Consider the following 55802-nt stretch of genomic DNA (forward strand, 5'->3'; position numbering starts at 1 on the left):
GAGGTTCGCACCATGACTTTATCGCTCGGCGCTTGCCGAGGGAGGACGGCTAGATGATTATCAGTTTCGTGTGCAAACTATGCGGCAAAGTGGGTCAATTTTGGATGCAAACCAACAGTATATGCTTTCTTCGTGTCCGTGCTAACAGATCATAATGATATTGACGAGGGTCTATTCGAAGAGGCAGTCAATTTATTTGGACTGCAACCTGAGCCAGATGATCCATTCGATGATGCGTGAGTGCCGACAGCCGCATGATAGCGCCTGCCTGTCATGCGGAGGACGGCTAGATGATTATCAGTTTTGGATGCAAATCAACATCCTAGCCTTGCATCGAAATTTCGATAGGGCGCGGCGCGGATTTTTCGAAGCGAATTAATCAATTTTGCCTCGGATCCTCATGAGTTCGCCGCGCCCGGTCCATCTTGCAGGACGTTTAAACCGGCGAGCTGCTCATATACCATTGGGTGAAATCTTGTGTAGTTAGGTAGTCGTCACTGCCATCCACGTAAAGGGCGCCAGAGGGGTTGACAGCATTTTGATTGGATGAGTATGCGATCGGAAACAGGAGATGATTATCGGGGGCGGTCAAGATGCAGACGGTGGCAGTCTTTCCCTTAGGAGCGCCCCAATTAATTGCATCGCCGGACGACGGGTCGTCCATATTCCAAACATACAGATCGCTTTCAGGATACGTTTTCAGGTTCACGGTCCTCCCTTGGTAGTTGAGGAAAGTTCCCTTATCGACGGTGTGGCTGGTGCGGTTGTAAGAGAAATTTCCGTCGTTTAAGAAGATATTGAACTGTCCCTGAGTACCACTGATCGGCAAAATGAACCAGGAACTGGCCGCAGAGCCGTCGTTGACTGATACGACTTTCACCTCATCTCCTTTGGGTGAAGCGAGTACGTAATTTCGGTTTTTGCTTACTTGGATTTGATATTGGTAGCCGAGCAGATCGAGTTGCGAGGTTTGATTCATGACAGACTCCTGGTGAAATAGTTGATTAAACGATGAAATAAAAATCGTCGCGAAGCCGCCATTACACAAGTGCCAGAATTAAGCGCGACAAATCAAGTCGTGCGACTTAAAAATTAGTTTAATTAGAAATGTCGCCAAGCAACACTGTCAGCTATACCAGGTTGTTTTATGTACTCAGTTTTTTTTACTGCCTCCCGCCACCACCGCATCTGCCACTGTATTCACTACCGACGTGTCCATCGTCGCCGTAGCCGCCGGTAATAGTCCATCTTTGCAAACGTTGCAAAGAAATCTAGGGTGCTTTTATACGCCGATGCGTTAAACAGTTTGGGCACTGTGGTGCAGCTGTGGTGGTAATGTGTGCTGGTTGTGGCTGGAATCGAACCTGCAAGCGGCTTTGAGGTGTTTGGCTAGAATTTCTAGAAGCGAAATCTAATTGCTAAAATATTACGAAATAGTTTTCAAATAATTGATTTTATTGATGTTTATTCCTGCTGGCTGGAAACTACTTGCTGCAAGTATCGCTCAAATTTCATGAATGGTATTTTTCATGGTATTTGGTCCGATGATAGGCTTAGGAGTCAATGAAATACTGGGCTGGATAGAGCAGTTGATAATTGAGTGGGAATGAAAATACATCTAGCACTCGCAAGTGTACGGAAGTAGAAAATGCCTCAAAGCCCGCGTAAATGCGGGCTTTTTTGCTTAATGGGGCTGCATTGATTGGCAAGCCGATGTATACCCAAGTACTTATTTCAGATAGCTTTTGTGATGGTGTTATCCATGCCGATGCCATGATGGCTAATCGCCAGATCAATAAACGCACGTGCGCGCACGGTTTGTGAGGTCTTGCTGCCGAAGTAAACAAAGTAGCTGGCGATGTCCGGCATGTGATCGATAAGGATCGGAACCAACTGCGCTGCTCGAATGAACGGCGCTGCCGTTACTCCTGCAAGCCGTCCCAGTGCCTTACCCGCGAGCACAGCCTGAAGCTCGAACACCTCATCGCTGCAGATTGCCGGAACAGCTGGCTGGCCTGCTGTTTGTTCTCCGAGCTTCACATGCCATGGAACTGAACTGCCTTTCCTGTGCCCGGATGACGCAACGTGTCAGGTCATATCTGAGCTACTACAAATGGGACCAGCTGTGACAAAGCCATTCAATGCTTGGCATCCTTGACAAAATTCGCCATGTCCGCGTCACGTCATGATTGCCTGCAACAAGTTCCCGCCTGCCAGGACTCAACGATTTTCGTATCTTCCATCGTCATGCCGCTCGCCCTCGCGATAGTCATGCCGCTCGCCGTCCCGATAGTCGTGCCGGTCGCCATCCCGATAGTCGTGGTCACGACGCTCATCGTATCGTCGATGATCTTCACGCCATCCGCCGGATTGCAGTATCCAGCCGTTAGGACCTTGGCGCCATTCAGGGCGCGCATATACATAACCTGGACGTGGCTGTTCCCAATGGCCGCCAATCCATACATGTCGACCGTCACGCCAATCCCAGAAGCCAGGAATCCATACGTAGCCATATCGTGGTGGCGGAATGGGTTCATATCTTGGAGGCGGCGGTGGTCTGCCGATGGTGATGTCAACGCCGATTTGCGCCATGGCCTGCGTTGATACCAAAGTGCTGGCGCTAATAGCGATGAGTGCAACAGCGAAAAAAATACGTTTCATGTCCGTCACCTTTTAAGAAACGCCGTATCAGCGACCGTAGTAATAGTCGTGATGGTGGTAATAACCGCCACCACCAACCGGTACGACGATACATCCGGATAATGCTGTGCTGAGAACAAGTCCGATTGCGACTATGCTAATGAGCTTTTTCATGCTGATCTCTTTTCATTGAATGACATGAAGAATATGCTGCCACCCAAGACGTTCTGTAGGTGATTCAGTTATGTATCGCTTGTAAGTTTTGATTACCGTGCTGTATGCGAACCGGGTATCAGAAGGAAACGGGAGACGAAGAGGGGGCGAATGCTAACCACATTTGCGTTTCTCTTCAACCTCCCGGCACTGTTGCCTTGCCATGAGAAAACTGTCGTGCGGCCGACATCTGCCGATATAAATACCGGCATTTGGAAATTTGATTAGCGGGCAGGCGTGGCGGGAATGTGTAAAGGCCGATAGCTTCGAACCTCCCGATGTTGCCGCGATCACCCTCAATCTCCAGCGGGGCGATCGTCGCGAATTTCTTATTAACAATTCCCCTTTTTTGCTTGTCCTGGCGGGCAAAAACCATTGCCAGGGCCGCCTTGTGCGCGACCTTGCGGGGCCACTACGGCATCGGGGTAGTCTGGCCCATAGACAGCACAACCTTGTAAGGTTAATGCGATAAAAGCGGATAGTGCAAAAAGCTTTTTCATGTTTCTTTTCCTTTTACTTGAATGATGGACCTTTCGTTAAAACGCGCTCATTTTGGCATATTGACTAACGCGGTTGTTGGCATTTGTAAACGGTTTGTAGCAATTCACAATGGCTTACAAACCAGCGTCTGTAATACCGGGTTTTATTGCCATCATGCTAGGAAACATGAGTAGTGCTTGATATCGGAAGAGTATCGTTCTGAAATAATTTGATACATCTAATGCGCTTAAGACGTCAACTTTTCATCGAATTTGAGTACTAACAGAGTTGTAGTGTCAATAATGCGCATGCTTGATATTTTTCGCTTGTTCGAAGCCATGCATAAGGCAATTCAATTTCATAAAAGGGGGCAGAACATGTTTAAAAATGCATGCATAATCGGCGCCGCCATACTTCTGGCCAGTGCTAGCGTCACCACCTTTGCTCGTGCCGGGGGCGGCACACATTTCGGTGGCGCCTCTTCACAGCACATCAGTAGCGAGGGGATGAGAAACACTAATGGAGCTAATGCCGCGGATCGCGACAAAGGCTTGCAACGTTCAGCGGACCGCGCGAATCAAAAGGGTCTAACACACAAAAAAGCGAATAAAGGAAAGGCGCATGCGCTTAAAGCTAAGCAATAAAAATTTGCGCGGCACTGGAACATCTCTTAGATGAGGAGCCATGCGCTGCATCCAGCTCTGTAAACAATGTCCTTTTTGCCTCGGTAACTCAGTGGCTCTGTTTATGGTTATATAAGAATTGTTGCTGCTGGAGCTACGTTCTGAGCGGTGCTCCATACGCCGTATGTCTATAATTACAAGGAGATATAAAATGAAAAATTCTTTACATAGGCTATGCTCATTCGGCGCGGTGTCGACAGTTGTATTACTCGCGGCCTGCGGTGGCGGTGGCGGCGATGGAGCCCCGGCGGCTGGGACAGGGACGTTGGGCGTGGCGATGACCGATGCGCCGTCCTGTGGGTTTGATGCGGTCAATGTCACCGTTAACAAAGTGCGCGTGCATCAAAGCGCAACTGCCAACGAAAACGATGCTGGCTGGGCGGATATCACGTTGACCCCTGCACGTAAAATCAACCTTCTTAATCTGGCCAATGGCGCTCTGGAAGACTTGGGTCAAACACCTTTGACGGCGGGCCATTATACGCAGCTGCGTCTGGTGCTTGATCCAAACACCGGGGCAGGCTTCGCCAACTCGGTGATTCCATCGGGCACCAGCACGGAAATTTCACTCGATACGCCAAGTGCGGTGCAAAGCGGCATCAAGCTGATTGATCAATTTGACGTCGCATCTGGGCAACGCACTGACCTGGTACTCGACTTCGATGCCTGCAAATCCGTCGTGACCAAGGGTAACGGAAAATACGCATTGAAACCCGTGATCACCGTGATCCCTACGGTTGTGAATGGCATCGACGGTTTCATCAACCCTGCCTTGCTGAATAATCACGTCATGGTGTCTGCGCAGCAGAACGGTGCTGTAGTGCGTTCCACGGCGCCCAATGCCACGACAGGAGAGTTTTTCCTCGCGCGTCTTGTGCCGGGCAACTATGACGTCGTGCTTACTGCGGACAACCGTGCAACCGCGGTCATTGCTGCGGTGCCGGTTGCCAGCACCACCAGCACTGTCGTAGTCAGCAGCAATAGCACGCCTATCGATTTGCAGGCAGCCGCCGCGCCTCCAGGCGCCATTAGCGGCACGGTAACGTTAAATCCGGTTAGCGCAACGGAAATTGCCTATGTGGCGGCAAAGCAAAGCTTCTCGGCCGGCCCTACGGTGACAATCAAATATCAGGGCGTTGATGTGGCAAGTGGCGCATATACATTGTCAAACCTACCCGCCGTGGCGCCGCAGCTTGGGCAATATAGTGCGGCGTTGCCGATCATGTTTGCAACGCAGCCAAACACCACTCCCGGCACCGGCAGGTATGTAGTTGAAGCCTCGGCGAATGGTTATGTGACTCAATCAAATCTATCGGTAAACGTCACGACGGGTAACCAGTCTGCTATCAACTTCACGCTGACGCCTTAATCGTTCCCGCCGGAACCCAGCGCACACTTTGCAAAAGTGTGCGCTGTTTGCAGAGTGCATATGTAAAAACCAAAAATGCCTGGAAGCCCTGATTTATGGGGGCTTCCAGGCATTTTTGGTTTCTCGGGCCAAATTTACCCAATTTCGCCTTTGATGGATGCGACTTAAGCCGCTCCTGGTGCCAGTCTGCGCCTGTGACGTTCCCGGCCGTATAGATGTAGGGCGTCAAATGACCCGGCCGATACCCAATTCGAGATTGATACATGTGACAACAGTGGGTGACGCCGAATGGTCTCGACCCGTGAGGGCGGCATGATGCCTTGAGACTCCGCTTGGTCGTCATAGGCCGCAGTTTGGCGGAGATGAGATACGAGCTCCGAATGAAGAGGACATCTTGCGCTTGTTGTCATGGTTGCGCGCTCCATGCGCAACATAGGGCAAGCATAGGCCTGCATGTGTTCAGGTCGAATGCGGACACCATTGCCTCAATGGTTCGAGTTGGTGTTTCCGGGCGAAATCGCATGGATTGTTGAGATCGCCACAACGCCGCTGCAATCGCGGTTGGCAAATCTTGTTGCCTGTCATTTCCGTGAGCTGCCCCACGGAAAAAAAAAGAGGATGCCGAACGGTGGCATCCCTCGGGAATTGCGCAAAGCAACTGTTAGTCGCCGAGATCGATATCTCTTGCCGGAGTTAATCCGGTGAAATCCCCGATCCGTTTTGCATCGTATGGTCCGTTCAAGCGATTGAAGCCATTGCCGGCGACATTGAGCGCGCCTTGCTGCCGCACGATTTTCTTGGCCGGCGTAACTTCAATGACGCGATTGTTGAATTGATCGCTGATCAAGGTGTTGCCATTTTTAAGGCGAACCGCACGCGTGGGCAGGGGAGTTGGATTGCTGCCGGTCAGTGTGTTGGTGTCATATTCCCACACTGTCGTATCGCTGCCGTCGACTTCGACGATGCGGTTATTGTTGGAATCGGTAATCAAGGTATGGCCGTCAGGCAGCCGACTGGCAAAAGCAACCCCGCTTAGCGTCCCGCCGGCGGTGAATTGCGTGACGATCTGCAAATCGGTGGTGACTTCGATGGCCCGGTTGTTGTTTTCATCGGCAATCAGGATATTGCCGTTTTCCAGTTGCTCGGCGCTGTTAGGATTGTTTAATTGATTCGGGCCGTTGCCGGCAACGCCAGTGCTCCCGTATTGCCAGACCAAACGGTGTGCGCGATCAACCACGATGATGCGTTGGTTGGCCTGGTCCGCAATAATCACATGCAGGCCGTGGCGCCGCTGGAACTGCGGAAGCACCGCCGCTTGCATCGGTGTATTCAACTGATTGAACCCGGCGCCCGAGACACCGCAGTTTTGACCGTATTGCCAAACGATATCTCCATTCTGATTAATCAGGATCACGCGGTTATCGGGGCAGCCGTTGACCGCGTCGGAGCAGCCTGGCAACGGCGGCGAACTAGGCGGAATGCCGGTGCCGGACAGTAGCGTGAAGGTGCCGACGCGTTCAGCGTCGTTGATGCCGACGATGCTCTGCGGTCCTGGCTTGTCCGCGCCGTTGCCGAATTGCCAGACAATCTGATGGGTTTGTGGATCGACCTCAATGACACGGTTGTTGAATTGATCGGCGATCAGCCAGTGATCGCTTCCATCTGCAGCGGCAACGCCGGGAATGGCGGAAACCAAGCCGGCCAATGCCACGCCGACAGCAGTCGTGAATGCAAGATGGCGGTATTGCGATGAATGGGGGGATGGTGGAAATGCAGCATGATGGTCTTCTCCTTGTTATTGGAAAAAATTCTTTGATACATGCCCTGTTGCAAGCCCCATCTCAGGTAAATCAGAGAGGGGATATTTATCATACTCTTCCAGGCAGGAAGAAATATATTCCGGCCCGATTGGAGGAAAGGCCTGGCGCAGGAATGGCCGCAGGCCGCCACGCCTGAAGCGGCTTATTCCGCTTTGCCTCCCGGCAGCTGTCGTCTTCAGGTTGCGGCAGCGAGCGTTGCCATGCAGACGTCTTCATCGGTAGTGGAAAAGGACGCGACTCGAAAGACCTTGCTAAGCGCCGCTCTTCGGTGGCCTGCCGACATGTGTTTCAATTGCCAGGGGCGATACGGATCACACCGAATTTGCGATGTACTCGCGCAGCCATTGATGCGCGGGATCGCGATGGCAGCGTTCATGCCAGAGCATGGCCATCTCGTAGCCCGGCACCTCGACAGGCGGCTCGACCACTTGCAGGTCACGGGCGTCGCGGACCAGGCGCGCCGGCAGCATCGCCACCAGGTCAGTGCTGGCCAGCACCGACCTGACAAACAGGAAATGCGGAACGGAAAGCACCACGCGGCGCACCATGCCTGCGTCCGCCAGTGCCTCGTCGGTGACGCCATGGAATCCTCCGCCATCCGGCGATACGATCACGTGGTCGAGCTTGCAGAATTGCGAAAGCGTCGGGCGTTTTTTCAAGCGTGGATGGCCTGCGCGTCCCGCCAGGACATATCGCTCGGTAAAGAGCGTACGGTGCCGCAAGCCAGGCGGAGCTCCTTCGCTGGTATGGAAAGCAAGGTCGATCTCTCCCTGTTCCGCTTGCCTGGCTATGCGGGGCGGGACAAGTTCAAGTAGCGCCAGCCGGGTGCCAGGCGCCGCCGAGCGCAAGCCGCCCAGGGCGGGCAGTACGATCGTCGATTCGCCATAGTCGGTGGCGGCGACGCGCCATGTATGGCTGGCCTTGGCAGGATCAAAGGGGCTGGCGGGGGATACCGCATGTTCAAGCGCATCCAGTGCCTGTCGCAAGGGTTCACGCAATGCATCGGCTCTTGCGGTGGGCCGCATTCCCCGTGGCCCGGGCAGCAGCAACGGGTCTCCGAAGATATCCCGCAGCTTGGCGAGATGAACGCTTATCGACGGTTGGGAAAAATTCAGGCGTTGCGCTGCACGGGTCACATTGTGTTCCGAAAGCAGGACATCCAGCGTTACCAGCAGGTTCAGGTCGAGTCGTCGGAGATTATTCATGGTAATACCTGGAATATTGAGAATTCATTTTCAATATACCTCACCGGGGCCTAAGCTGCTTGTTCCTTATCCTTGAAAGCGCAACCATGAATGTCCTTCTCGTCTATGCCCATCCCGAACCAAAATCCCTGAACGGCTCGCTGAAAAACTTCTCGGTGAAACACCTTGAGGATGCCGGGCATGTCGTCCAGGTTTCAGACCTGTATGCAATGAAGTGGAAAGCATCGCTCGACGCCGACGACAGCACGGATCGGCAAGCCGATGCGCGCTTTGATCCGTCGCTTGACTCCAAGCGCGCGTTCGAGCGCGGCCTGCAGAGCAAGGACATCGCGCTCGAACAGGACAAGCTGCGCTGGGCCGATGCGGTCATCTTGCAGTTTCCCCTGTGGTGGTTCTCGATGCCGGCGATCCTGAAGGGCTGGGTAGAGCGTGTCTATGCCTACGGCTTCGCATACGGCGTAGGGGAACACTCCGACGCCCGCTGGGGCGACCGCTACGGGGAAGGCACGCTGGCGGGAAAACGTGCCATGCTGATCGTCACCACGGGTGGGTGGGAATCCCATTACAGCGCGCGAGGCATCAATGGCCCGATAGACGATGTTTTGTTTCCCATCCACCACGGGGTGCTGTATTACCCAGGCTTCGACGTTTTGCCGCCGTTCCTGGTCTATCGCACAGACCGGACCGACGAAGCGAGATTTGCAGCTATCCGCGATGCGCTCGGCCAGCGCCTTGACGACCTTTGGAACACAGCGCCGATACCATTTCGCCCGCAAAATGCCGGCGCGTACGACATCCCTGAACTGACGCTGCGCCCCGATATCGCGCCGGACCTGACGGGGTTTGCCGCACATACCGCATAAGCTGGCTTAGCCCATGCTTATCCGCTCGTTCCACTTGGCGATATTTACTCCTTTTGCAAGAAGCCACAGGCACAATGACGATTCGCCGACCAATGGCAGAACCAGGATGGCGGGCGTTATAAGTTCTGCGAACGCCGGAGCAAAGAGCGCGGAAAAGCAGGCCGTCAGGTAAGCCAAGCCGGCAAGTTGCATCAATATGCCTATGAGTTTGGGTAGGTAGCCCGACCTGAAAATCAGGTAGCCATCGACAAGACACCCGCAGCCAAAAAATATCAGGGCGATGTTAAAGGCAATGCCATGCGAGGCAAGGGCAAGGTCCGCGAGGACCTGCAGCTGCCGTGCTTCAAATGCTTTCAGGTAACCGGCATTCCCCAATATGGGTTCGACCAAAAGGAGAAATAGCTTGCTGACGGCCTCGACTGCAAGTGACACCAGGTTAAAAAATACGGAAAGCAGGACCAGCCGCTTGCTTACCGGCCTGAGCAGCAGGTAAAACACCCACGTCAGCGCAACGGCGCATAAGGGCACGATCAGGTTGCCGGCGACGCTGAGGCGCCACAGTAGCGGCGAGGCCATGATGTTATGCGCCGTTGCCGCGGCGTCGCCCGGCATGACCAGCCGGTTCATGACGAATCCCTCGGCAAGCCCGCCCAGCACTATGATTGCCAGGTACAGCACGCCGCCCATGCGTGCGTACATTTGCGGGAAAGCTTCGATGGTTCTATTTGTCATGACAGTTTTGCTCGCTGCAGTGAGGATCCAATAGAGACAGGTGGAAATCGGCCCATTTTACGACGCCAAAAAACGTCGAAGCCCGCATGAAAGCGGGCTTTTGCCGGACCGTTAGCCAATGGGATCGATTCTAAGCGTTTTTGCAAGGAATGCAGGGTGGAAATGATCCGGCATCGGTCATTTGTTAATATACGCAAGTGAAAAATGCCTCCAAAGCCCACATGAATGCGGGCTTTTTTTGTTTTTGATGCTGTCGGAAAGCATGTTTCCGAGCGAGCGCGACAATTTGGTAATGGAGCATATGTCTTGCATCCCTGTGTCTGCCAAGGTTGGCGGGCACAGGGCAGTTTCGTATTTTTTAGAATCCATCATGAAAAAAAACATCAAGAAGATCATTCTTTCCTTGAGCTGGATGGCGCCGGCGCTGCTGCATGCCGCTGAGCTGGAGCAGCAACTGGCGCGCTGCTCCGTATTGGGCGACGCCAGCGCGCGCCTGGACTGCTTCGATGCCCTGGCCAAGGCTACCGCCGGCGCGCCGGTTCCCGCTGCAGCCGTTGTTCCCCAAGCTGCACCTGCATCGCCGCCGGCCCTGGACGCTGCCAAGAAGGCAAGCGAGCCGAGCGAGTCGCCGATTTCGCATACGGTGCAGAGCTGGGAACTTGATCCCAGTTCCAAACGCGGCGTGTTTGCCCTCAAGTCCTACCTGGATAATTATGTATTGCTGGCCAATTACAGCAGCTCCGCCAACGACGCGCCATTCGCCAGCGATGCCAACGGACTCCAGCCGCAGCATACGGAGTTGACTTACCAGCTCAGTTTCAAGATGAAGATGGCGGAAAACGTCGCCGGCAGCCCGGTTGACCTGTGGCTGGCCTACACCCAGCAAAGTTTTTGGCAGGCATACAACCGGGCCGACTCCAGTCCGTTTCGCGAAACGAATTACCAGCCTGAACTGATTGCGACGCTGCCATTGAGCATGAAGATCGGCGACTTCAACTTCCGCTATCTCAATTTCGGGCTGGTGCACCAGTCCAACGGCCAATCCTCTACCTTGTCTCGCAGCTGGAACCGTTTCTATACTGAACTGGGCGCCGAATACGGCAACCTGGCGCTGTCGGCAAGGATCTGGAAACGCCTCGACAATGCAAAAGCCAACAACGACAACATCGATATCGTTGACTACATGGGCCACGGCGACGTGCGCGCCAGCTACCGCCAGAACGGTTATGAGTATTCGATGACCGCACGCCGCAATTTCCAGACCGGGCACGGCGCGCTCGAGGCCGGCTGGGCGTTTCCGGTCACGACCAATTTAAAGGGATACCTGCATCTGTTTTCCGGTTACGGCGAAAGCCTGATCGATTACAACTATTCGCAAAAATCCGTCGGGGCGGGCTTTCTGATCGACTTCTGATGCAGCCGGTCCCGCTTCCCCGGCGTGAAAAAGGCGTAAACTGATATCCCCCCTTTTCATCGGAAGCAGTGCATTTCATGAAACGCAATCATCACGTGCCCGGACAGCTTTTCTTGCCGGGCTTCGAGGCGCCGCCGCAGCCGACCGATCGCTTGTTCTTCGCTATCGTCCCGGCTCCGGATGCGGCTGCCGCCATCGTACGGCAGCGGGGATTGCTGCGCGACGAGTTTGGCGTGACAGGCAAGCCGATCGGGATCGCGCGTTTGCATGTCACCTTGAGCCACCTGGGCGATTATCTGGGACTGCCGCAAGGTGCTGTCAAGGCGGCGATGACGGCGGCGGACAGCGTCAGGGCGGCGCCGTTCGATGTGGCGTTCGACCGCGCGGCGAGTTTTCACGGCCGGCCGCGCAAACGCCCTTTGGTCCTGCTGGGCGGCGATGGCCTCGCCGCTTTGGCGAAATTCCAGGAAACGCTTGGCAGGGCGCTGGAAAAAGCCGGGTTCGGCAAAGCCAATCCGCACTACACGCCTCATGTCACCCTGCTGTACGACAATCGCCTGGTTCCGGCAAAGGTGATTGAAACCATCAGCTGGACCGCGCATGAATTTGTCCTGGTGCATAGCCTGCTTGGCCAGACCCGCCACATACAGCTGGCGCGCTGGGCGCTCTCATCCTGATGCCGCAAAGCTCCGTCCGGCAGGGATCGTGGCTGCCAAAAATGCAACGTTCTTCCGTCCCGATACTGCCGAGGCGTCGCGGGAATGGCCGTTCTACGCTAAAATGTCGGGTTGGGTTGGCATCTGCGCATGGATCTGTGGCAGCAATGCGGCGTCCCCGCACATCAACCTATCTCCCACACCAGCAAAAAATCGTCGTTTTTGATAGTGAAAACGACGGAAAACTGCGAGTATTGACAGTGTCTGGCCCGATATCCATGCGGCTTCGCTGCGGCTGGCGAATCAGAGGCTGACAAACATATGCGAGAAGCACCGTGACCTACAGCATCAAGGAAATTTTCTACACATTGCAAGGCGAAGGCACCCATGCCGGCCGTCCTGCGGTGTTTTGCCGCTTCAGCGGCTGCAACCTGTGGACTGGCCGCGAAGAAGATCGCAGCACTGCGGTCTGCCAGTTCTGCGATACCGATTTTGTCGGCACCGACGGTGTCGGCGGCGGCAAGTTCAAGGACAGCGAAGCGCTGGCCAGCACCATCAATGCGCTCTGGCCGGATACCTACGCCGCCAGCAAGTTCGTGGTGTTTACCGGCGGCGAGCCCTTGCTGCAGCTGGATACGGCTTTGGTCGACAGCATGCACGCGGCCGGGTTTGAAATCGCCATAGAAACCAATGGCACGCTGCAGCCGCCGCCAGGCATAGACTGGATCTGCGTCAGCCCCAAGATGGGTTCGGTGCTGAAGCTGCGCAAGGGCAATGAGCTGAAAGTGGTGATCCCGCAAGCCGGCCAATCGCTGGCGGCATACGAATCGCTTGATTTCGAACATTTCTATGTGCAGGCCATGGATGGTCCGCAACTGGCGCACAATCTGGAACTGGCGATTGAGACTTGCAAGCGCAACCCGAAATGGAAACTGAGCCTGCAAACCCACAAGCTGCTGCAGATTCCTTGAACAGATTTTATAAAGAACCGATTACCTATGCTTACCATCACCCGCAAACTGGAATTCGACGCCGGCCACCGGATCCCCGACCACAAGAGCCAGTGCCGCAACCTGCACGGCCATCGCTATACGCTCGAAATCACTTTGGTGGGCGCGGTGATTGAAGTCGAAGGCAGTTCCGACAATGGCATGATCATGGATTTCTCCGATATCAAGACGCTGGCGAAACAGCATCTGGTGGATATTTGGGACCACGCTTTCCTGGTCTACGAAAAAGACACGGCGGTGCGCGAGTTCCTGGCGACGCTGCCGGACCACAAGACCGTCATCATCGACCGTATCCCGACGGTGGAAAACCTCGCGCGCACCGCCTACGATATCCTCAAGGCCGCCTACAAGGACCACTACGGCACCGGCTTGCACCTGCAGAAACTGGTGCTGCACGAAACGCCCAATTGCTGGGCCGAGATTTCAGAAGACCGTTGATAGATATTGCTTCCTTGAGTGCCTATGCGTGACGCCATCTATATGCAGCAAGCGATTTCCCAGGCGCGCAATGCCTGGGCTTTGGGCGAAGTGCCGGTAGGCGCGCTGATCGTGAAAGAAGGGCAGGTCATCGCTACCGGTTTCAACCAGCCGATCGGCAACCACGATCCCACCGCGCATGCGGAAATCATGGCGCTGCGCGCGGCGGCCACCATCCTCGGCAATTACCGCCTGCCCGGTTGCGAAATGTATGTCACCCTGGAGCCATGCGCGATGTGCGCCGGCGCCATGTTGCATGCCCGGCTGGCGCGCGTGGTGTTTGGCGCCAGCGACCCGAAGACCGGCGCCTGCGGCTCGGTGCTCAACCTGTTCGAACAGGAAAGACTGAACCATCAGACCGAGCTGACGGCTGGCGTGCTGGCTGACGAATGTGGCACACTACTCAAAGAATTTTTCGCCGAACGCCGGCAAGCCCAACAAAAACAATCGTGACCGAACCTGTCCAAGCACCTTCAAAACAATCCATCGGCGTCGCGCTGATCGCACCTGGCGGCTACGCCTCCGACGAAGCAGCGCTGGCGCGCGGCATACTGGCCTTGCAAAGCCAGGGCTGCGTGGTTTATGACTATTACGACCCGGCCGCCAAATACCTGCGTTTCGGCGGCTCCGACGCTGCGCGGGTAGGGCAGATCTACGAAGCGATCGATAATCCGCAGGTGCAGATCGTGCTGGCGATACGCGGCAGCTATGGCATGTCGCGCTTGCTGCCGCTGCTGGACCTGCCGCGCCTGGCCGCCAGCAAGAAGATATTTGTCGGCCATAGCGACGTCACCGCGCTGCACCTGGCCTTGCTGGCGCAGACCGGCGCGCCAAGCCTTGCCGGACCGATGCTGTGCAGCGATTTCGGCGAGGCCGAGCTGAGCGAATTTACGATGTCGCATTTCTGGCAATGCCTGCGGCAGCCGGAACAGGTATTGCAAGTCAGCGCCGCCGGCAATCCGGCCGTCAACGCCGGCGGCACCCTGTGGGGCGGCAACCTGGCGATGCTGAATCATCTGGTCGGCACCCCCTATTTGCCGCAGGTCGACGGCGGCATCCTGTTCCTGGAAGATATCGGCGAGCATCCGTATCGCATCGAACGCATGATGCTGCAGTTGCAGTACGCTGGCGTCCTGGAACGGCAGCAGGCGATCGTGCTGGGCGATTTTTCCAACTACCGGCTGGCCGAGCATGACAACGGCTATGACTTCGACGCCATGCTGGCTTACCTGCGGGCTCACGTATCGGCGCCGATACTGACCGGTTTGCCGTTTGGCCACATCCGCGACAAAGCGACCTTGCCGGTCGGCGCGCAGGCGCAATTGCTGTCGGATGCAAGCGGCTTCCAGCTGACCATCCAGAATCCGCTCACGCTGGCGTCCTGATCTCCCCAGTCTGCGTGCCTGGCCCGAAGACCGTTGGTGTCGCCGCGGGCACCTGCTTTCAAATTAATTTGACTCTGACCCTAATTTAGCTGGTGGCGGCGAGCAGCCATTCTCGGAAGGCTTGCATCGCGGGGCTGGTTTGTTTTGACTTGAGGCGGGTCAGCCAGTAGCTGCCAGTGGCGATCTCGATGTCGAACGGGCGGGTCAGGCGGCCGTGCTGCAGTTCGCGGGCGAACATGCGGGTCGGCAGCAGCGCTATGCCGGCGCCTTGGGCCGCGGCTTCGGCCATGGTGAGCGAGGAGTCGAACACGGTGCCTCTGAGCAGCGGGCAGGGCAAGCCCGCTGCGGCGAACCAGGCGGCCCATTCGTCGGTGCGGTAGGAGCGCAGCAATACCTGTCCGGCGAGGTCGGCCGGATCGCGCAGGAAAGATGCGACTGCTGGCGAGCACATCGGCGCCAGCGGCGCTGCCAGCAACTCTTCGGCTTCTGTCGAGTGCCAGGCGCCGTCGCCGAAACGGATGGCGTAGTCCAGGCCTTCGCCGGCGATGTCGACCCGGTTGTTGTTGGTGAACAGGCGGAAATCGACGAACGGGTGGGCTTGCTGGAAATCGCGCAGGCGCGGGATCAGCCAGCCGACGGCGAAGGTGCCCACGGCGCCCACGGTCAGCACCTCGCGCAGCCGGCGGCCGTCGCCGAACTGCTGCAGCACGGCACCGATGCGCCCGAACGATTCCGCCAGCACCGGCAGCAGGGCGATGCCCTCGTCGGTCAATGCCAGCCCGCGCGGCAGCCGGCGGAACAGCTGTACCCCCATTCTTTCTTCGAGATTCTTTACCTGCTGGCTGATCGCGGCCTGCGTGACGTTCAGCTCGGAGGCGGCGCGGGTAAAGCTGAGCAGGCGCGCCGAGACTTCGAAAGCGCGCAAGGAATTCAAGGGGAGGTGCATGTCATTTCTCCGTTTGAGCTAGTTTTTCTTATGTCTTGCCTTCGATATTGTAGCTTGAGTGATAGCCGGGCCAACGTTATCGTTGATGCCCTGTTCATTAAATTCTGAGGGGAAACATGAAACGACGCCAGTTCGCCGGCAACCTGAGTGCAGCTTTGGGAGCGCTGGTCTTAAGCGGCTACACACAGAAATCCTGGGCCTCGGCTGCCAGCGCAGCGAAGCCGGTTGCCGATCCGATCGCCCGGCAACTGCGCCGGATAGAAATCAGAAGCGGAGGACGCCTGGGTGTCGCCATCCTCGATACCCTTACCGGACAAAGCCATGCCTATCGCGGCGACGAACGGTTTCCGATGTGCAGCACCTTCAAGCTGCTGGCGGCGGGACTGACGCTGAAACGCGTGGACCAGGGACAGGAACAGCTGGCGCGGCGCATCCGTTACGAAGCCGCCGAGCTGGTCCCGTATTCCCCCGTCACCGAGAAACATGTCGGCGGCGGCATGTCGGTGGCGGAGCTGTGCGAAGCCACCCTTACCCTGAGCGACAATACCGCCGCCAACCTGCTGCTGCACAGCTTTGGCGGCCCGGCTCGGCTGACGGCCTACGTCCGTTCCCTGGATGACAAGGTGACCCGGCTCGACCGCATCGAGCCGGACCTCAACCAGGCCACTCCGGGCGATCCGCGCGACACCACCTCGCCGAGCGCGATGCTGTCCACCATGCATCAGTTGCTGATGGGAAATGCCCTGTCTACCGATTCGCGCAAACAGTTGACAACCTGGCTGCTTGCCAACAAGACCGGCGACAAGCGCCTGCGCGCATTGCTGCCGGCCGGCTGGCGGGTAGGCGACAAGACCGGCTCGGGCGCCTATGGCAGCACTAACGATATCGGCATACTGTTTCCACCCGATCGCGCACCGCTGCTGGTCGCCAGCTACCTGACCGCGACCAAGGCCTCGGAAGCCATGCGTAACGCGGCCTTGGCGGAAGTCGGGCGTTTGGCGGCATCCGTGGCGGCGAAATAAGGCGAGGGATTGGAAATCTGGCGGATTCATGGAAATAGTGGCGGCAGGCGTTGGTTTTATACCGGTTCATGCAGTGCACAAATGTGGATACTGTATAATGCCGCCACTATCTAACCCCATGATTCAATTAAGAAAAGACCAAATCTAAGATGTTGTCCACAGCAAATATCACGATGCAGTTCGGCCCTAAGCCGCTGTTTGAAAACATTTCCGTCAAATTCGGCGATGGCAACCGCTATGGCCTGATCGGCGCCAACGGCTGCGGCAAGTCGACTTTCATGAAGATCCTGGGCGGCGACCTGGAGCCGTCGGGCGGCAACGTGATGCTCGATCCGAACGAGCGCCTGGGCAAATTGCGCCAGGACCAGTTCGCATTCGAGGAAATGCGCGTGCTCGATGTCGTGATGATGGGGCATACCGAAATGTGGGCGGCCATGGCTGAGCGCGACGCGATCTACGCCAATCCGGAAGCTACCGACGACGATTACATGAAAGCGGCCGACCTGGAAGCCAAGTTTGCCGAGTACGACGGCTATACCGCTGAAGCGCGCGCCGGCGAACTGCTGCTGGGCGTAGGCGTGGCGATCGAGCAGCACCAGGGCCCGATGAGCAATGTCGCGCCGGGCTGGAAACTGCGCGTGCTGCTGGCGCAGGCGCTGTTTTCGAATCCGGATATCCTGCTGCTCGACGAACCGACCAACAACCTCGATATCAATACCATCCGCTGGCTGGAAGATGTGCTGAACCAGCGCAATTCGACCATGATCATCATTTCCCATGACCGCCACTTCCTGAACCAGGTGTGCACCCACATGGCCGACATGGACTACGGCACCTTGAAGGTCTATCCCGGCAACTACGACGAATACATGCTGGCTTCCTCGCAGGCGCGTGCGCAGCAGCTGTCGGCGAATGCCAAGGCCAAGGACAAGGTCGCCGAACTGCAGGATTTCGTGCGCCGTTTCTCGGCCAACAAATCGAAGGCGCGCCAGGCGACATCGCGCGCCAAGCAGATTGAAAAGATCAAGGTCGAGGACGTCAAGCCATCGAGCCGCGCCAATCCTTTCGTGCGTTTCGACGGCGAGAAGAAACTGCATCGGCTGGCGGTCGAAGTGCAAAACATCAGCAAGACTTATGACCGGCCGATTTTCAAGAGCTTCAACATCATGGTTGAAGCCGGCGAAAAAATCGCCATCATCGGCGCCAACGGCGCCGGTAAAACCACCTTGTTGCGCAGCATCGGCGGCAGCGACATCGCCGGCCTGGCGGCCGACAGCGGACTGGTGAAGTGGGCGGAAAACGCCAATGTCGGCTACATGCCGCAGGATCCGACGGAAGATTTCGCGACCGACAAGACGCTCACCGACTGGATGGGCCAATGGACCCAGGAAGGCGACGACGACCAGGCGGTGCGTTCCAGCCTGGGCCGCCTGCTGTTCAGCGGCGACGACGTCAAGAAGTCGGTCAAGGTGCTGTCCGGCGGCGAGAAGGGCCGCATGATGTACGGCAAGCTGATGCTGGGCCGCCACAACGTGCTGCTGCTGGACGAGCCGACCAACCATATGGACATGGAATCGATCGAGTCGCTCAACATCGCGCTGGAAAAATATGCCGGCACGTTGATTTTCGTCTCGCATGACCGCGAGTTCGTGTCGTCGCTGGCCACCCGCGTATTGGAAGTCAAGGAAAACGAAGTGGTCGATTTCCAGGGTTCCTACGAGGATTACCTGACCAGCCAGGGCATCGAGTAAATCAAGCAATCGCATGGCGCAGGAATTTCTGCGCCATGATTGATGTAAAAAAAGCGTGGCAGAGTCAATCTGTCACGCTTTTTTTCGTTGCGCTGTTTACTGCTGCGGCCGTTCGCCCAGGTACAGCAGCTGGTCCAGCCGGCCGCGCAGGCTGCGGGCGATTTCTTCGCCCTTGGCCTTGAGCACCGCCTCCAGGTATTGCTGGCGCAGTTCGCGGAAATCCTGGATGCTGCTGGCGCGTTCGACTTTCAGCTGCAGGCCGTAACCGCGCAAGCCGATCATGCTCTTGATCGTATCGTTGTAAAAATGATAAATCGCCTCGAACTGGGTTTGTCCCGGCGGCAGCACCTGCTCGGCTGATAGCGGGGCGGCGGGCGGCGGCACGCTTTTCACGGCCGGCGCTTCGACAGCGGCGGCGCTGTTGCCGGGACTGCCAGTATTGCCGCTGTCGGCGCTGGCCTGGATCAGCCCGGCCTGCAGCAATTCGTCCAGGTGTTCCTGGCCCAGTCCCAGTCCGGCCACCTTCCGCAGCAACTCGTCGCTGCTAGTCTTGCCGTCTACCAGCAATAACAGTGTCCGCAGCCGTGGCGCCACGCTCTGGCCGCGTGTGGCTATTTCGGTGCGGCCGCGTTCTGTCTTGTCGAAAATTATCATGTTGTCCCTGTGTTCTTATATTGCATCCAACAAAATGCTCGGACATTGAACCCGGCAGATTTTTTTTTATGACAATTGTTAAATCATAGTACGGGAGTTCATTCGTGCTTGCAATAAGGTAATGTTCACACGCAATGTCAAGGTTGGCGGTAGAATCCCTGTCCCGATACCCCCGGGCTTGCTGCGGCAAAATGTCTTGTTGCGCCTTCTGTCGTATCATTGCGTATTACCGCAGCTCATGACCCTCTCACACCTATCGTAGCCATGCAAACCCACGCCATCAAAACCGTTGAATTCGAGCGGCCGCAAATGGACCTAGGCAGCAGCGCAGGTACCAGCTGTACCGCTCATGCCTGGGCTCGCGTCCCTGAAACTCCCACTCCGGACCAGAAAACCGCTCTCAAGGAGCGCATCAAGCGCTTGCTGAAAGAACAGCAAGCCGTGCTGGTCGCACATTATTACGTCGACGGCGATTTACAGGACCTGGCAGAAGAAACAGGTGGCTGCGTTTCCGATTCGCTGGAAATGGCGCGCTTCGGCCGCGATCATCCAGCCAAGACGCTGGTGGTGGCCGGCGTCAAGTTCATGGGCGAGACCTCGAAAATCCTGAGCCCGCACAAGCGCGTGCTGATGCCTGACCTGGACGCTACCTGTTCGCTTGACCTCGGCTGCCCGGCGGACGAATTTTCCGCTTTTTGCGATGCCCATCCCGACCGTACCGTGGTGGTATACGCCAACACCAGCGCCGCGGTCAAGGCGCGCGCCGACTGGATGGTGACTTCGTCCATCGGCCTCGACATCGTCGCCCACCTGCACGCGCAAGGTAAAAAAATCCTGTGGGCGCCAGACAAGCACCTGGGCGGCTATATACAGAAACAGACCGGCGCCGACATGCTGCTGTGGCAGGGTTCGTGCCTGGTGCACGACGAGTTCAAGGGCGTCGAACTGGAGCTGCTGCGCCAGCAGCATCCGAACGCCAAGATACTGGTGCATCCCGAATCGCCGGAAGCCGTGGTGGCGCAAGCCGACGTGGTCGGCTCCACTACCCAGCTGATCGCCGCCGCCCAAAGCCTGGACGCCGACGAATTCATCGTCGCCACCGACAACGGCATCTTGCACAAGATGCGCATGGCTGCGCCCGGCAAACGCTTTATCGATGCGCCAACCGCCGGCAACAGCGCGACCTGCAAGAGCTGCGCGCATTGCCCATGGATGGCGATGAACGGCTTGCAGAACCTGGCCGACGTGCTGGAATTCGGCGGCAATGAAATCCAGGTCGACGCTGAAACCGGCCGCAAGGCGGTGGTCTGCATCGACCGCATGCTGGATTTCGCCGCCCAGCGCAAAGCCAACGTGCGCCCATCCAGCGATCTGGCGCAAGAACAAAAACTGTTTTCAGGAATCGGTCCCGCATGAGTACTTCCAACAGCAAATCAGCGAGCAACTTAGAGAATCGTTTCGCACCGTTTGACGCAGCGCTGCAAACGGCGTTCGATGACAATATCCGCACTGCGATCGCCGAAGACGTCGGCAGCGGTGATTTGACCGGCAAGCTGGTTCCTGAGCAACAGATGGTCAAGGCGCGCGTGATCGTGCGCGAGCAAGCTGTGCTGTGCGGCGCGCCATGGTTCGAAGCGGTGATGCGGCAGCTGGATGAGCGCATCCGGGTCGACTGGTCGTATGCCGAAGGCGACCTGATGAGCGCCGACAGCCAGGTCTGCCTCATCGATGCGCCGGCCCGGGCCTTGCTGACCGCGGAGCGCGGCGCCTTGAATTTCCTGCAGCTGCTGTCCGGCGTAGCCAGCGCAACGCGCGTCTACGTCAATGCCATCGCCGACACCAAGGCGCATATCCTTGACACCCGCAAAACCTTGCCCGGCCTGCGCCTGGCGCAGAAATACGCGGTGCGTGTCGGCGGCGGCCATAACCAGCGGCTGGCCCTGTACGATGGCATCCTGATCAAGGAAAACCATATCGCCGCAGCCGGCGGCATCTCCGCCGCGATGCAGGCGGCGCACAAGCTGGATGCGGATGTCACGGTCCAGATCGAAGTGGAAAACCTGGTGCAGCTGGACGAGGCATTGAGCGCCGGCGCCAACTCGATCCTGCTCGACAACTTCAGCCTCGACGCCATGCGCGACGCCGTCAAGCTGACCGACGGCAGGGCGCTGCTGGAAGCTTCCGGCGGCATCAATATGGAAACGGTGCGGGCTATCGCGGAAACCGGCGTCGACCGGATTTCGATCGGCAGCCTGACCAAGGACATCCGGGCGACAGATTATTCGCTGCGGATTATTGGGTAGAGTGTCTTGATTGGATAAAACGTATTGAACTGCCTGTGCAACGGCGGCGTTGCGTTCAGTGAACGAGTTTTGCCGCAGCGAATGCCAGGGCCGTCAGGGAGACGGCTGTTCCGATAAACCATCTTAGAAGAGTGGACTCAAGCTTGGACACATCTTCTTTGGTGGCCATATGGTCGAGGCGTGTTTCGATGCGCGTCAGGCGGTCACGCGCATCGCCGGCAAATTCTTCAAGTTTGAGGACTCTTGTTTCCATGTCGAGATGGTAATCCCAGTTCGTGCAAGGATCAAGTCTTCCAGCCCATGGTTTGTATCGTTTAGGTGATTGCCGTATGGGCTGGACAGGACAACCTGCCCAGCCGCGTATGCTGTCCTACTGGACTTTGCCCTGGGCAAAATCCATGATCAGCCGCGTCGACAGGTACAGGCGCGGAACGATGCTGTTCAGCAAGACGTATTCGGCGTCATTTGAATGCGCGCCATAGCCGGTCAACCCCATTCCCTCAATCACGGCTCCCTTCGATTTCAGTGCGGCGAATGCGGCATCGGTGCCGCCGCCGCTGGCCGTATCTACTATCGTCATCGGCAGGTCCAGTTCCTGGTAGATCTTTTGGCCGTAAGCCGACACGGCGCGCGAAGCAGCATTGGCTTCCAGCGGCGGCCGCCGCATTTCAAATTTCAGATGGACCTTGGCGTCCGGGATCAGCTGCTTCTTGACGCGTTCTTGCATCTGTTCCTGCAGCTGCTCGAAGTCGCTCATCTTCAAGGCGCGGGCATCGGCTTGTGCGCTGGCGCTGGCCGGGATCACGTTGCGGTTGGTGCCGGCCTGCGCCACGGTCCAGTTCAGTTTCAAGCCGCGCCACGGTTGCGACAAGGAATCCATCTGCAACACCTGGTGCGACAATTCATACAAGGCGTTGACGCCTCTTTCCGGCGCAGCTCCGGCATGCGAAGATTTTCCCTCGACCGTCAGGTACGCCGCGGCGATGCCGCTGGTCGCCAGCCGCAGCTGGCCTTGGGCGCCGCCGCCTTCATAGGAAAACACGGCGTCCTGTTCGGCGCCCAGCCTGGTATGCAGGCTGCGGCCGCCGGGCGAACTGATTTCCTCGTCGCCGTTGATCAGCACCGTCAGCGTGTCGTAGTCCTTGAAGCCGATTTTTTGCAGGATGGCGATGGTATGCAGGATGGTGGCGACGCCTTGCTTGTCGTCGGCGATGCCGAGGCCGTAAGCCTTGTCGCCGTCAACCCGGTATTGCTGGTCTTTCAGCATGCCGCGCAGGTACACCGTGTCCATGTGCGCGATCAGCATGATCTTGCGCTTGCCGTTGCCCTTGAAAACCGCATGCACGATCTGCCCGATCTTTTCCGGGGTGTCGCCCATCCGGTAGATTTCCGGCGCGTCCAGCAATTCAGCCTTGCCGCCAAGTTTCGTCAGGCGATCACGGATCAGGGCGGCGATCTTGGCAAGGCCTTCAAGATCTCCGCTGCCCGATTCGATATTCACCAGGTCGCGCATGGTGTCCATCATTACCGGTTTTTCTTTTTGCGCCAGGTCGTACACCGGCGCCACGGGGGCCGCCAGCGCCATGCCGGCGCTCAAGGCCAGCGCCGGGAACAGCACGGCGGCGAGCAAGTTTTTTTTCGAGGAAAAGGATGGCTGTTTCAACTTCTGTCTCCGTTGGTTTTAATGAAATGCTGCGTTTGTTTTTCTATGGCTGCTGCAGGCTGTCGTGGCGCGTCTCGCGCATGCACAGCACCGCGCCCAGGCTGAGCGCCGCGGCCGCCGATACGTAGGCGCCGACATACGCCAGGCCGCCGCGCTGCGCCAGCAGTTGCGCGATATAAGGTGCAACCGATGCGCCCAGGATGCCGCCGATGTTGTACGACACGCCGGCGCCGGTATACCGTACGCTGGTAGGAAACAGTTCCGGCAACAGGGCTCCCATGGGAGCGAAGGTCACTCCCATCAGGAACAGGAAGATGATCAGGAACAAGGCGATCGCCGCCATGTTGCCGCTGCCGAACAGCGGCTGCATGGTGAAGCCCGCGGCGATCGCTGCCAGCGTGCCGGCGATCAGCACCGGGCGCCGGCCGAAGCGGTCGCTGGCCATGGCTGAGAATGGCGTCGCCAGCGCCATGAACACCACCGCCAGGCACAGCAGCGCGAGGAATTCCTGGCGCGGGATATGCAGCGTGCCGACACCGTAAGACAGCGAAAACACGGTCGCGATATAGAACAAGGTGTAGCAGACAATCATTGCCACCGAGCCCAGCATCACCGGACGCCAGTGGTGCTGGAACAGGGTAACGGCCGGCACCTTCACGCGTTCGTGCTTCTCCAGCGCGGCGGCAAATACCGGCGTTTCGGCGATCTTCAGCCGCACATACAAGCCCAGCACCACCAGCACCGCGCTGAAAATGAACGGGATGCGCCAGCCCCAGCCCTTGAACTGTTCATCCGACAGGCTCAAGGCCAAGGCAAGGAACAGGCCATTGGCCATCAGGAAACCGACGGAAGGGCCAAGCTGCGGGAACATGCCGTACCTGCCGCGTTTCCCCGGCGGCGCATATTCGGTCGCCAGCAGCGCCGCGCCGCCCCATTCGCCGCCCAAGCCTATGCCTTGGGCAAAACGCAGCACGCACAGGAGGGCAGGCGCCGCCGCACCGATGGAGTCGTAACCCGGCAGGAAGCCGATCAGCGTGGTGGCGACGCCCATCACCAGCAGCGAAAGCACCAGCGTGGATTTGCGTCCGATGCGGTCGCCGAAATGGCCGAACAGGAAAGCGCCGACCGGCCGTGCGATAAACGCGATGCCGAACGTCACAAACGCCGACAGCGCTTGCGCCGTCGGCGAGTCATGCGGGAAAAATACCGGGCCGATGACCAGCGCCGCCGCGGTTGCGTAGACGTAGAAATCGTAGAATTCTATGGCGGTGCCGATGAAACTGGCGAAGATCACGCGCCTGGCGCTGTTTTGCGCCGGCGCCGGGGCAGATGTGATTTGCTGCGATGCTGCGCTCATCGTTTCTCCTCATTTTTTTAGTTTGAGATCCAAGCATAGCCGAGATGAGGCGGAAGCGACACTGTTGCAGATCAGGCCAGCTAGGCCAGCGGCGCCGGCAGGCGCTCCAGCACGCGCACCTCGGAATCGAAAATGATCCAGGCCTGCACCGCGAAGCCGGCCAGCGCCAGCACCAGGCAGGCCGGTTCGCCCCAGCGTGCGCCGACCAGGCCGCCGAGGGCGGCGCCGATCGGCCGCGCGCCGGTGTTGACCGTCAGGAAAATCGCCGACACCCGTCCCAGCATGGCGCCCGGCGTGACAGTCTGGCGCAGCGTGGTGGAGGTGATGACCCAGATGATCGGACCAACGCCGAACAGGAAAAACGACAGGGCCGCCAGGATCCCGCTCGGAACCGCAAGCGTCGCCACCATTGTCGATGCGGCCAGCACCGAGATCGCCGGGCCGATCTGGATCGCGCGGCCGAACGGCAGCCTGGCCACGATCCGCGGCGTCAGCAGGGCGCCCACCATCATGCCGACGCCATACGCGCCAAGCGTCATGCCGACCGCGCTGGCGCTCAGCCCGAGCTTGCGCACCGCATAGGGCACATAGGCAGCCTGCAGCACGAACCAGGAGATGTTCCAGGCCACCGCGGTCAGCAGGATCGGCCGCAGCAGGTTGTCGCGCCAGACCATGTGGGCGCCGTCGCGCAGCTCCAGCAGGGGATGGCGCGGCGCCGCCGGCGTGCGTTGCGGTTCGCGCAGCTGCAGCAGCAGCGCCACGGCCGAGCCGGACAGGATAGCCGCCAGCACGAACGCGGTCGAGGCGCCGGCCCATGAAGTCAGCGCGCCGCCGAGAGCGGGACCGGCGGCAAAGGCAGCGCTGCGGGCCAGTTCCAGCCGGCCGTTGGCTTTCGCCAGCAGCTCGCGCCCTACCAGTGCCGGCACGATGGCCGGGGCGGCGACGCTGAAACCGACAGTGCCGACGGCGCCGATGAAGCCGAGCACCGCCAGCAATCCGATCGACAGGTGATTCGACAGGAGCGCCGCCAGCACGCCCAGCAAGGCCAGCATGCGCAGCACCTCGGCGGTCACCATCAGGCGTTTGCGCGAGGTGCGGTCGGCCAGCAGGCCGAACGGGATCGAGAGCAGCAGAAACGGCAGCGATTGCACCGCGGCCAGCGTGCCGATTTCACCCGGCCCGGCGCCGAGTATCAGCACCGCCATGATGGGCGTCGCCGCCAGGCTGAGCTGCTCGGCCGATTGCGCCGCAAGATTGGACCAGGTGAGGGCGACCAGAGAACGGGGAAGGGCGTGCGGAAGTGGTGACGTCATGATTCTTGCAATTTTCTTGGAGAACGGTAGTGTCGCGCCGTTTCCGGCAGCGGACACCCCGTTTCTTGGCGCGCAATTCGCATGCGCGCGGATGGACTAGCGGCGCTGCGGCGTGAGCACGCTAGGCAATGCCTTGGCCAGCGTTTCCGGATAATCCTGGCTGTAGTGCAGGCCGCGGCTTTCATGGCGCGACAAAGCGCTTTCGACGATCAGCGACGCCACCTGCACCAGGTTGCGCAGCTCCAGCAAATCGCGGCTGATGCGGAAGTGCGCATAATATTCGTCGATTTCTTCCTTGAGCAAACGGATCCGGTGCTGGGCGCGCTCCAGGCGTTTGTTGGTGCGTACGATGCCGACGTAATTCCACATGAAGCGGCGCAGCTCGTCCCAGTTGTGGGAGATCACGACTTCCTCGTCGGCATCCGTCACGCGGCTTTCGTCCCAGGCCGGCAGCGAGACGGCTTTCGGCTTCTCTTGCTGGGCGATGAACTTGGCGGTGGCGCGGCCGATCACCACGCATTCCAGCAGCGAATTGCTGGCCAGGCGGTTGGCGCCGTGCAGGCCGGTGTAGGCGGTTTCGCCAACGGCATACAAGCCGGGCAGGTCGGTGCGGCCGTTCAGGTCGGTAACGATGCCGCCGCAAGTGAAGTGGACCGCCGGCACCACCGGGATCGCCTGTTTGGTGATGTCGATGCCGAGTTCCAGGCAACGCGCATAGATGGTCGGGAAATGTTCTTTCAGGAATTCCGGCGACTTGTGGGTGATGTCTAGGTCGACATGGTCCAGGCCGCGCTTCTTCATTTCGAAGTCGATTGCCCGCGCCACCACGTCGCGCGGCGCCAGTTCGGCACGCTCGTCATGGGCCGGCATGAAGCGCATGCCGGCGTCGGCGCCTTCGGTATCCGGCAGCTTGAGCACGCCGCCTTCGCCGCGTATCGCTTCGGTGATCAGGAACGATTTGGCGTAAGGGTGGTACAGGCAGGTCGGATGGAACTGGATGAATTCCATGTTGGCGACCCGGCAGCCGGCGCGCCAGGCCATGGCGATGCCGTCGCCGGTGGCGCTGTCGGGATTGGTGGTGTACAGGTAGACCTTGCCGGCGCCGCCGGTGGCGAGCACCGTGTGGTTGGCGGCCAGGGTCAGCACCTTGCCGGTCTTGACGTTCTTGGCGTACAGGCCAAGGCAGCGCGGCGCCGTATCGCCTGTCGCCACCTTCTTGGAGGTGATCAGGTCGATTGCGTAATGATCTTCCAGCAGCGTGATGTTGGGATGGGCGCGCACTTTTTGTTCCAGCGTCACCTGCACCGCATGGCCGGTAGCGTCGGCGGCGTGGATGATGCGGCGCTGGCTGTGGCCGCCTTCGCGCGTCAGGTGGAAGCCCAGTTCGGCGCTGGAGTCGGGCGTGAACGGCACGCCCTGTTCAATCAGCCATTCGATGGCGGCGCGGCCGTTTTCGACGATGAAGCGGGTAGCGCTTTCATCGCACAGGCCGGCGCCGGCGACAAGGGTGTCGTTGATGTGCTGTTCGTGGCTGTCGCCGGAATCCAGCACGGCGGCAATGCCGCCCTGGGCCCAGTTGCTGGCGCCGTCGAGCAGCGCGCGTTTGGAGATGACTGCAACCTTGTTGTTCTCGGCAAGGTGCAGCGCGACCGACAGGCCGGCCAGGCCGCTGCCGATGATGGCGACATCGAATTTCATGGTGGATGCTTGGTTATTCCCTGACGGGACCTTGTTGTTTTAATCCGGACCGCCCCAGGATCTGGGGCGATGTCTCTACTACCCTCTGCTACCGTGCTGCTGCGCCGTTAATTATTCCACGATTACCGGTTTGACTTTGGCGGCAGCCTGTTTGGCCCTGATGCGCGCGGTCTCGACGTCGTCGGCGGTGGCCAGGGCCACGCCCATGCGCCGGCGGGCGAAAGATTCCGGCTTGCCGAACAGGCGGATATCCACGCCCGGCACGCGCAGCGCGTCGGCCACGCCTTCAAAGGCGATGCCCTTGGCGTCGTGCTGGCCGTAGATGACCGCCGATGCCGCCGGGCTGCGCAAGGCGACATTCACCGGCAGGCCCAGGATCGCCTTGGCGTGCAGTTCGAATTCGCTTTGCTGCTGGCTGGCCATGGTCACCATGCCGGTGTCGTGCGGACGCGGGCTGACTTCGGAGAACCAGACCATCTCGTTCTTGACGAACAGTTCGACGCCGAACAGGCCGAGGCCGCCCAGGTTGTCGGTGACTTTCTTGGCGATATCGCGCGCCTTGAGCAGCGCTTCCGGATGCATCGGATGCGGTTGCCAGGATTCGACGTAATCGCCCTGCACCTGGATGTGGCCGATCGGTTCGCAGAAATGGGTGGCGATGCTGCCGTCCTGCTGCAGCGCGCGCACCGTCAGCAGCGTGATCTCATAATCGAAATCGATGAAACCCTCGACGATGACCCGTCCCGAATCGACCCGGCCGCCGGCGGCGGCATAGGCCCAGGCGGCTTCGATTTCATCGGCGCCGTCGAGCTTCGACTGGCCCTTGCCGGAAGAAGACATGACCGGCTTGATCACGCACGGAAAGCCGATCGCCGCGCAAGCGGTTTTCAGTTCGTCCAGGTTGTTGGCGAAACGGTAGGGCGAAGTCGCCAGCGCCAGCGTCTCGCCGGCCAGGCGGCGTATGCCTTCGCGGTTCATGGTCAGCCAGGCGGCGCGCGCGGTGGGAATCACGGTGACCTTGCCGGCGGCTTCCAGCGCGACCAGGGTTTCGGTGGCAATTGCTTCGATTTCCGGCACGACCAGGTCAGGCTGTTCTTGCGCAATCAACGCTTCCAGCGCCGCGCCGTCGGCCATGTTGATCACGTGCGAACGGTGCGCGACCTGGTGGCCGGGAGCGTTCGGGTAACGGTCAACGGCAATCACTTCGACGCCGAGCCGCTGCAGCGAGATGATGACTTCCTTGCCGAGTTCGCCGGAGCCTAGCAGCATGACCTTGGTGGCGGAAGGGGAAAGCGGGGTGCCGATTCTGGTGGGTGTCTTCATATAGGAAAGGAGCTGCGGCGCCTGGTTGCCTTGCGCCGCGAATTTGCTGTTAGTCGTTGATCGGTGGGTGGGTGATGACGGTGAAAAATTCGCAAAGAGGATATTTTATCGTTGGCCAACGCCTGACAATAACAAATATCAAGACACAAGGACAGTTGGCAAAATGAAAAAAGCCGCCAGAATCATCTGGCGGCTCTTCCGGCGCTGCTCAGGCATAGCCGTAAGCATATGCCATATCGTTCATTAGCGCTCGGCTTGGTAAATATCGTAGTCCTTGGTTTCCTTGACAAACAGCATGCCGATGACGAAAGTGGCTGCCGCGATGATGATCGGATACCACAGGCCATAGTAGATGTCGCCCTTGAACGCCACCAGCGCAAAAGCAGTGGTCGGCAGCAAGCCGCCGAACCAGCCGTTGCCGATGTGGTAAGGCATGGACATCGAGGTATAGCGGATGCGGGTAGGGAACATTTCCACCAGCATCGCCGCAATCGGGCCGTACACCATGGTCACGTAGAGCACCAGGATGAACAGCAGCAACAGCACCATCGGCTTGTTCATCTGGTCCGGATCGGCTTTGCTTGGATAACCTGCGCCTTTGATGTCGCCGGCCAGTTCTGCCGAGAATGCCTTGTCCTTGGCCGCGGCATCTTCTTTCGACAAGCCTTTGGCGTCATACGATGTCAGGATCTTTTCGCCGATCTTGATGGTGGCAACCGAACCAGGAGCGCCGGCGACGTTTTCATAGTTCACCGAAGCTGCCGACAGCTTGGCCTTGGCGATATCGCAAGACGATGTGAATTTTTTGGTGCCGGTAGGGTTGAACTGGAATTGGCAAGTGGCAGGGTCGGCAGTGACGATCACCGGTGCGCTCTTGAGCGCTGCTTCCAGCGCCGGGTTGGCGTAGTGGGTCAGGCCGGAAAAGATCGGGAAGTAGGTCAGCGCTGCAATCAGGCAGCCGGCCATGATGATCGGCTTGCGGCCGATCTTGTCGGACAGCGTACCGAAGATCACGAAGAACGGTGTGCCCAGCAGCAGGGCCAGCGCGATCAGTATGTTGGCAGTCGACATGTCGACCTTCAGCGATTGTGTCAGGAAGAACAGGGCATAGAACTGGCCGGTGTACCAGACCACGGCCTGGCCGGCGGTCAGGCCGATCAGGGCCAGGATCACCAGCTTCAGGTTTTTCCATTTGCCGAAAGCTTCCGTCAGCGGCGCTTTGGAAGTCTTGCCTTCAGCCTTCATCTTGGCGAAAGCCGGCGACTCATTCATCGACAAGCGAATCCAGACCGAGACCGCCAGCAAGATGACCGAGACCAGGAAAGGAATGCGCCAGCCCCATGAAGAAAATGCTTCTTCGCCGACGGCGCTGCGGACACCCAGGATCACCAGCAGCGACAGGAACAGTCCCAGCGTTGCGGTAGTTTGAATCCAGGAGGTGAATGCGCCGCGCTTATCGTCTGGTGCGTGTTCAGCGACATAGGTCGCCGCACCACCGTACTCGCCGCCCAGCGCCAGGCCTTGCAGGATGCGCAAGGTGATCAGGATGATAGGGGCGGCAATGCCGATGGTGGCGTAGTTTGGCAGGATGCCGACAATGAAGGTCGAGGCGCCCATGATCAGGATCGTCACCAGGAAGGTGAATTTGCGGCCGATCATGTCGCCCAGGCGGCCGAACACCAGCGCGCCGAAGGGACGCACGATAAAGCCGGCGGCAAACGCCAGCAAGGCGAAGATGAAACCGGTGTTTGGATCGGTGCCGGAGAAGAACTGCTTGGCGATGATGGCCGCCAGCGAGCCGTACAGGTAAAAGTCATACCATTCGAATACGGTGCCCAGCGACGAGGCAAAGATGACTTTGCGCTCCTCCGGTGTGATGCCCCGTGCAGCAGGTTTCAGCCCGCCTGCGGTAGGTTGTATTGTGGCCATGCCGGTCTCCTTGATTATTTATATTTGGTGCAGCTGTCTTGGAGTGTGCAGGCGAAACCTTACGCGGGACTTGCTTGAAACTTACGACAAACTTACGGGACAGGGGCGCTGGAAAGGGAAAGTTGCTACCTGTCAACAATGACAGCTGTGCCGGCCTGCCGGAATCGCTACAATGGCTACGTCTTCTACAACTCTCCCCGAGTTTGGATTCAGCCCGTGGCCGCAAGGTTCACGGGCTTTTTTTTCGGCTGCCTGGCATAGGTAAAACCGGCAATTGTCATAGAGCAGTCATACCGCCGTCATGTTAGGCGGGTAGCATGCGAGGTGTTGATTTAGTGCTCACTTATAAAGCCCGGCCAGGGTTTTTCGAAGAGTGTTTTGCCATCAGCAGGTTGGCCGGTAGCCTCGATCACCGGCACCAGTTTTGTTGCCTCCGGATTAACCCGCCGCCGCAAGGTGCGCGGGTTTTTCGTTTTCCGGCCGCTATAATGTTTTGCCGCCTGCCCAGAATCGTTTAATCCCTCCAGCCCATGCAAATTCCAGCAGATGAAATGACCGAGATTGTTTTACCGGAAATGCCGGACGCCATTTGCCGGGCCGGTTTGCGCTATACGGTCGACGCCGGACAGCTGGAGCGGCTGCAGGCCAGCGGCATAGTCCTGCCCGACAGCATGGCGCGCGCGGTGCTGAAACGCCAGGTGGAGTTCGCCGCCGGCAGGTTTTGCGCTCGTGAAGCGTTGCAAAAGCTCGGCCACGACAGCCAGGCGACACTCGCTATCGGCCAGCATCGGGCGCCGCTGTGGCCAACCGGTTACCTGGGTTCGATCAGTCATGGCGACGGCCTGGCGATTGCGGTGGCGGCCAGTACCCGGGACTGGCGCGGGCTGGGAATCGATATCGAACGGATCCTCACCGACGAGGCGGCGCAGCCGTTGCATGAACACCTGATGAAAGCGTCGGAGCTGGCCATGGGCGAGGCCGCCGGCCTGGCTCTCGGAGACTGGCTGAGCCTGGTTTTTTCGGCCAAGGAAAGCCTGTTCAAGGCGCTCTATCCATTTGTCGGCCGTTATTTCGATTTCCTGGATGCGGAAGTATGCGAGTTGCAGCAACGGCAATCCCGCCTCACGCTGAGGCTGGCGACGAGCTTGTCGCCCTCATGCGTCAAAGGCAGCCTGTACAGCATCCGCTATAGTTATTTTCCCGGCAATATCGCCACATTGTGCCTGCTCTGACAGTTGCCGCAACCGGCGCACGGTACTGGATATTTGCGGGGCGGCATCTATAATAAAAAGTCTTCCGGAGGTTTCTATGAAGGCTGCGAAAATCATCGAGATGTGGGATAGGGCAAGTCGCCAGGTGCCGCTCACCAGCGACGACGACATCGTACAGATGTTTGCCAACGAAATCGCGAAATTGTCTTACAAGCTGACAGAGGAAGAGCTGTTCCGGCTGATCGCGGTGGGCGCGCTGGTTTACCAGCGTGGATTCCGCGAATTCGACGGCAACATCATGGCGGACCTGCTGATCCGGACCCTGCGCGAGGGCGGACGAGCGTAGGGCGATTCTTATCCAATCCTGCGGGCCCAATGAAAAAGCCTGCGTCCTCACGGCGCGCAGGCTTTCATGATGCCTATCAAGGCAAGTGGCTAATGCGGCTCAGACCCGGACGATCTTTTCGCCAGTCTGGTCAATGACAAATTTTCCTTCCGCGTACGGGGTCAGCGCCCGTCCATCCGCCAGTTTATAGATTTCCCGCCCGGGCAGGGAGGCGACGGTGCCGTTTGCGGTGGCTCTTTCAATCGAGTCTTTATAGCACTCGACATGATAGGCGTTCCCTGTTTCTTTGCCTTTGGCGTCGAATTTTTCTGTTAAATCCATAAATGTCTCCTTGTGCGCGAGGTTGGAATACCTGCGGTAACGATACCAGATTTTATTTAACGATTGTAGCAATCGATGCGTTCATCCGGCGCTGCGTCCGCCCGCGTGGCCGCTATCCATTGCCGCTATCCGTTGCGGCGCGTACCATGAGGGTCGCAGCATGGCGAATTCTACAGAGGAAGCAGTAATGAACGACGGTTTGACAAGAGATGAATACGACGCCCTGGAACAGATCCGCAAGGGAACGCACGGCAGGGTGAGCGCTTGCGTGGCACGGAATACCAAGCGCCTGGCGGGACTGAAGTACATTGCATATGAAAAGAACGGCGGCCTGTCATTGACCGAGAAAGGGCAGCAGACCTTGTTCATCAGGAACTGCATAGACGGCCTGCGCGCCGTGGCCAGCGATCCCGGCGTCAAACTGGCGGCCGATGTCGCCATGTTCCTCGGCAAGAAAGGGCATGTCAGCGCCAGGCCGGCGGGCGATGGTTACGACATCACCGAAAAAGGACGGGAGTCCCTGGCGGATATCGATTCTTCGGCGGCCTGAACGGCGATCCCGGCGGGCCGCAAGTTATGCCCGTGGTATCAAGTTTGTGCGCTTAGTAAAAAATCATATAAATCAAACACTTGATTAAAATTCTTGATGGTTATCCACAGGACTGTCCACAATTTCTGTGGGTAACTTTCGGTCCACCATGCAATGGAAAGAGAAACCCATGCTGAACATAGGCCTTTTAGGCTACGGCTTTGCCGGCGCCACCTTCCACGCGCCGCTGATCGGACACTCGGGCCGCACCGCAGTCAGCGCGATTGCCAGCAGCCAGGCCGAGGCCGCCGCCCAAGCCTGGCCGGAAGCGCGCATTGTTGCCGACCTCGACGCCTTGCTGGCCGATGGCGCGCTCGACTGCATCGTGATCGCAACCCCGAACGACACCCATTTTGAATTCGCCCGGCGCACGCTGGCTGCCGGCAAGCACGTGGTGGTCGACAAGCCGGTCACCCTGAGCGCAGAAGAGGCGCGCATCCTGGCGCGCACGGCCGCCGACAGCAAGCTGCTGCTGGCGCCGTTCCATAACCGGCGCTGGGACGGTGATTTCCGCACCGTGCAAGCGCTGGTCGCGAGCGGCCGGCTTGGCCAGATCACGCATTTCGAGTCGCATTTCGATCGTTTCAGGCCCTTAGTGCGGCAACGCTGGCGCGAGAATGCCTTGAACGGCGGCGGCCTGCTGTATGACCTTGGGCCGCATCTGGTCGACCAGGCGCTGACTTTGTTTGGCGCCCCGCAAAGCGTCAACGCGACTATCGGCACTTACCGCGAGCAAGCCAAGGCGGAGGACTACGTCCACCTGCAGCTCGGTTATGCCGACAAGCAGGTAGTCTTGCATGCCAGCGCCCTGAGCGCCCTGGAGGCGCCGCGGTTCACGATCCACGGCCGCCGCGGCAGCTACCTGAAAACCGGGCTCGACAGCCAGGAAGACCAGCTCAAGGCCGGCTTGCGTCCCGGACAGCCGGGCTGGGCCCAAAACCCGCCTGGCTTGATCAGGGAAGTGGAAGGTGCACTCGACCTGCGCGGCGAACTGGCTACCTTGGACGGCGCTTATGTCGAGTTTTATCGCGCGCTGGCCGCCTCGATCCAGGACGGCGTGCCGTTTCCGGTCACGGCGGACGCCGCCGTCAGTGTTGCCGAAATCCTGGAACTGGCGCGCCACAGCGCCATGGAAGGGCGTCGCCTGCCCTATGCGGCGACCGGATGGTAACGCTATCATCCATGTGAATAACTGATATGCGTTAAATAAATTGGCTGTCCGCGGACCGTCTCTATATAGTTACACCTGTCTCCTCCAACACCTCCTAAGGTTTGGATTCAAGCCCGCACCGAAAGGTCCGCGGGCTTTTTTTTGTCCGCCGTATTTGCGGGAAATAGGCTGCACAAGACTTTAGCTTGCACTGCCGGGCAGATCTGTGTATAATTCAAAAATTGCCTGTAACGCATAAAGCGATACGGGCCAATACAAGAGTAGATTCGTTACACGTCGGGGCCACTTTCCAGATAGGACTGGGTTTCGGGAATCTTCTCCTGTATTGATGAATGTACGAATACATAAGCCTGCTTACCTCACGGTCGCAGGTTTTTTTGCGTCTGGATACCGTATTTTTACTATATTGCAGTGCGCCATATTTCAATTTATAGTGGTTTCGTCTCCTCCAACCCCCTATGGTTTGGATTCAGCCCGCGCCGCAAGGCTCTGCGGGCTTTTTTTTGCCCATCGGAAAGGCGAGGCTAGCCCGGCCCCTTGATGACAAGGCGCCGGCGGCGATTTGTTGTCACTTCTTGACGTTAACTATCACATGCCTGTGACAGCTTGCCGCGGCTCAGTGGTGTGGCTTGATCGTCCGGCTGCGCTGCAAGCGGGCATCGGAGCGGGCATTGCGGTTGTAAGTCGACAGGAAGCCGCGCGTCTTCAGTTCCTTGTGCAGCAGGAACAAGGCAAGCAGGACGGCAAAAGTGACGGAGGCGAGGATGATTAACATTTTTTGTCTGTTTCCCTGGGTGATGCCCGATACCAGCAAAATTCGCGCCAGGCGTCGCCGTTTCCCTGGCTGGCCGCGTCAGCGCGCCATCAGGGTATCCAGCAGCCAGCTGCCGGCTGGTCCCAGTCCGCGTTGGCGCGACCAGACCGCGTCGACCTGTATGCTTTTCGGCCAGCCGCGCACCTGCAGCTCAAGCAGGCTGTTGGCGGCAAACCGTTTGGCCAGCCAGTACGGTAATTCGGCCCAGCCGAAACCCAGTTCCGTCATTTCCAGCAGCAGCAGGTAGCTGGACGCCGTCCAGCATTTGCCGCGGCGGCGCTGCACAGGCTCGTCGGCATAGGTGCTCAGGCGCAGCTCGCGCGCACCGTGCAGCATCTCGCTGGAGATGTGCGCGGCTTTTGCCAGCGGATGCTGCTTGCCGACATACAGGCCGATGGCGGAACGGTCCGGCACCGATTCGAAGCCGATATCCGGCGGATAGTCCGGCTGCGCCGCCACCAGGCCGAGGTTGGCGCGTCCTTCCTGCACCAAAGAAACCACGTCGTTGCGCTCCGCAATCATGCATTCCAGTTCCAGCTCCGGGTAGCGTTGCTCGAAACTGGTGAGGATATGTTCGAAGCGGTCCGACTGGTAAGTATCGGACAGCACCAGGGTCAGCTGCGGCTCCAGTCCACCCGCCAGCCGGTGCGCCGAACGTTCGAGGCGATCGGCAGCTTCTATCACTTGCTGCGCGTGGACCAGCATGGCCCGGCCTTGCTCGGTCAGCGTCGGGCGGCGGGTGCGACGGTCGAACAGCGTCAGTCCGAGGTCGATTTCCAGGTTGGCGATCGCCTCGCTGACGGTGGACTGCTGCTTGCCCAGCTTGCGTGCCGCCGCCGAGAACGAACCCAGTGTGGCGGCCTCGACAAACATGAACAGGGTTTCCAGTGAGTGGCGCATGGCGTACTCGCTCCTATATATCGATTTATCCGATGGTTATCGATTTTATAGTATCAGGTAAATCGAAGAAAATAGCTTCGTCAGAGTTTTCTGAAGCAATGGAGGCAATATGAACACGCATAAAACCTGGACCGAACGCGCCATGCACGCGCTGATATTTGAAGTGCTGGCAGTAGGCATGACCGCACCCGTCTTGTCGTGGGTGATGAAGATACCGATGGCGCATGCGGGTTTGCTGACGCTGATGATTTCGCTGGTGGCGATGACCTGGAACATGATTTTCAACAGCCTGTTCGACCGTATCGAGCGCCGCTGGCGCCTGGTCCGCACCATGGCCATGCGGGTGGTGCACGCTACCGCATTCGAAGCCGGGCTGGTGGCGATCGTGGTGCCGCTGGTGGCATGGTGGCTGGACATGAGCCTGCTCGATGCCCTGTTCCTCGACATCGGCCTGCTGCTTTTTTTCCTGCCTTATACCTTCGTTTTCAACCTGGCGTACGACAAGCTGCGTGCTTCCTTGCTGAAGAAACGCATGTTTGCCGGCATGTGACGATCCCGCGCATGCATGTATTGCATGCGCAGCAGCGAAGCAGCCAGGTCCGGTTTTGGATTATTGGAAATAGCCGCTGCCGATAACCAGCGGCTTGCCGACGATGCCGGCGCCGATCAGGCGCCGTGCGACGCCTTCGATTTTTGTCTGGAAGGCACGATAGGTATCGAGCAGGTCGAGCTTGGGATCTTTCGAATGCGACAGGTCTGAGAGTGTGGTTGCTGGCACCAGGCACTGGTACTGCTGGAATTCGACCGTCACCGAAAACAGGATGCCGGCGTTGGTCAGGCGAGGTGCGGCGAGTACGTTGTCCATCATGGTCTCCACGATAAAGCGGTTGCGCAGAGTCAGACGGGATCGATAGGGCAGGCTATCTGGCTGCTTATCCATGGTGCCCTGAAACCGGCCGGCTTGCAAGGACAATACAGAAGCGGCGGTTTGGGTAGTGCAGATTTGTTATGGCGCTGCCGCAGATCAGGCATGCGGACCATTTTTTGCGCCGCCGCCGTGAAAAAAAACCGCCAGGCCCGTGAGGCGCGGCGGCTTGCGCACAGCGGTTGCAGCCGATGCAGGATCAGTGCGCCATGCAGTAGCCGTCCAGTTCCAGCAACAGCTGCTGTTTCGCCGCAGCCGGCAGGAACGTCGCTTCAAACGCATTCCGCGCCAGCATCACCAGTTCGGTGCGGCTCAAGCGCAGCGATGCCGCCACCGCCAGGAAATTGGCGTTCATGTAGCCGCCGAAATAGGCCGGATCGTCGGAGTTGACGGTGACCGCCAGGCCGGCATGCAGCATGCGCGCCAGGTTGTGCTTGCGCATGTCGTCGACCACGCACAGCTTGAGGTTGGACAGCGGGCATACCGTCAGCGGGGTGCGTTGTTGCGCCAGCCGCTTCATCAGGGCCGGATCTTCCTCGCTGCGCACGCCGTGGTCGATGCGTTCTACGTGCAATACATCGAGCGCGTCCCTGACATATTCCGGCGGGCCTTCCTCGCCGGCGTGGGCTACCAGGTGGAACCCGAGTTCGCGGCAGCGCGCGAAGACGCGGGCAAATTTTTCCGGCGGGTTGCCGCGTTCGGCCGAATCCAGGCCGATGCCGATCCACAGGTCGCGATACTGGGCGCGCAGGGGCAGCGCCTCTTCCAGGGTAGCGAACGCTTCCTCTTCCGACAGATGGCGCAGGAAGGACATGATCATGGCGCTGCTGAAGCCGTGCCTGTCGCGCGCTTCGCGCAGGGCGCGGGCGATGCCGGCGAATACGACGTCGATGCTGATGCCGCGTTCGGTATGGGTCTGCGGATCGAAGAATATTTCGGAGTGGCGCACGTTGTCTGCCCGCGAGCGGGCGATGTACGCCATCGTCATGTCATAAAAATCCTGTTCGGTCTGCAGTACCGCGGCGCCGGCGTAATACAGGTCGAGAAACGATTGCAGGTCGGTGAAAGCATAGGCGGCGCGCAGTTCTTCCACGGAAGCGTAGGGCAGTTCGACATTGTTGCGTTGCGCCAGCGAGAACAGCAATTCAGGTTCCAGCGTGCCTTCGATATGCAGGTGCAGTTCCGCTTTCGGCAAACCTTCGATAAAGGAAACCAGGTCGGCTGCGAGCGGCGGGGTGGTGCTGATTGAATTCATGTGTACTTCCATGGTTAACAGGAGCAAATCAGGAGCTGATCCTCAATTTTACAGAATTGCGGACAACTCCCTCCGTTCCCCAATTTCCAGCCGGCTTTTTTTCAGTGCGAAGCGCCCAGGAATTGCTGCAGTTCGAGTGTCTTGGGATTGGCAAAAATCTCTTCCGGCGGGCCGATTTCGTGCACCTTGCCTTGATGCATGAATACCACGCGGTCGCAGACTTCGCGGGCAAACCGCATTTCATGGGTCACCATCAGCAGCGTCATGCCTTCCTCCGCCAGGCCGCGCACTACCGTCAGCACTTCGTTGACCAGCTCCGGGTCGAGCGCAGAGGTGATTTCATCGCACAGCAGGGCCTGCGGCTGCATCGTCAGCGCGCGTGCGATCGCCACCCGCTGCTGCTGGCCGCCCGAGAGCTGGTCCGGGTAAGCGTCGAATTTTTCAGCCAGGCCGACCCGCGCCAGGTTTTCCTGCGCCGACTTGCGCGCCTCGCTCTCCGTGGTTCCCTTGACGATCATCGGCGACAGCATCACGTTGCGGCCGACAGTCAGGTGCGGAAACAGGTTGAACTGCTGGAAGATCATGCCGACCTTCAGGCGCAGCGCCCGCAGCTCCAGCTCGGTCTTGCCCAGGTGCGCGCCGGCGACGCTGATATTGCCTTCGTCGATGCTTTCCAGGCCGTTGATACAGCGCAGCAAGGTACTCTTGCCGGAACCGCTTTTGCCGATGATGGCGATCACTTCACCGGCTTCGACATCGAGCCGGATGCCTTTCAGCACCTGGTTGTCGCCGAAGCTTTTCTTTACATTGTCAATGGCGATTAGCGGCATTGTATTTCCTTTCCAGAGACTGGCTGTATTTGGACAGCGGCCAGCACAGCGCAAAATACATCAGCGCCACCAGTGCATACACGGTGAACGGCTGAAACGTGGCGTTGGTGATCATGGTGCCGGCTTTCGACAGTTCGACGAAGCCGATGATGGAGGTGACCGCGGTGCCTTTGACGATCTGCACGCTGAAGCCGACCGTAGGCGGAATCGCGATGCGCAAGGCTTGCGGCAGGATCACGTGGCGCATCTGCTGCATGTAGCTCATGGCCAGGCATGACGATGCCTCCCACTGGCCGCGCGGAACGGCGTCGACGCAGCCGCGCCAGATTTCCGCCAGGTAGGCGCTGCTCCAGCAAGTCAGCGCCAGCGCAGCGGCGAGCCAGGCCGGCACTTCCAGGCCGAACAGGGCGAGCCCGAAAAACGCCAGGAACAGCTGCATCAGCAAAGGCGTGCCCTGGAACAGTTCGATGTACATCTTGGTCAGGCGGCGCAGCCAGGCTTGCTTTGAAGTCCGCATGAACAGGATGATCAATCCCAGCAGACCGCCCAAGGCAAACGACGCCAGCGACAGCAACACGGTCCAGCGCAGCGCCAGCAGCAGGTTGCGGACGATGTCCCAGACAGAGAATGAAATCATGTGGCCTCCTTGGCCGCGGGCCGGCCGAACAGCCGGTCGCCGATCAGGCGCAGCAGCTGCCGCAAGCCGATCGCCAGCAGCAGGTAGATCGCGGTAGACAGCAGGTAAGATTCAAACGAGCGGAAATTGCGGCCCTGGATGAAGTTGGCGGCGTACGCCAGTTCTTCCACCGCAATCTGTGAACATACGGCCGAGCCGAGCATCACGATCACCACCTGGCTCGACAGCGCCGGCCAGATTTTTTGCAAGGCAGGGGGCAGGATCACATGCCGGAATATCTGCATCCTGGTCATCGCCAGGCTCAAGCCGGCTTCGACCTGGCCGCGGGCGACGGCGGCGATGCCGGCGCGGATGATTTCGCAGCTGTAGGCGCCGAGGTTGATCACCATCGCCAGCACCGCCGCTTCCATCTCGCCGATCTGCAGGCCTATCCCCGGCAGCCCGAAGAAAATGAAGAACAGCTGGATCAGGAACGGCGTGTTGCGGATCAGCTCAACATAGGCGCTGACCAGCGGCCGCAGCCAGCGCGGTCCCTGGGTGCGGGCCCAGGCGCCGAAGATGCCGACGGCAACGCCCAGCACGCCGCCGATAGCGATCAGTTCGATCGTCACCAGCACGCCTTTGATCAGCACGGCAGGATAGTCGAACGGCGCCAGGAAATCGAAGTGATAACTCATGTCTCGCCTTAAGCTAGTCGATGCGGCAAGCAGCGCTTACAGGTTGGCCGGCAAAGGCAGACCCAGCCATTTCACGCTCAGTGCGTTCAGCTCGCCGTCCTTCTTGGTCTGCGCCAGGATGGCGTTGACCTTGTCGAGCAGTTTCGGTTCGTCCTTGTTGAGGCCGATCGAGCATGGCGAGTTCTTGATCAGGAATTTTGTTTCCGGTTTCTTCGGCGGATGCTTGGCGATGATCGCTGCGGCCACCACGTTGCCGGTCGCTACCAGCTGCACCTGGCCGGAGAGGAAGGCGCTGATGGTGCCGTTATTGTCTTCATAGCGCTTGATGGTGGCGCTGGCGGGAGCGATCTTGGTCAGTTCCAGGTCTTCCACCGCGCCGCGGGTCACGCCCACGGTCTTGCCGGCCAGGTCGGCCGCGCTGCTGACTTTCTGGTCGGCGCCGCCGAACACGCCGTTATAGAAAGGAGCGTAAGCGTCGCTGAAGGCGATGACTTTTTCCCGCTCCGGATTTTTACCGAGGCTGGAAATGATCAGGTCGACTTTCTTGGTTTGCAGGTAGGGCACGCGATTGGCGCTGGTAACCGGGACCAGTTCGATCTTGACGCCCATTTTCTTGGCGATCAGGGTGGCCACATCGATATCCAGGCCCTGTGGCTTGAGATCGCTGGTGACCGAACCGAACGGCGGGAAGTCTTGCGGCACGGCGACCTTCAGTACGCCGCTCTTGACGATGTCCTCGAGCGCATCGGCCCGCGCAGTGCTGCTGAACAGGGTGGCAGCGGCGGCCAAGGCGAGCAAAATTTTTGGGAACTTCATGTTAAAACTCCTTTAGCGGGGGTGATGTTGCAAAGTCGGCATTCTCGGAAAGCGGAGCCAGCGCCTGTCGCAGCGGCGACAGGGAATCGCTGCGCAGCGATTGGTCCAGGCCTGCTTCGACATTGCATAAATGGTTGTGCATCAGTTGTTCCGCCTGCTCCAGGTCGCCGGCTTCCAGCGCGGCGACGATGCCGACGTGTTCGGCGCAGGATTGCCTGGCGTGGTGCGAAGACTGGTATTGCATGGCGGTCAAGGTAGTGCGGGTAGTAAGGTCGCGCAGGGTGTCGGCCAGCAAGGTGTTGCCGAACGATTCGCACAGGCAGACGTGGAAATCGCCCAGCAGGAAGCTGCGGGAGGCGACATCGTCGCCCTCCAGCGACGCTTGTTCACGCTCGACATGCTGGCGCAGCTTGCGGATGGCATCGGCGCTGATCGGCCGCGCATGGCGCAGCAGCCCCAGCTCCAGCACCCGGCGCGCTTCGAAGGCATCGCGCGCATCTTCCGGGGTCGGCTCGATCACATACCAGCCGCGGCGGGCGCTGACGGTGACGATGCCGCGTGTCACCAGGCGCGTCAAGGCTTCGCGGATCTGGGTGCGGCTGACGCCGAACAATTCCGCCAGCTGCTGCTCGCCCAGCCGTGTGCCGGGCGCCAGTTTGCGCGCCAGCATCGCTTCGGTGATCCGTTCGGCGATCTGGGTGGACGATTTGGCGGTGGCGGTCATGCTGACGTATCAGCAAGTCGTATGCCAGGCGCCCGCCGGGACTGATGCACCGATCTGATATACAAGATTGGTGTATCAGTTCACCAAGTTGGCAAGCACTGCCGATTATTGTCACCAAAAAGGGGAGCGGCTGCGCTTTTTTGGCACGCACTTGACATCCGCAAGGCATTGTCCGTGCTGATATAAAATCGGAAACATCCATCAATACTGAACCAGGACCAGGAACATGACTCAGATAGTGAATGCCGAATTTGCCGATCCCCGCCACGCCAGCGCCATTGTGGAACTGCTGAACGGCTACGCCATGGACGCCATGGGCGGCGGGCAGCAGCTCGCCGATTTCGTCAAAAGCAACCTGATTGCCGCCATCAGCAAAAGGAGCGATGTCCACGTGGTGCTGGCTTTTGTCGGCGACGAGCCGGCGGGAGTGGCGATCTGCATTGAAGGATTTTCGACGTTTGCCTGCCAGCCGCTGCTCAATATCCACGACCTGGCGGTCGCCGCCAAATTTCGCGGGCGCGGGATTTCGAAGAAGCTGCTGGCGCAGGTGGAGCAGGTAGCGCTCGGCCTGGGCTGCTGCAAGATGACGCTGGAAGTGCTGGAAGGCAACAAGCTGGCCCAGGCACTGTACAAGTCCACCGGGTTTGCCGGCTACGAACTCGATCCAGCCATGGGCAAAGCCATGCTGATGCAAAAGAAACTCTAGTCCGGCGCCGGTCCAGATCAAGGAAGCGGCGCCGGATTCGACCAACCGATGAGGGCCACGGATGAACCTGAGCATTTTCCCTGAACTGCAATACCTGGAGAGCAGCCTCTACGTCGTTGGCGCGGCCGTGCTGGCGGCGTTGCTGGCCGGCTTGCTGCACCATGCGGGCGTCATGCTGCTGCGGCGGCTGGCAGGCAACCGGCCCTACGTCGCCAACGCCAGTTTTATCGCGTACCACGCCAGCCAGGTGTGCCTGATCCTGTTCGCGGTGCGCCTGGTGCTGACCGGGGCGCCGGACGAGACACCCTGGCTGGTGCCGCTGTCCTACCTGACCTCGGTGGCGCTGATCATCGCCCTGACCTGGCTGGCGATGCGCTGCATCCGCGCGTTAAGCGCCACCGTGGTCCAGCTCAATCCGGTCAGCGCCGCCGACAACCTGAAAGCCCGCCGCATCCTGACCCAGACCAGGGTGCTGACGCGCAGCGCTTACTTCATTGCCGCGCTCCTCGGGCTGGGCTTCGTCTTGCTGACCTTGCCCGGCGCCCGCCAGTTCGGCGCCAGCCTGCTGGCCTCGGCCGGGGTCGCCGGCCTGGTGGCAGGCATCGCGGCGCGGCCGGTGCTGGGGAATTTCATCGCCGGCATGCAGATTGCGTTTTCGCAGCCGATCCGCATCGACGACGTCTTGATCGTCAAGGGCGAATGGGGACGGGTCGAGGAAATCACCGGCACTTTCGTGGTGGTGCGGATCTGGGATGAAAGGCGCATGATCGTGCCCTTGCAATGGTTTATCGAAAACCCCTTCGAAAACTGGACGCATAAATCCTCGACCATCCTCGGCACGGTTTTCCTGTGGCTGGATTTCGCTGTCCCGGTGCCCGCCGTGCGCGCCGAATTCGAGCGCATATGCAAGCAGTCTCCTTTGTGGGACGGCCGGGTCTGCGTGCTGCACGTGACCGACGCCAGCGAGCGCGCCATGCAGCTGCGGCTGCTGGTCAGCGCCAGGGATTCCGGCACCGCCTTCGACCTGCGCTGCGCCATCCGCGAAGCCATGCTCGCTTTCATCGCGCAGCAGTACCCGGACAGCCTGCCAAGGCTGCGTGCGGCGCTCGATGCCGAACCGGCCAAGGCGGCCGGTTCCAGCATAGAGCAGCCCGCCGCCTCCAGCTAGCCGGTATTGCGCAAGCCGGCGGCGATGCCGTTGATGCTCAGGTGGATGCCGCGTTTCACCCGTTCTTCCGTCGTGCGGCCGGCCGCGGTCACGCTGCGGTGGCGCTTGATCAGTTCGACCTGCAAGTGATTCAGCGGATCGAGGTAGGCGAAGCGGTTCTTGATCGAACGCGCCAGCAGCGGATTGCCCGACAGGCGGTCCTTGGAGCCGGTGATGGCCGACAGGATGCTGCTGGTGCGTTCGTGTTCATCGACGATGCGCTTGAAGATGCTGTTGCGCAGCTTGCGGTCGGTGACCAGTCCGGCATAGCGCGAGGCCACCGCCAGGTCGGTCTTCGACAGCACCATGTCCATGTTCGACAGCAGGGTGGCGAAGAACGGCCATTCCTTGTACATGGCGCGCAATGTCGTCAGCTTCTGGGCCTTGAGCTTGCTGTCCTTGCCTTCCTCGAGCCAGCTTTCGATGGCGCTGCCGAAGCCGTACCAGCCCGGCAGCAGCAAACGGCACTGTCCCCACGAAAAGCCCCACGGAATCGCCCGCAAGTCTTCGATGCGGCGCGTCGATTTGCGCGAGGCAGGGCGCGAGCCGATGTTCAGTTCGGCGATCTCGGCGATCGGCGTCGCTGCAAAGAAATAGTCGGTGAAACCGGGAGTTTCATAGACCAGGTTGCGGTAGGACTGGTAAGCGCGCTCGGACAGCCCATCCATCAGCTGCTCGAATTCGCCCAGCTTCTTGGCCTGCCTGGCGTCGGCATTGTTGGGCATCAGGCTCGCTTCCAGCGTCGCCGCCACCAGCAGCTCCAGGTTGCGGCGGCCGATTTCCGGATTGGAGAACTTGGAGGCGATGATCTCGCCTTGTTCAGTCAAGCGGATCTGGCCATTGACGGTGCCCGGCGGTTGCGCCAGGATCGCCTGGTAGCTCGGACCGCCGCCGCGGCCGACGGTGCCGCCGCGGCCATGGAACAGGCGCAGCTTGACGCCGGCGCGGTCAAACACGCGCACCAGCTGGATCTCGGCCTTGTACAGCTCCCAGTTGGAAGTCAGGAAACCGCCGTCCTTGTTGGAGTCGGAGTAACCCAGCATGACTTCCTGCAGCTTGCCTTGCTTGGCGATCAGCCGCTCCACCGGCGGCAAGGCCATGAACTGCTCCATGATCGCGGCGGCGCGGCGCAGGTCGGGAATGGTTTCGAACAGCGGAATCACCATCACGTCCAGCGCGCCAGGCGCGGCTTTGCCTTGGCCGGCGGCCGAGGCAGTCGTCGATGCGGGCCGCAGCAAGCCGGTTTCCTGTTGCAGCAGCAGCACTTCCAGCAAATCGGACACGGTCTCGGTGTGGGAAATGATGTAGTTGCGGATCGAGCGCGCGCCATAGCGCTGGCGCATCTCGCCGGCGGCGCGCAGGATCGACAGTTCGGAGACGGTTTCGTCGGAATAGCCGATATACGGCGAGTACAGCAAGCGCGGTTTGGCCAATTCGGCCAGCAGCAGGTCGATTTTCTGTTCTTCGCTGAGCTTGTCGTAAGCGCCTTCTACCTGGGCCTGGGCGAACAGTTCGGTCAGCACCCGTTCGTGGACGTCGGAACTTTGGCGCATGTCGAGCGAGGCCAGGTGGAAGCCGAAAATTTCGGAAGCGCGCTTGAGCGTCGCCAGCCGCGGCTTGACCAGGGCGCTGCCGTGGTGGGCGCGCAGCGAGTCTTCGACGATCTGCAGTTCCTGGGTGAATTCCTGCGGTGTCGCGTAGTGGTCGGCGGCGCCGACTTCCTGGCGCAGGATGTTGGTGGCGCCGAGTTCGCGCGCGGTCGAGGCCAGCCGCGCATAAATCCCGATCAGGGCGCGGCGGTAGGGTTCGTCGGCGCGGTGGTCCGAAGTGTCGGGCGAGCTTTCCGCCAGTGCCAGCAGTTCCTGGTTGACGCTGACCATCAGGGTCGAGACCGACAGTTCCGCGCCCAGCGCATGCACTTCTTCCAGGTAAAAATCGAAGATGGTAGTCGATTGCCGCGACAATGCGCGTTGCATGGTGCCGGCATTGACGTTGGGATTGCCGTCGCGGTCGCCGCCGATCCAGCTGCCCATCTGCACGAAGGGCGCCAGTTCAGTGCTAGCGCCGGCCTGGCGGGCGCGGGTCGGGAACTGGGTGGCGATTTCGCCTTCGATGTCGTCGTACAGCGCCGGCAGTTCGCGCAGGAAGGTGATGCGATAGTAGGACAGCGCATTCTCGATTTCGTCGGCCACCGTCAGCTTGGTATAGCGCAGCATCCGGGTTTGCCACAGGGTGGCGATGCGGCCGCGCAGCAGTTCGGTGTTGTCGCGCAATTCTTTCGCGGTCAACGGCCGGTCGCGCTCGGCCAGCAGGCGGGCGATCTCGCGCTCTGCATCGAGAATACTCTTGCGCTGCACTTCGGTCGGGTGGGCGGTCAGCACCGGCGAAATCAAGGCGTCTTTCAGGAAGCTGCGCACGGTGGCGCCGGAGACGCCGGCGTCGTCCAGTTTGCTCAAGGCGTGGGCGACGCTTCCCGGCTGGGCCGCGGAACCGGCCAGCAGGTGGGCGCGGCGGCGCCGGTTGTGGTGCTGGTCTTCGGCGATATTGGCCAGGTGCGAAAAATAGGAAAACGCGCGCACCACCGAATTGGTCTGGTCGCGGGTGAGTTTCTTGAGCAGCTTGTCGAGGTCGGCGCCGGCCTGCGGATCCGATTCGCGGCGGAAGCGCACCGCCGTCTGGCGTATGGTTTCTACAACTTCAAATACCGCGTCGCCCTCCTGGTCGCGCAGCACGTCGCCCAGCAGGCGGCCCAGCAGGCGGATATCTTCTTTGAGCGGAGCATCTTTATTGGGAGCGGCTTTTTTTACCTGGACAGCAGAATTCAATTGTTTTGCCATAATGGACGAGTGCAATCAGCTTTTCTGGGGTGGGGGACGATGGTTTGGAACTTGTCAAGCGGGCACTGTCTATATAAGTTTTTTGATATAAGCTGAACTGAGACAGTGCGCTGGAACAGTACGCAGCGCATGCTAAAATCGAGCGCGCTGCTTGGTGTAGTGTTACGCACATAATGACACTTAATAAACGGCGTCTTTTCACGCCATGCGTCGTTGCAAATCCTCGCGATAGCCAGCTATCGCTCCGGTTTGCGCCTAGCCTGGCACGAAAATACGCCATTTCTTAAGCGCCATTACATGCGAAACACTCCACTAGCTAAAATCTGAAAGAACTTGTGTCGAAAATATCCTCCCCTTCCAAGTTGGTGATCGCATCGCGTGAAAGCCCGCTGGCCATGTGGCAAGCGGAACACGTGCGCGAACGGTTATCTGCATTATATCCAGACTGTAATATAGAAATCCTCGGCATGACCACCCGCGGCGATCAAATTCTTGATCGCACCCTGTCCAAGGTCGGCGGCAAGGGCCTGTTCGTGAAGGAGCTGGAAGTGGCGATGGCGGAAGGCCGCGCCGACCTGGCGGTGCATTCGCTCAAGGATATGCCGATGGAGCTGCCGCCCGGATTTGTGCTCAGCGCCGTGCTGGAGCGCGAAGATCCGCGCGACGCCTTTGTCTCGAACGACTACGCCAGCCTGGAGCAATTGCCCGCAGGCGCCGTCGTCGGCACCAGCAGCCTGCGCCGCCAGGCCCTGATCGCCGCGCGCTTCCCCTTGCTGCAGATCAAGCCCTTGCGCGGTAATCTCGGTACCCGCCTGGCCAAGCTCGACCGCGGCGAATACGCCGCCATCATCCTGGCCGCGGCCGGCCTCAAGCGGCTTGGCCTGGCCGACCGCATCACGGCGCCGATCGAGCCGGAGCAGAGCTTGCCGGCGCCGGGCCAGGGCGCGATGGCGATCGAGATCCGCGCCGACCGTGCCGACCTGCAAGAGATACTCGCGCCCCTGAATCATTTGCCTACGGAACTGGCGGTGACCGCCGAGCGCACCTTGTCGCGCGCCTTTGGCGGCAGCTGCCAGGTTCCGCTGGCGGCGTTTGCCTCCATCGACGGCGACCAGATGCGCTTGCGCGCCATGATCGCCACGCCGGACGGCTCGCGGGTCGCAGTGGCCGACGCCAGCGGCGCCGCCGACGCCCCGGAAGTGCTGGGGGAAACCATTGCCGCAGCGCTGGAGGCGCAGGACGCCGGAGCCATCCTGGCGCTGTGCAAGGAGGCCTAGTGCCGCTTGCGCCACGAGGAGGCGGACCTGCCTTGCGTCCGGTCATCGTCACCAGGCCGGCGCAGCAAGCCTCTGCGCTGGCGCAGCAGATCGCCGCGCGCGGCCGCCAGCCGGTGATTTTCCCCTTGCTGGAAATCTTGCCGTTAATCGATAGCACGCCGTTGCAAGCTGTCCTCGACCAGCTCGCCAGCTTTGCGCTGGTGGTGTTTGTCAGCCCGAATGCAATCGACGCGGCGTTTCGCCATATCGCCGGCTGGCCGCCGCAGCTGCCGGTCGGCATCGTCGGCGAAGGCAGCAGGGCGGCGCTGGCGCGGCATGGCCTGACGGCGCAGAACACCACCATCTTCAGCCCGCCGGATCCAGCCAGGACCGATTCCGAGGGGCTGTTGCAAGCGCTTGACCTGGACGCCTTGCGCGGGCGCCAGGTGTTGCTGGTGCGCGGCGAGAGCGGCCGCGAATTTTTTGCCGACAGCTTGCTGGCGGCGGGCGTCAAGGTACAGGCCATCGCCGCCTACCGGCGCCAGGCGCCGGCGCTCGACGCGGCGCTGAAAGCCCGCCTGCAGCCATTGCTGGATTCCGAAAACGACTGGATATTGACCAGTTCGGAAGCGCTCAGGCACTTGGTCGACCTGGCCCAGGCGCTCGAGGGCAGCGCCGGTGTTGCAAAAATCCAACAGCAGAAACTCCTTGTCCCGCATGCCCGTATTGCCGAAACGGCACATGTGCTGGGATTTACTGACGTTACTCTGACCGGCTCAGGCGACGAACGGCTACTCGACGCGTTACAATTCCCGCTATGAACGAATCGATACCCACTCCAGAATCGAACCAGCCTGCTGGTCCTGCCGTCAGCGCCACGGCATCGCCACCGTCGCAGCCCGTACTGCAGCCTTACAAAGTCAGCCAGGACAAAGGGCCGAAGCGTTCGCTTGGCCTGGTGTACGGCATATTGCTGTTGCTGGCCTTGCTGCTGGCGGCGCAGTGGTGGACGATGCGCAACGAGAACGGCAAGCTGCGCCAGGAACTGGCGCGCCGCCTGCAAGTCGGCGACAGCACCAATACGGAAACCAAGGTGCTGGTGAAGGCGGTGCAGGATGAAGCCAAGGAACTGCAAGGCAAGGTCAGCGTGCTGGAAAACAAGCAGGTTGAATCGCAAAGCCAGCAACTGGCGCTGGAGCAGCTGTACAAGGACCTGTCCCGCAACAGCGACGACTGGACCCTGGCCCAGGTGGAAGACGTGCTGTCGACCGCTAGCCAGCAGCTGCAGCTGGCCGGCAACGTCCAGGGTGCGCTGATCGCGCTGCAGAACGCCGACAAGAACCTGTCGCGCTCCGACAAGCCGCAATTCATCATCGTGCGGCGCGCCATCGCCAGCGATATCGAAAAACTGAAAGCCTTGCCGACGCTGGATGTGACCGGCATCGCCGTGCGCCTCGACAGCGTCATCGGCCAGATCGACAGCATGCCGTTGCTGTCCGATGAAAAACCGATCGTCGGCGTCAGCAAGCCGAACAACCAGCCGCTGGCCAGCGTCAAGCCGAAAGCCGCGGGCAGCGGCAATATCGCCAAGACCCAGGTGCCGGCGGACGCCGTGGTGACCGACTGGAAAAACAGCCTGAAGGATAAATGGCAAAGCTGGAGCAGCGAGATGTGGACCGAGATCAGCCAGCTGATCCGGGTGCGCACCGTCGATACGCCTGACGCCTTGCTGCTGTCGCCGACCCAGGCCTACTACGCCCGGGAAAACCTGAAGCTGCGTTTGCTCAATGCACGCCTCGGCCTGCTGTCGCGCAACGAATCGGCGTTCCGCAGCGACCTGATTGCGGCCCAGGAAACCATCTCCAAGTATTTCGACACCCGGGCCAAGCAGACCCAGACCGTGCAGACCTTGCTCAAGCAGGTCCAAAGCAGCAATCTTTCGATCACCATGCCGGCGCTGGATAGCCCCGCGGCGATCCGTACTTACAAAGGCAAGCCATAGTCCTATGCGATTCTTCCTCCGGCTTGTTGCTCTGTTTGCAGTCGCCATCGGCCTTGCCGTGCTGGCGCGTTACAACCCCGGTAACGTGGTGATGTTTTTTCCGCCGTACCGGATTGACCTGTCGCTGAACTTCTTCGTCATCTCGCTGGCGATCCTGTTCATCATCCTGTATGTGCTGATCCGGGCGATCCGGGTCACCCAGAAATTGCCCGGACGGGTGATCGGCTATCGCCGCCACAAACGCGAAACCACCGCCAACAACGCCTTGCGCGATGCGCTCAAGTCCTTGTTCGAGGGGCGTTTCGGCCAGGCTGAAAAAGCCGCCACGCGCGCCGCCGAACTGCCCGACAACCTGGGCGTGGCGGCCTTGATCGGCGCCCGCGCCGCCCACCGCATGGGACAGCCTGAACGACGCGACATCTGGCTGGCCAGCATCGAAGATGACGAGCCGCTGAAGACGGCGCGCCTGATCACCACCTTGGACCTGCTGGTGGACGAGCACAAGTCGCAGGCGGCGCTGCACACCGTCAATGAGCTGAACGCGCGCGGCACGCGCCATATCCACGCCTTGCGGCTGGCGCTGAAAGCCAACCAGCAAGCCAAGAACTGGCCGGAAGTGCTGCGCCTGGTGCGCACCCTGAACAAGCATGACGCCTTGCATCCGGCCTTGTCGACACGCTTGCGCGAGCTGGCGTACGACGGCTTGCTGTCGGACGAAGCGCACGATGCCGAATCGATCGCCCGGCTGTGGGGCACGGTGCCGAACGAAGATCGGACCAAGCCATTCATCGCCATGCGCGGCGCCCAGGCATTCAACAAGAGCGGTTTGCATGCGGAAGCGCGCTCCCTCGTCGAAAAATCCCTGGCGACGGAATGGGACCAGCGCTTGCTGGCGGTCTACCGTGACGCTGCCGCGGCCGAGGCCTCGCCCGAGCTGCTGTCGCAGATCGAGCACTGCGAGCACTGGGCCGCCAGGGCGCCCAATGACCCCGAGCTGGCGCTGACCTTGGGCACGTTCTGCTTCAGGCAGAAATTATGGGGCAAGGCCCAGCGCCACCTGGAGCAGGCGCTGTCGGACGCCGTAGCGCCGGCCACGGTGCGCGAAGCGCATCTGAAACTGGGGCAGCTGCATGAGGCAATCGACCAGCAGGCGCTGGCCGCCGAACATTATCGCCAGTGTGCGCTGGCTACCACGCTGTAATCGGGAATATCGCGGTAGCCGTGCGCTACGCTGGAATGGGGCAGGGTTGATACGCAGTCTGGCGTAAGACCCTGCCCCGTTTTTCTTGGCCGGCGCTGTTTGCAACGGCGGATTCTCCGCGCTTTTGTTGAAAGCGCGATCCTCGCCTATACTTGTAATCCGTCATTACCCATGAAAGAGATTCATTGAACAACCTGTTATTGGTTATCGCAGCATTATTTCTGGTAGCGCTCAACGGTTTTTTTGTCGCTGCCGAATTCGGTTTAGTCAAATTACGCCAGACCCGTATCCGCGCCATCGCCAAGACCCAAGGCTTGCGCGGGCGCATCCTGGCAATAGTGCATCGCCAGCTGGACGCTTACCTGTCCGCTTGCCAACTCGGTATTACACTCGCCTCGCTGGGCCTGGGCTGGATCGGCGAACCGGCATTCGCCAGCCTGCTGCAGCCGGTGTTCGGCTGGATCGGCATCAGCTCGCCGGAACTGATACACGGCATTTCGTTTTTCTTCGCTTTCTTCCTGATTTCTTTCCTCCACATCGTGATCGGCGAACTCGCGCCCAAGACCGTGGCGATCCGCAATCCCGAAGTGATCGGCCTGTGGTGCGCCTTGCCCTTGTACGGGTTTTACTGGGCCATGTATCCGGCGATCTGGGCGCTCAACGCCAGCGCCAACTGGATCCTGCGCCTGGCCGGCCTGGCCGGCGCCCACGGCCACGATGCGCAGTATTCGGCGGATGAGCTGAAACTGATCTTGCGCGGCAGCCACGCCGGTGAAAAATTCAACCGCGACGAATGGAACGTCCTGGCGCAATCGCTGGATTTCAGCGAGCTTGAAGTATCCGACCTGATGCGTCCCATCAACGAAATCACAGCTTTGCACCAGGCGCGCAGCCTGCAGGAAAACCTGCAGACCATCTATCGCCACCGTTTCAGCCGTTATCCTTACTTCGACCAGAGCGGCGTCAATGTGCTGGGCGTGATCCATCTCAAGGACCTGTTCATCGCGCAGCAGGAAGGCAAGTCGATCGAAAGCCTGAACGCTTACCTGCGGCCGGTGGAGTACGTGTCGTCGCGCATGCCGGCACTGGAACTGTTCCGCCGCTTCCGCACCGGCTCGCCGCATTTCGCCATCATCGGCAAGAAGGGCAGCAAGCCGGAAGGTTTCATCACGCTGGATAACCTGCTGGGCGCGATGGTGGGCGAGATCCGCGACGAGTTCCGGCGCAACGACAACGAATGGAGCCGCCTCGACGACGGCACCCTGCTGGGCAAGGGCAGCTTGCCGATCTTCAGCCTGGAGCGGATACTCGGCATCGATGTGGTCATCGACGGCGACGAAGACGTCGACTCGGTGGGCGGCCTGATCATGGCCAAGCTCGGCGATTTGCCGCATGAAGGGCAGAAAATCGCATTCGACGGCTTTGACATCGTGGTCAAGAAAATGAACGGGCCGCGTATTGTGCTGGTGAAGGTTTATCCGGCCGCGCGCGCGGCGGAGACTTGACGGGCCCAGGCTCCGTCAATCCCGAGGATTCCAGGCCTAGGGAAAAATCGCTCCCAGCCTTACCGCCCAGCCCGCCATCGGCGTCCCCGACCAGGCATTCCGGTTAAACAGGTAAAGCCGCTGGCTGCGCAGCTTGTTCGGCCACGGCTGTTCATCCAGCGACAAGCCCAGGCTCGGCTGGCATTCCGGGCGCGGGAAGTGGCCCTCGTGGTTCAGCACGTCGCGCATGCGGCCGGCGTCGCCGGCCATGCGGAACGCGATCGGCACTATCTCGTCGGCCGGCAGGTCGGCCAGCCATGCATCGCCCACGCACCATGAAGCCAGCGCCGTGATCGACAAGGCGACATTTTCCGGCAGGGCGTCGCGGCTGCGTTTCACGACATCCGCCAGGAACGGTTTCTGGCTATGCATGACCTCGAAATCGAGCTGCACTACCTGGCTCGGGCTGCGGGCGGCGGCGGCGACTATGGCGTTGACGATGGTCCGTTTCTGTTTTTCGTTCAGTTGCGGTTTACGCGCGCCGCGCGCCATGTCGATATGGACGATGGTCACCAGCGGCGCTTTTTGCTGCACGCCGTTTTGCGCGTACCAGGACGGCGGCAGCTGCAAGGGCTGCTGGCGGCGGCGGACGCTGGCGCTGCCGTCGCGCAGCAGGATGGTGGTGTCGAGTACCGCAACGCCCATGCGCTGGTCCTGGACTGGCGGCACGGGCTGGTTGTCGGCGCCGCCCTTGAGTTTTGCCTGGCGGGCGCTGCCGCCGACCCAGGTGCGGACGTCGTCCGGCCGTTCTCCTACCCACAGCATCAGCGGCGGCAAGGCCGCAAGCGCTGCCTGGCGGCTGGCAAACGCCGGCGGCGGCGCCTCGGCCGCCGTGGCCGGCCCGGTTTTGGCGAGCAGGGCGGTGCTGCCAGCCAGCAGCAGGCAACACAGGCCATGCTTCAGGCGCAGCCGAGGGGCTGGCGCCGGCAAAAAATGAGTTGTGCTCAAAATGACTTCCCGGATTGGATGCGGCTGCCGGATCGCGCTTGATAAAAAGGGCAAGACGATTTCTTGCCCTTCTTGTCCGGCGTCGGCTGCCGCAAGCTGTTACTGCATGAACCAGCCGTGGCTGACCACGATCGATTGCCCGGTCAGGGCGTTGGATTCGAAGCCGCCGAGGAAGATTGCGGTTTGCGCGACATCGTGGGTAGTGGTGAATTCGCCGTCCACGGTGTCTTTCAGCATCACGTTCTTGATCACTTGCTCTTCGGTGATGCCGAGTTCCTTGGCTTGCTCAGGAATCTGCTTTTCCACCAGCGGCGTGCGGACGAAACCCGGGCAGATGACGTTGGCGCGGATCTTGTCCTTTGCGCCTTCCTTGGCCACCACTTTCGCCAGCCCGATCAAGCCGTGCTTGGCGGTGACGTACGGCGCTTTCAGCGGCGAACCTTCGTGCGAGTGCACCGAACCCATGTAGATGATGGCGCCGCCATTGCCCTTCTTGATCATTTCGCGCATCGCTGCACGGGTAGTCAGGTAGGCGCCGTCGAGATGGATCGCCAGCATTTTTTTCCAGTTGTCCAGGGTCGAATCGACCACAGGCGCGATGATCTGGATGCCGGCATTGCTGATCAGAACGTCGATGCTGCCAAAGGCCGCTACGGCGTCGGCGATGCCCTTGTCGACCTGCGCTTCGTCGGTGACGTTCATGGCGACCGCCATGGCGATGCCGCCGGACTGGCTGATCTCATTGGCGGTAGCGGTGGCGGCGTCGAGCGCCAGGTCGGCGATCACGACCTTGGCGCCGGCGCGCGCGTATTCGATGGCGATTTCCTTGCCGATGCCGCTGGCGGAACCGGTAATCAGTGCAACTTTATCTTTGAGTGACATGGCTATTCCTTTACTTGTTTATTGACGTGCTTGTTTGCGTACTTACTTGGCGAGGTAATCGTAAGCGACAGTGCCCAACGGCAGGGTCAGGTCGGTCAAGATATGTACCGCGGAGATAACTTCCAGCACCGGCAGGTCGGCGATAGGGGCCAGCGCATGAGGATGCAAATCGAGCGCGCCGGGGCCGCTCCAGGCGCCTTTCACGGTGATGTCGGTCAGGCTGTACTGTACCAGTTCGCAGATGCGCGGGGTGCCGTCCACATGCGGGATGATCTTCAGCAGGAAGCTCGGCGCTTCCAGCGACTTCTTCACCGCCGCGCTATCGAGCGTCTTGTGCTTGTAGCCCATGGTGCCGGTGGCGATGCGGAAGTCGCTGTAGTCGAGCGTGCCCATCAACGTGTCGGTATGCACCTGCAGTTCCGGGCTGCCGAGTTTCTTCGGGAAACCCCACAGTTCGCGGCCGCCGGCGATCGGCGGGTGGTCGTTCAGGTACATGTTGTGGACGTAGCCGCCGGCCACGCCGTCCAGCGTTACCGGGATGACCTGTCCCGATTCGCAGTAATGGCCGAATCCGGTCGAGTCCGGCATCTTGATGAATTCGAACTTGACGATAGGCTCGACGAACTGCAGCGGCGCCGGAATCATCTTCTTGAGCGCTTCGGGGTCGGTGCGATAGGTGATGATCAGGAATTCGCGGTCGACGAAACGATAGGGGCCGGGCGGAAAGGCCGGATTGTGGATAGGCATCGCAAAGGCGTTGTTGCGGACATCGTTTTCAGTCATATTTCTTCCTCGCTATGAAAGGACTTGCTGTAATACGGCTTGTCTGAGACAGGTGAAGCAGGCGAAAGGTTGCCATTACTTTTCCGCGCATTTCACCAGGCAAAAATTCCGGCGCTGGTGCAAACCGCGGGATTGGTAAAAAAACAATCCAATACTATACGTCTGCCCTTAAGCAAGATACACACCCAATGTGACAAGACTATCTCAGGTCTTGTCCGATAATCTTGCACGATAAATATCTCATGAGGAATTTACTTAAAGAGCAATACAGAACAGAATGCTGATCAAGGTTGTCAATTCAAGAGATTGCGGCA

Annotated in this window: 57 protein-coding genes; 26 read left to right on the forward strand and 31 right to left on the reverse strand. The window is 59.8% G+C overall.

Annotated elements, in window-relative coordinates; genetic code table 11:
• Positions 1 to 436: 436 nt before the first annotated feature.
• The 5 genes from AC07RZ_RS00005 to AC07RZ_RS00025 all read right to left on the reverse strand — a co-directional run bounded on the left by AC07RZ_RS00005 (position 437) and on the right by AC07RZ_RS00025 (position 3229).
• Positions 437 to 979, reverse strand: a complete 543-nt coding sequence (locus tag AC07RZ_RS00005; RefSeq protein ID WP_494666428.1) for a hypothetical protein — start codon at positions 977 to 979, stop codon at positions 437 to 439.
• Positions 980 to 1734: 755 nt separating this feature from the next.
• The gene (locus AC07RZ_RS00010) at positions 1735 to 2040 is read right to left on the reverse strand and encodes a type 2 periplasmic-binding domain-containing protein (RefSeq protein ID WP_342828192.1); all 306 of its coding nucleotides are present in this window, start codon (positions 2038 to 2040) and stop codon (positions 1735 to 1737) included.
• 180 nt (positions 2041 to 2220) lie between these two features.
• Positions 2221 to 2661, reverse strand: a complete 441-nt coding sequence (locus AC07RZ_RS00015) for a YXWGXW repeat-containing protein (protein ID WP_494666429.1) — start codon at positions 2659 to 2661, stop codon at positions 2221 to 2223.
• Positions 2662 to 2688: 27 nt separating this feature from the next.
• Complete coding sequence (locus AC07RZ_RS00020) at positions 2689 to 2814, reverse strand: hypothetical protein (protein ID WP_092358809.1); 126 nt, start codon at positions 2812 to 2814, stop codon at positions 2689 to 2691.
• Between the two features lie 175 nt (positions 2815 to 2989).
• The gene (locus AC07RZ_RS00025) at positions 2990 to 3229 is read right to left on the reverse strand and encodes a hypothetical protein (protein ID WP_494666784.1); all 240 of its coding nucleotides are present in this window, start codon (positions 3227 to 3229) and stop codon (positions 2990 to 2992) included.
• 412 nt (positions 3230 to 3641) lie between these two features.
• Here AC07RZ_RS00025 and AC07RZ_RS00030 point away from each other — a divergent pair, with 412 nt between their 5' ends.
• The gene (locus AC07RZ_RS00030) at positions 3642 to 3977 is read left to right on the forward strand and encodes a hypothetical protein (RefSeq protein ID WP_494666430.1); all 336 of its coding nucleotides are present in this window, start codon (positions 3642 to 3644) and stop codon (positions 3975 to 3977) included.
• Between the two features lie 190 nt (positions 3978 to 4167).
• Positions 4168 to 5385, forward strand: a complete 1218-nt coding sequence (locus AC07RZ_RS00035; RefSeq protein WP_494666431.1) for a DUF4382 domain-containing protein — start codon at positions 4168 to 4170, stop codon at positions 5383 to 5385.
• Positions 5386 to 6046: 661 nt separating this feature from the next.
• On the opposite strand, the gene AC07RZ_RS00040 is transcribed toward AC07RZ_RS00035, so the two are convergent.
• Complete coding sequence (locus AC07RZ_RS00040) at positions 6047 to 7090, reverse strand: NHL repeat-containing protein (RefSeq protein WP_494666432.1); 1044 nt, start codon at positions 7088 to 7090, stop codon at positions 6047 to 6049.
• Positions 7091 to 7113: 23 nt separating this feature from the next.
• On the opposite strand from AC07RZ_RS00040, the gene AC07RZ_RS00045 reads away from it, so the two are divergent.
• Positions 7114 to 7341 carry a hypothetical protein gene (locus tag AC07RZ_RS00045; RefSeq protein ID WP_494666433.1) on the forward strand — a complete coding sequence of 76 codons (228 nt, stop codon included), beginning with the start codon at positions 7114 to 7116 and terminating at the stop codon, positions 7339 to 7341.
• A gap of 175 nt (positions 7342 to 7516) precedes the next feature.
• Here the strand turns inward: AC07RZ_RS00045 and AC07RZ_RS00050 are convergent, their stop codons facing one another.
• Positions 7517 to 8410: a LysR family transcriptional regulator gene (locus tag AC07RZ_RS00050; protein WP_494666434.1), complete on the reverse strand. Its 894-nt coding sequence runs from the start codon at positions 8408 to 8410 to the stop codon at positions 7517 to 7519.
• A gap of 86 nt (positions 8411 to 8496) precedes the next feature.
• On the opposite strand from AC07RZ_RS00050, the gene AC07RZ_RS00055 reads away from it, so the two are divergent.
• Positions 8497 to 9273 (forward strand): NAD(P)H-dependent oxidoreductase, encoded by a 777-nt coding sequence (locus AC07RZ_RS00055; RefSeq protein ID WP_494666435.1) that lies wholly within the window; start codon positions 8497 to 8499, stop codon positions 9271 to 9273.
• A 6-nt stretch (positions 9274 to 9279) separates the two neighbouring features.
• Here AC07RZ_RS00055 and AC07RZ_RS00060 read toward each other — a convergent pair whose 3' ends face one another.
• A complete protein-coding gene (locus AC07RZ_RS00060; RefSeq protein WP_494666436.1) occupies positions 9280 to 10005 on the reverse strand; it encodes a DUF4386 domain-containing protein in 726 nt (241 codons plus the stop codon).
• 370 nt (positions 10006 to 10375) lie between these two features.
• On the opposite strand from AC07RZ_RS00060, the gene AC07RZ_RS00065 reads away from it, so the two are divergent.
• The 6 genes from AC07RZ_RS00065 to ldcA all read left to right on the forward strand — a co-directional run bounded on the left by AC07RZ_RS00065 (position 10376) and on the right by ldcA (position 14947).
• On the forward strand, positions 10376 to 11419 hold the full coding sequence (locus AC07RZ_RS00065; protein WP_494666437.1) for a phospholipase A: 1044 nt from the start codon (positions 10376 to 10378) through the stop codon (positions 11417 to 11419).
• Positions 11420 to 11496: 77 nt separating this feature from the next.
• On the forward strand, positions 11497 to 12096 hold the full coding sequence (locus AC07RZ_RS00070) for a 2'-5' RNA ligase family protein (RefSeq protein WP_494666438.1): 600 nt from the start codon (positions 11497 to 11499) through the stop codon (positions 12094 to 12096).
• A gap of 314 nt (positions 12097 to 12410) precedes the next feature.
• Positions 12411 to 13046 carry a 7-carboxy-7-deazaguanine synthase gene (gene queE / locus AC07RZ_RS00075; protein ID WP_092398537.1) on the forward strand — a complete coding sequence of 212 codons (636 nt, stop codon included), beginning with the start codon at positions 12411 to 12413 and terminating at the stop codon, positions 13044 to 13046.
• Between the two features lie 27 nt (positions 13047 to 13073).
• Positions 13074 to 13523, forward strand: coding sequence for a 6-carboxytetrahydropterin synthase QueD (gene queD / locus AC07RZ_RS00080; protein WP_144742563.1), 450 nt, complete (start codon positions 13074 to 13076; stop codon positions 13521 to 13523).
• A 24-nt stretch (positions 13524 to 13547) separates the two neighbouring features.
• Positions 13548 to 14015: a tRNA adenosine(34) deaminase TadA gene (tadA, locus tag AC07RZ_RS00085; protein WP_494666439.1), complete on the forward strand. Its 468-nt coding sequence runs from the start codon at positions 13548 to 13550 to the stop codon at positions 14013 to 14015.
• On the forward strand, positions 14012 to 14947 hold the full coding sequence (ldcA, locus tag AC07RZ_RS00090) for a muramoyltetrapeptide carboxypeptidase (protein WP_494666440.1): 936 nt from the start codon (positions 14012 to 14014) through the stop codon (positions 14945 to 14947). The genes tadA and ldcA overlap by 4 nt, the downstream gene beginning before the upstream one ends.
• Positions 14948 to 15032: 85 nt before the next feature.
• On the opposite strand, the gene AC07RZ_RS00095 is transcribed toward ldcA, so the two are convergent.
• Entirely contained in the window at positions 15033 to 15893 is an 861-nt protein-coding gene (locus AC07RZ_RS00095; protein ID WP_494666441.1) for a LysR family transcriptional regulator, read from the reverse strand.
• Between the two features lie 116 nt (positions 15894 to 16009).
• Between AC07RZ_RS00095 and bla the strand changes: the two genes are divergently transcribed.
• Both bla and AC07RZ_RS00105 read left to right on the forward strand, forming a co-directional pair.
• Positions 16010 to 16915, forward strand: coding sequence for a class A beta-lactamase (gene bla, locus AC07RZ_RS00100; protein WP_494666442.1), 906 nt, complete (start codon positions 16010 to 16012; stop codon positions 16913 to 16915).
• Positions 16916 to 17064: 149 nt separating this feature from the next.
• The gene (locus AC07RZ_RS00105) at positions 17065 to 18666 is read left to right on the forward strand and encodes an ABC-F family ATPase (RefSeq protein WP_494666443.1); all 1602 of its coding nucleotides are present in this window, start codon (positions 17065 to 17067) and stop codon (positions 18664 to 18666) included.
• A gap of 96 nt (positions 18667 to 18762) precedes the next feature.
• Here the strand turns inward: AC07RZ_RS00105 and AC07RZ_RS00110 are convergent, their stop codons facing one another.
• Complete coding sequence (locus AC07RZ_RS00110; protein ID WP_494666444.1) at positions 18763 to 19320, reverse strand: hypothetical protein; 558 nt, start codon at positions 19318 to 19320, stop codon at positions 18763 to 18765.
• A 264-nt stretch (positions 19321 to 19584) separates the two neighbouring features.
• Between AC07RZ_RS00110 and nadA the strand changes: the two genes are divergently transcribed.
• Together nadA and nadC are read left to right on the forward strand one after the other, a co-directional pair.
• Positions 19585 to 20736 carry a quinolinate synthase NadA gene (nadA, locus tag AC07RZ_RS00115; protein WP_494666445.1) on the forward strand — a complete coding sequence of 384 codons (1152 nt, stop codon included), beginning with the start codon at positions 19585 to 19587 and terminating at the stop codon, positions 20734 to 20736.
• Positions 20733 to 21623: a carboxylating nicotinate-nucleotide diphosphorylase gene (gene nadC / locus AC07RZ_RS00120; protein WP_494666446.1), complete on the forward strand. Its 891-nt coding sequence runs from the start codon at positions 20733 to 20735 to the stop codon at positions 21621 to 21623. Before nadA ends, nadC begins: the two co-directional genes overlap by 4 nt.
• A gap of 55 nt (positions 21624 to 21678) precedes the next feature.
• Here nadC and AC07RZ_RS00125 read toward each other — a convergent pair whose 3' ends face one another.
• The 7 genes from AC07RZ_RS00125 to AC07RZ_RS00155 form a co-directional block, all read right to left on the reverse strand.
• The gene (locus AC07RZ_RS00125) at positions 21679 to 21876 is read right to left on the reverse strand and encodes a hypothetical protein (protein WP_144740273.1); all 198 of its coding nucleotides are present in this window, start codon (positions 21874 to 21876) and stop codon (positions 21679 to 21681) included.
• A 117-nt stretch (positions 21877 to 21993) separates the two neighbouring features.
• Positions 21994 to 23253, reverse strand: coding sequence for a M20/M25/M40 family metallo-hydrolase (locus AC07RZ_RS00130; protein WP_494666772.1), 1260 nt, complete (start codon positions 23251 to 23253; stop codon positions 21994 to 21996).
• A 76-nt stretch (positions 23254 to 23329) separates the two neighbouring features.
• Positions 23330 to 24643: an MFS transporter gene (locus AC07RZ_RS00135; protein WP_494666447.1), complete on the reverse strand. Its 1314-nt coding sequence runs from the start codon at positions 24641 to 24643 to the stop codon at positions 23330 to 23332.
• 80 nt (positions 24644 to 24723) lie between these two features.
• The gene (locus AC07RZ_RS00140; RefSeq protein ID WP_494666448.1) at positions 24724 to 25956 is read right to left on the reverse strand and encodes an MFS transporter; all 1233 of its coding nucleotides are present in this window, start codon (positions 25954 to 25956) and stop codon (positions 24724 to 24726) included.
• A gap of 96 nt (positions 25957 to 26052) precedes the next feature.
• Entirely contained in the window at positions 26053 to 27654 is a 1602-nt protein-coding gene (nadB, locus tag AC07RZ_RS00145) for an L-aspartate oxidase (RefSeq protein ID WP_494666449.1), read from the reverse strand.
• A 111-nt stretch (positions 27655 to 27765) separates the two neighbouring features.
• Positions 27766 to 28977: a formate-dependent phosphoribosylglycinamide formyltransferase gene (gene purT, locus AC07RZ_RS00150; RefSeq protein ID WP_494666450.1), complete on the reverse strand. Its 1212-nt coding sequence runs from the start codon at positions 28975 to 28977 to the stop codon at positions 27766 to 27768.
• A 243-nt stretch (positions 28978 to 29220) separates the two neighbouring features.
• A complete protein-coding gene (locus AC07RZ_RS00155; RefSeq protein ID WP_494666451.1) occupies positions 29221 to 30906 on the reverse strand; it encodes an MFS transporter in 1686 nt (561 codons plus the stop codon).
• Positions 30907 to 31457: 551 nt separating this feature from the next.
• On the opposite strand from AC07RZ_RS00155, the gene AC07RZ_RS00160 reads away from it, so the two are divergent.
• Positions 31458 to 32138 (forward strand): 4'-phosphopantetheinyl transferase family protein, encoded by a 681-nt coding sequence (locus tag AC07RZ_RS00160; protein WP_494666452.1) that lies wholly within the window; start codon positions 31458 to 31460, stop codon positions 32136 to 32138.
• Between the two features lie 76 nt (positions 32139 to 32214).
• Positions 32215 to 32463 carry a hypothetical protein gene (locus AC07RZ_RS00165; RefSeq protein ID WP_144740293.1) on the forward strand — a complete coding sequence of 83 codons (249 nt, stop codon included), beginning with the start codon at positions 32215 to 32217 and terminating at the stop codon, positions 32461 to 32463.
• Between the two features lie 99 nt (positions 32464 to 32562).
• Here AC07RZ_RS00165 and AC07RZ_RS00170 read toward each other — a convergent pair whose 3' ends face one another.
• Positions 32563 to 32784, reverse strand: a complete 222-nt coding sequence (locus AC07RZ_RS00170; RefSeq protein WP_092398501.1) for a hypothetical protein — start codon at positions 32782 to 32784, stop codon at positions 32563 to 32565.
• Between the two features lie 187 nt (positions 32785 to 32971).
• Between AC07RZ_RS00170 and AC07RZ_RS00175 the strand changes: the two genes are divergently transcribed.
• Positions 32972 to 33334, forward strand: coding sequence for a hypothetical protein (locus AC07RZ_RS00175; RefSeq protein ID WP_494666453.1), 363 nt, complete (start codon positions 32972 to 32974; stop codon positions 33332 to 33334).
• A gap of 169 nt (positions 33335 to 33503) precedes the next feature.
• Positions 33504 to 34544, forward strand: a complete 1041-nt coding sequence (locus AC07RZ_RS00180; protein WP_494666454.1) for an oxidoreductase — start codon at positions 33504 to 33506, stop codon at positions 34542 to 34544.
• Between the two features lie 616 nt (positions 34545 to 35160).
• Here AC07RZ_RS00180 and AC07RZ_RS00185 read toward each other — a convergent pair.
• Both AC07RZ_RS00185 and AC07RZ_RS00190 read right to left on the reverse strand, forming a co-directional pair.
• A complete protein-coding gene (locus AC07RZ_RS00185; protein WP_175501026.1) occupies positions 35161 to 35319 on the reverse strand; it encodes a hypothetical protein in 159 nt (52 codons plus the stop codon).
• Positions 35320 to 35397: 78 nt separating this feature from the next.
• A complete protein-coding gene (locus tag AC07RZ_RS00190; RefSeq protein ID WP_494666455.1) occupies positions 35398 to 36258 on the reverse strand; it encodes a LysR family transcriptional regulator in 861 nt (286 codons plus the stop codon).
• Between the two features lie 109 nt (positions 36259 to 36367).
• On the opposite strand from AC07RZ_RS00190, the gene AC07RZ_RS00195 reads away from it, so the two are divergent.
• Entirely contained in the window at positions 36368 to 36808 is a 441-nt protein-coding gene (locus AC07RZ_RS00195) for a multidrug/biocide efflux PACE transporter (protein ID WP_494666456.1), read from the forward strand.
• Positions 36809 to 36868: 60 nt separating this feature from the next.
• On the opposite strand, the gene AC07RZ_RS00200 is transcribed toward AC07RZ_RS00195, so the two are convergent.
• The 7 genes from AC07RZ_RS00200 to AC07RZ_RS00230 form a co-directional block, all read right to left on the reverse strand.
• Entirely contained in the window at positions 36869 to 37126 is a 258-nt protein-coding gene (locus AC07RZ_RS00200) for a DUF1488 family protein (protein ID WP_186450592.1), read from the reverse strand.
• Between the two features lie 256 nt (positions 37127 to 37382).
• A complete protein-coding gene (locus AC07RZ_RS00205; protein WP_144740308.1) occupies positions 37383 to 38438 on the reverse strand; it encodes an adenosine deaminase in 1056 nt (351 codons plus the stop codon).
• 101 nt (positions 38439 to 38539) lie between these two features.
• Positions 38540 to 39268, reverse strand: coding sequence for an amino acid ABC transporter ATP-binding protein (locus AC07RZ_RS00210; protein ID WP_144740311.1), 729 nt, complete (start codon positions 39266 to 39268; stop codon positions 38540 to 38542).
• Positions 39249 to 39905 carry an amino acid ABC transporter permease gene (locus AC07RZ_RS00215; RefSeq protein WP_092398571.1) on the reverse strand — a complete coding sequence of 219 codons (657 nt, stop codon included), beginning with the start codon at positions 39903 to 39905 and terminating at the stop codon, positions 39249 to 39251. Before AC07RZ_RS00215 ends, AC07RZ_RS00210 begins: the two co-directional genes overlap by 20 nt.
• Entirely contained in the window at positions 39902 to 40582 is a 681-nt protein-coding gene (locus tag AC07RZ_RS00220) for an amino acid ABC transporter permease (RefSeq protein ID WP_342828159.1), read from the reverse strand. Before AC07RZ_RS00220 ends, AC07RZ_RS00215 begins: the two co-directional genes overlap by 4 nt.
• Before the next feature lie 36 nt (positions 40583 to 40618).
• Positions 40619 to 41398 (reverse strand): transporter substrate-binding domain-containing protein, encoded by a 780-nt coding sequence (locus AC07RZ_RS00225; protein ID WP_144740317.1) that lies wholly within the window; start codon positions 41396 to 41398, stop codon positions 40619 to 40621.
• Position 41399: 1 nt separating this feature from the next.
• Positions 41400 to 42122, reverse strand: coding sequence for a GntR family transcriptional regulator (locus AC07RZ_RS00230; protein ID WP_144740320.1), 723 nt, complete (start codon positions 42120 to 42122; stop codon positions 41400 to 41402).
• Positions 42123 to 42348: 226 nt separating this feature from the next.
• On the opposite strand from AC07RZ_RS00230, the gene AC07RZ_RS00235 reads away from it, so the two are divergent.
• On the forward strand, positions 42349 to 42828 hold the full coding sequence (locus AC07RZ_RS00235) for a GNAT family N-acetyltransferase (RefSeq protein ID WP_144740323.1): 480 nt from the start codon (positions 42349 to 42351) through the stop codon (positions 42826 to 42828).
• Positions 42829 to 42889: 61 nt separating this feature from the next.
• Positions 42890 to 43996, forward strand: coding sequence for a mechanosensitive ion channel family protein (locus AC07RZ_RS00240; protein WP_494666457.1), 1107 nt, complete (start codon positions 42890 to 42892; stop codon positions 43994 to 43996).
• On the opposite strand, the gene ppc is transcribed toward AC07RZ_RS00240, so the two are convergent.
• Positions 43993 to 46872 carry a phosphoenolpyruvate carboxylase gene (ppc, locus tag AC07RZ_RS00245; protein WP_494666458.1) on the reverse strand — a complete coding sequence of 960 codons (2880 nt, stop codon included), beginning with the start codon at positions 46870 to 46872 and terminating at the stop codon, positions 43993 to 43995. The two genes, AC07RZ_RS00240 and ppc, sit on opposite strands and share 4 nt — an antisense overlap.
• A gap of 335 nt (positions 46873 to 47207) precedes the next feature.
• On the opposite strand from ppc, the gene hemC reads away from it, so the two are divergent.
• From hemC to AC07RZ_RS00270, 5 genes are all read left to right on the forward strand, one after another.
• Positions 47208 to 48149, forward strand: a complete 942-nt coding sequence (gene hemC / locus AC07RZ_RS00250) for a hydroxymethylbilane synthase (RefSeq protein WP_494666459.1) — start codon at positions 47208 to 47210, stop codon at positions 48147 to 48149.
• Between the two features lie 32 nt (positions 48150 to 48181).
• Positions 48182 to 48949 carry a uroporphyrinogen-III synthase gene (locus tag AC07RZ_RS00255; protein WP_494666460.1) on the forward strand — a complete coding sequence of 256 codons (768 nt, stop codon included), beginning with the start codon at positions 48182 to 48184 and terminating at the stop codon, positions 48947 to 48949.
• Positions 48946 to 50130, forward strand: coding sequence for a uroporphyrinogen-III C-methyltransferase (locus tag AC07RZ_RS00260; RefSeq protein ID WP_144740338.1), 1185 nt, complete (start codon positions 48946 to 48948; stop codon positions 50128 to 50130). The genes AC07RZ_RS00255 and AC07RZ_RS00260 overlap by 4 nt, the downstream gene beginning before the upstream one ends.
• Before the next feature lie 4 nt (positions 50131 to 50134).
• On the forward strand, positions 50135 to 51331 hold the full coding sequence (locus AC07RZ_RS00265; protein WP_342828154.1) for a heme biosynthesis protein HemY: 1197 nt from the start codon (positions 50135 to 50137) through the stop codon (positions 51329 to 51331).
• Between the two features lie 185 nt (positions 51332 to 51516).
• Positions 51517 to 52836, forward strand: coding sequence for a hemolysin family protein (locus AC07RZ_RS00270; RefSeq protein ID WP_494666461.1), 1320 nt, complete (start codon positions 51517 to 51519; stop codon positions 52834 to 52836).
• Between the two features lie 36 nt (positions 52837 to 52872).
• Here the strand turns inward: AC07RZ_RS00270 and AC07RZ_RS00275 are convergent, their stop codons facing one another.
• The 3 genes from AC07RZ_RS00275 to AC07RZ_RS00285 all read right to left on the reverse strand — a co-directional run bounded on the left by AC07RZ_RS00275 (position 52873) and on the right by AC07RZ_RS00285 (position 55488).
• A complete protein-coding gene (locus tag AC07RZ_RS00275) occupies positions 52873 to 53823 on the reverse strand; it encodes a hypothetical protein (RefSeq protein WP_494666462.1) in 951 nt (316 codons plus the stop codon).
• Positions 53824 to 53922: 99 nt separating this feature from the next.
• Positions 53923 to 54705: a 3-hydroxybutyrate dehydrogenase gene (locus tag AC07RZ_RS00280; protein ID WP_092398461.1), complete on the reverse strand. Its 783-nt coding sequence runs from the start codon at positions 54703 to 54705 to the stop codon at positions 53923 to 53925.
• A gap of 42 nt (positions 54706 to 54747) precedes the next feature.
• A complete protein-coding gene (locus AC07RZ_RS00285) occupies positions 54748 to 55488 on the reverse strand; it encodes an acetoacetate decarboxylase (RefSeq protein WP_494666463.1) in 741 nt (246 codons plus the stop codon).
• Between the last annotated feature and the right edge of the window lie 314 nt (positions 55489 to 55802).

The organism is Collimonas sp. GW821-FHT07E08 (genome assembly GCF_059418905.1).

Coding starts and splice junctions, on each gene's coding strand:
- AC07RZ_RS00005 (WP_494666428.1), bottom strand. CDS start 979: ATGAATCAAACCTCGCAACTCGATCTGCTCGGCTACCAATATCAAATC.
- AC07RZ_RS00015 (WP_494666429.1), bottom strand. CDS start 2,661: ATGAAACGTATTTTTTTCGCTGTTGCACTCATCGCTATTAGCGCCAGC.
- AC07RZ_RS00020 (WP_092358809.1), bottom strand. CDS start 2,814: ATGAAAAAGCTCATTAGCATAGTCGCAATCGGACTTGTTCTCAGCACA.
- AC07RZ_RS00025 (WP_494666784.1), bottom strand. CDS start 3,229: ATGGTTTTTGCCCGCCAGGACAAGCAAAAAAGGGGAATTGTTAATAAG.
- AC07RZ_RS00030 (WP_494666430.1), top strand. CDS start 3,642: ATGCTTGATATTTTTCGCTTGTTCGAAGCCATGCATAAGGCAATTCAA.
- AC07RZ_RS00035 (WP_494666431.1), top strand. CDS start 4,168: ATGAAAAATTCTTTACATAGGCTATGCTCATTCGGCGCGGTGTCGACA.
- AC07RZ_RS00045 (WP_494666433.1), top strand. CDS start 7,114: ATGCAAGATGGCGGTATTGCGATGAATGGGGGGATGGTGGAAATGCAG.
- AC07RZ_RS00050 (WP_494666434.1), bottom strand. CDS start 8,410: ATGAATAATCTCCGACGACTCGACCTGAACCTGCTGGTAACGCTGGAT.
- AC07RZ_RS00055 (WP_494666435.1), top strand. CDS start 8,497: ATGAATGTCCTTCTCGTCTATGCCCATCCCGAACCAAAATCCCTGAAC.
- AC07RZ_RS00060 (WP_494666436.1), bottom strand. CDS start 10,005: ATGACAAATAGAACCATCGAAGCTTTCCCGCAAATGTACGCACGCATG.
- AC07RZ_RS00065 (WP_494666437.1), top strand. CDS start 10,376: ATGAAAAAAAACATCAAGAAGATCATTCTTTCCTTGAGCTGGATGGCG.
- AC07RZ_RS00070 (WP_494666438.1), top strand. CDS start 11,497: ATGAAACGCAATCATCACGTGCCCGGACAGCTTTTCTTGCCGGGCTTC.
- queD (WP_144742563.1), top strand. CDS start 13,074: ATGCTTACCATCACCCGCAAACTGGAATTCGACGCCGGCCACCGGATC.
- tadA (WP_494666439.1), top strand. CDS start 13,548: ATGCGTGACGCCATCTATATGCAGCAAGCGATTTCCCAGGCGCGCAAT.
- AC07RZ_RS00095 (WP_494666441.1), bottom strand. CDS start 15,893: ATGCACCTCCCCTTGAATTCCTTGCGCGCTTTCGAAGTCTCGGCGCGC.
- bla (WP_494666442.1), top strand. CDS start 16,010: ATGAAACGACGCCAGTTCGCCGGCAACCTGAGTGCAGCTTTGGGAGCG.
- AC07RZ_RS00105 (WP_494666443.1), top strand. CDS start 17,065: ATGTTGTCCACAGCAAATATCACGATGCAGTTCGGCCCTAAGCCGCTG.
- AC07RZ_RS00110 (WP_494666444.1), bottom strand. CDS start 19,320: ATGATAATTTTCGACAAGACAGAACGCGGCCGCACCGAAATAGCCACA.
- nadA (WP_494666445.1), top strand. CDS start 19,585: ATGCAAACCCACGCCATCAAAACCGTTGAATTCGAGCGGCCGCAAATG.
- nadC (WP_494666446.1), top strand. CDS start 20,733: ATGAGTACTTCCAACAGCAAATCAGCGAGCAACTTAGAGAATCGTTTC.
- AC07RZ_RS00125 (WP_144740273.1), bottom strand. CDS start 21,876: ATGGAAACAAGAGTCCTCAAACTTGAAGAATTTGCCGGCGATGCGCGT.
- AC07RZ_RS00135 (WP_494666447.1), bottom strand. CDS start 24,643: ATGAGCGCAGCATCGCAGCAAATCACATCTGCCCCGGCGCCGGCGCAA.
- AC07RZ_RS00140 (WP_494666448.1), bottom strand. CDS start 25,956: ATGACGTCACCACTTCCGCACGCCCTTCCCCGTTCTCTGGTCGCCCTC.
- nadB (WP_494666449.1), bottom strand. CDS start 27,654: ATGAAATTCGATGTCGCCATCATCGGCAGCGGCCTGGCCGGCCTGTCG.
- purT (WP_494666450.1), bottom strand. CDS start 28,977: ATGAAGACACCCACCAGAATCGGCACCCCGCTTTCCCCTTCCGCCACC.
- AC07RZ_RS00155 (WP_494666451.1), bottom strand. CDS start 30,906: ATGGCCACAATACAACCTACCGCAGGCGGGCTGAAACCTGCTGCACGG.
- AC07RZ_RS00160 (WP_494666452.1), top strand. CDS start 31,458: ATGACCGAGATTGTTTTACCGGAAATGCCGGACGCCATTTGCCGGGCC.
- AC07RZ_RS00165 (WP_144740293.1), top strand. CDS start 32,215: ATGAAGGCTGCGAAAATCATCGAGATGTGGGATAGGGCAAGTCGCCAG.
- AC07RZ_RS00170 (WP_092398501.1), bottom strand. CDS start 32,784: ATGGATTTAACAGAAAAATTCGACGCCAAAGGCAAAGAAACAGGGAAC.
- AC07RZ_RS00175 (WP_494666453.1), top strand. CDS start 32,972: ATGAACGACGGTTTGACAAGAGATGAATACGACGCCCTGGAACAGATC.
- AC07RZ_RS00180 (WP_494666454.1), top strand. CDS start 33,504: ATGCTGAACATAGGCCTTTTAGGCTACGGCTTTGCCGGCGCCACCTTC.
- AC07RZ_RS00185 (WP_175501026.1), bottom strand. CDS start 35,319: ATGTTAATCATCCTCGCCTCCGTCACTTTTGCCGTCCTGCTTGCCTTG.
- AC07RZ_RS00190 (WP_494666455.1), bottom strand. CDS start 36,258: ATGCGCCACTCACTGGAAACCCTGTTCATGTTTGTCGAGGCCGCCACA.
- AC07RZ_RS00195 (WP_494666456.1), top strand. CDS start 36,368: ATGAACACGCATAAAACCTGGACCGAACGCGCCATGCACGCGCTGATA.
- AC07RZ_RS00200 (WP_186450592.1), bottom strand. CDS start 37,126: ATGATGGACAACGTACTCGCCGCACCTCGCCTGACCAACGCCGGCATC.
- AC07RZ_RS00205 (WP_144740308.1), bottom strand. CDS start 38,438: ATGAATTCAATCAGCACCACCCCGCCGCTCGCAGCCGACCTGGTTTCC.
- AC07RZ_RS00210 (WP_144740311.1), bottom strand. CDS start 39,268: ATGCCGCTAATCGCCATTGACAATGTAAAGAAAAGCTTCGGCGACAAC.
- AC07RZ_RS00215 (WP_092398571.1), bottom strand. CDS start 39,905: ATGATTTCATTCTCTGTCTGGGACATCGTCCGCAACCTGCTGCTGGCG.
- AC07RZ_RS00220 (WP_342828159.1), bottom strand. CDS start 40,582: ATGAGTTATCACTTCGATTTCCTGGCGCCGTTCGACTATCCTGCCGTG.
- AC07RZ_RS00225 (WP_144740317.1), bottom strand. CDS start 41,398: ATGAAGTTCCCAAAAATTTTGCTCGCCTTGGCCGCCGCTGCCACCCTG.
- AC07RZ_RS00230 (WP_144740320.1), bottom strand. CDS start 42,122: ATGACCGCCACCGCCAAATCGTCCACCCAGATCGCCGAACGGATCACC.
- AC07RZ_RS00235 (WP_144740323.1), top strand. CDS start 42,349: ATGACTCAGATAGTGAATGCCGAATTTGCCGATCCCCGCCACGCCAGC.
- AC07RZ_RS00240 (WP_494666457.1), top strand. CDS start 42,890: ATGAACCTGAGCATTTTCCCTGAACTGCAATACCTGGAGAGCAGCCTC.
- ppc (WP_494666458.1), bottom strand. CDS start 46,872: ATGGCAAAACAATTGAATTCTGCTGTCCAGGTAAAAAAAGCCGCTCCC.
- AC07RZ_RS00260 (WP_144740338.1), top strand. CDS start 48,946: ATGAACGAATCGATACCCACTCCAGAATCGAACCAGCCTGCTGGTCCT.
- AC07RZ_RS00265 (WP_342828154.1), top strand. CDS start 50,135: ATGCGATTCTTCCTCCGGCTTGTTGCTCTGTTTGCAGTCGCCATCGGC.
- AC07RZ_RS00280 (WP_092398461.1), bottom strand. CDS start 54,705: ATGTCACTCAAAGATAAAGTTGCACTGATTACCGGTTCCGCCAGCGGC.
- AC07RZ_RS00285 (WP_494666463.1), bottom strand. CDS start 55,488: ATGACTGAAAACGATGTCCGCAACAACGCCTTTGCGATGCCTATCCAC.